Below are 57,671 nucleotides of genomic sequence, written 5' to 3'. Positions count from 1 at the left end.
GCGGACCTCGCGGTGCTGGACCGCAGCTGGGAGAAGTTCCTGGCGACGAAGGTCCTGCTGGGCGTGGCCGGCCTGTTCTTCGGCCCGTTCCTGTTCGCCATCGTCTACACGCTGGGCTTCGGCAGGAGCCCGATCATCCCGGTCTGGCTGGCCCTGCTCTTCGCGGTCGTCTTCTTCTTCCTGCCCGACCTGGAGGTACGGCGGGACGCGGCCGAGAAGCGGCGCGACCTGCGGCGGGTGATCGGCGCGTACCTCGACCTGGTGTCGATGAGCCTCGCCGGCGGACGCGGTCTGCCCGAGGCCCTGATGGCGGCGGCCGAGGTCTCCGACGGCTGGGCCAACCAGCGTATCCGCAACGCCCTGTCCGACGCCCGCATCACCGGCGTCAGCCAGTGGCAGGCGCTCGGCGCGCTCGGCGAGGAGATCGGCGTCGAGGAGCTCAAGGACCTTTCCGCCTCCCTGGCCCTGGTCGCGGACGACGGCGCCAAGGTCCGCGAGTCCCTCGCCTCCCGCGCCGAGACCATGCGGCACCGCGAACTGGCCGAGATCGAGGGCAGCGCGGGCGAGAAGTCCCAGTCGATGCTCGTCGCCCAGCTGCTGCTGTGCGCCGGGTTCCTGGTGTTCCTGATCTTTCCGGCGGCGATGCGGGTGTTCCAGGTGCAGTGAGCCGTGCATGAGCCTCGCGGTGAGCTCGCAGTGAGCGACCTTCACAACTCCAGAACTCCGTGACCTGATTCGAAAGGACAAGACGTCATGAACGGACGCACCTTCCACACCGGCATCCCCGCCGTGGACTTCCTCGTCACCTTCCTCCAGGCGCGTACCGAGCGGGCCCGCTCGGGCGAGCTGGACCGCGGGGCCTCCGCGGTCGAGTGGGTCATCATCTCCGCGGTCGTCGTGGCGATCGTCGGTGTCGTGGCCGCCATCATCAACGCCGCGCTGAGCGAGGGCGCCAACAAGGTCGGCGACTGCATCAAGGGCGCGGACGCGGGCAAGACCTGCTGATCGCCCTCGGGAGCGTCGGAAGCATCAGGAGCAACGGGGTTCACGGGATGCCGGCAGATGTGGGCAGACGGGCACGCCGCTGGGTGCGGGCCGCACGGGAACGTGCGGCCGCCCGCGGCGACTCAGGCATGACCGCGATCGAGTTCGTGCTGCTCACCCCGGTCCTGTTCTTCATGATCTTCGCGACGGTGCAGTTCGCCCTGTACTTCTTCGCGGACCACGTCGCCCAGGCGGCCGCCCAGGCCGGAGCCCGCAAGGCCCGCGCCACGGCCGACGAACAGCCGGGTGCGTGGCGGGGCGAGGCGCGGGACGTGGTGGACAGCTACATCCGCCAGCTCGGCCCCCAGCTCGTCCTGTCCCCGGACGTGACGATGGTGCAGCCGGAGCAGAACACGGTGGGCGTGGAGATCGCGGCGAGGGTCCCGACGGTGTTCCCCGGACTGGACCTGACGGTGCACGCGCAGTCGGTGGGGCCGGTGGAGCGGTTCGTGCAGGAAGAGGGCAACTGAATGTCCCTCCCTTCCCTCCTCAGGGGCCGCCGGTCCGCGGACGACCGTGGCCTGTCCACCGTCGAGGTCGTGATCCTCGCGCCGGTGATGATCCTGTTCATCCTGGTGCTGGTGGCCTTCGGCCAGCTGGTGGACGGCCGCGGGGCGCTCGACGGCGCGGCCCGGGACGCGGCCCGCGCGGGCTCGATCCAGAAGGACCACGCGACGGCCATGGCCGAGGCGAAGAAGGCCGCGGAGGCGAACCTCGCGGACGTCTGCTCGGGCCCGGTGTCCGTCACGCAGACCAGCCAGGGCTTCGAACCGGACACCATCTTCACCGTCGAGGTGAGCTGCCAGGTGCGGGGCCTCGCCATGCTCGGCCTCGACGTCCCGACGACCCTGTCGTCGAGCTTCAGCTCCCCCCTCGACCCGTTCCGGAGGTCGGCGTGAGACACCTTCGGTCCTCCTGGCCGTCCTGGTGGGCGGCCCGTGGCGCACGTCTCGACGACCGTGGCTCCGGCGCGGGAGCGGTCATCATCTTCACCCTCGTCTTCCTCTCCCTCTCCGCGTTCGTCATCGACGGCGGCCTGTCCATCTCCAAGCGGGAGCGTGCCGCCGACATCGCCGAGCAGGCCGCCCGTTACGCGGCCCAGGACATCGACCGCGACGCCCTCTACGAGAACGAGGGCGGCCCCGCGCCGATCAACTTCGAGAACTGCAACGCCCGTGTGAAGGCCTTCGCCCGCGAGATGGACATGACCGGCGCGGACATCGGCGCGACCCACTGCGTGGCGGCCGACGCCGAACAGGTCGAGGTCGAGGTACAGCTCACGTACTCACCGGTCTTCACGGGGATGTTCTACGGCGGCGACGTGGTGGTCCACGGCCAGGCGGTGGCGCAGAACGAGGTCGGCTGAGCCGATCCGGAACATTCGGCGAATCTGCACAGCGTTCACCGCGAGGTCGTGGCGGGGCCGGGCGGAAACCGGGCCCGGCCCGATTCCCGCACTGTGGACCACAATCCTGTTTCGCGAAGTGGCAGAAGGTGTGAAGACCGCGAGTTTCCCGGTGACCAAAAGGTCACACCCGTGAATTCGTCCCTGGCATTTCAACTCCCCCTCGTGATCGCTGACTGGCCGCCCCTTCTTCCGACGTGCTTTGATCAGTCGCGCTCGAGCACTTCGAATTATTGAACGAAGGGAACCGCCCCTCATGGCCTTCACCCCGCAGATCCAGACCGCCCAGATGTCCGACGCCGAGCTGGACACCATCGCCGGCGGTCAGGCGGGCGGTGCTGCCGCGGGTGCCGGCGCCGCAGCCGGTCTCTACGTCGAGACCACGGCCGCCGGCCTCACCGCCGGCGTCGGCGGCGGCGTGGGCCTCGCCGTCTCGCCGCAGGGCATCGCGGCGGACCTGCACCTCAACGCGGCCGTCGCTTCCTGAAGCAGCGCACGGGAAAGGCCCTGGATCTCCGGATCCAGGGCCTTTCCGCGTCTCACGGACCGGGAGGCTACTTCTTCCCCTCGCCGCCCCCCTTACCGCCCTTTCCGCCCCGCTTGTCCTCGGTCTTCATGGCGTCGTTCACCTTCTTGGCGAGTTCGTCGTCCAGCTTCTTGAACTCACGCACGACGGCATCGGACATACTCGCCAGCGCATCCAGCTGCTGCGTGATGTCCTCGCGCCCGTCTTCCCAGTTGGACTCGAAATCATCGAGCGCGTCATTGACGCTGCCGTCGCCGATGTCGTCCTTGTACGACGCGAAGAGCTTCTTGGTGTGATTCAGACGCGTCTTGATGGACCGCAGCCGGCGCCCGTAGCTCTCCAGCTCGGTCAGCGGGAGCGCGAGGTCGCTCTTGCCTTTGCTCATGCGGATTCCCCCAGCAGATCGGACGGTCAGACGAAGCGGAAGGTACTCGTCACAGCGTCGAAGATGTCATGGAAGGCGTCGGCCAGGTCCAGCACGGGGCTGGCTCCGGAGATGAGGGCGACCTGGTCGGTGGTTCCCGGGACGGGCACGTACGTCTGGGTCAGCACCATCCGCAGGGTTCTGGTGTCCCCCTCGGCGACGGGCACGTCCTCCACGCCGTACGTGCGGGCGGCGGCCCCCACTTCCGGAATCTCGACGGTGGTCACAGTGCGCCAGGCGTCGCCCTCGCGGCGGGGCGTGATGGTGCGCAGGCTCTCGGCGATGGCCCGGGGGTCCGTGGACAGCGCCGCGCCCTGCTTGTTCTTCGCCCCGAGAACGGAGACGGTCACGGTCGCGGAGAGCGGGATACCGTCGAAGTTCTCCGCCATGCAGCCCATGTACAACGCGCCGGAATCGTGCGCGTCCTTGGCCATCTTGCGGAGCATGCCGGTCACATCGGCGCGATAGGGCGCCAGTTCCGGCGTCTCGCGCACCCGCTCGTCGACGAGAGCCCGCACGGTCGCTTCTCGACCCTCCGGGCGGATGTCGAACTCCCACCATGATTCCGGAACTGCCAGCGAGAAACTGGGCATCGATGCAACCTATCTCTTCCGGTGTGATTCCATTACATGTCGAGACCGAGGTCGTGTCTGGCGATGTCCATCAACCTGCTTTCGGACACTGGGGGTGCCGTGTAACCCATGGCTCTGATGTGCTGTACGAATTCGTCGGGAAGTGAGACATGGTACGTGGCCACGTAATAGAGGAGGTCCTCGCGCCAGAGCCAGATTCCATCCGTGTACATGGAACCGATGCCGGACAAGTCGGGTCCGTCGGGGTCCAGAACGTCCGGCCCCGCGCTCATCTCACTCCAGATCCCCGCGCCGTTTCTGAGGTATTCAAGGATTCTGCTCTCGTCCGGCTCGCCCGAGGGCCTGACGGCATCTTTGATCGAACCGGTCTCCGTCAGCCCCCAGCCGGGAGAGAGTTCGGAGAAGAACCCAACGGGGCGAATCATCGAAACTCCTTCTGGTGTTGCCGTCTTCAGGCCATGGGAAGAAAGGTGAGCCACACGCCCTCGTCCCTGATGTGCGGTGTGAAGGGGCCTTCGCCGAAGCTGGGCACACCGACTGCGTTGGTAGGAGCCTTGACGGGGACCCCCAAGGAGTTCGCCATACCCTGGATCACTTGCGGCTGTGCGGCTCCGGAATGGCAGGTGAGCATCCTGATGGGCTCGCCATTGTAGCCAGGTATTCGGTTGATTGTATCAAGGACGTGATTCGGGTTGACTGTATGGCCACCTGCCCGGAGGCCTGCCCGATTCGCCTCACCTGCGAGCATGCGACCGTCCCTCGTTCCGTGAATAATCACGTCCTGATATCCGGGAAGTCGCTCCGCGACATCGAAGTTCCTGAGGGTGGCCGGGTCGTATCCGATGGCAGTCGCACCCTCCTTGTGATAGACGGGGATGTCTGAGGGGAGGGCGTCGTCCGCTGCCCTGGTGGGGGGACTGACGCGAGGTGAGTCGGCCTTCCACCAGCGACTCTTTCCCATCATGCTGAATGTCAGGAAGCGGACGTCCTTCAGGCTGCGGACGCTGTTGCCGAGGTTCTTCAGCCCACCGCCGATGCCCCCCATGAAGCCGGAGCCGAGTGATTTCAATCCTCCGGCTTTCCACAGACTGCCAAGTTTGGCGAGGCTGGTGAAGCCCCTCGTGGCAGGTATGCAGTCCAGGGCCGCCCATAGGAGATCACCCCAGCCCGCCTGGCCTTTGATGACTTTTCTCAACGTGTCGGCGAGTACGACCAGGGCCGCCGCGAAGACGAGCCAGCCGAGCGGACCGCCGATGATCATCACGATGATGCCGACGACCGTAACGACCCACTTGCAGATCGTGACGATCTCGTCCCAGTTATCGGTGACCCAGTCGCCGATCTCCTCCCACCAGTGCCGGTTGGGGATCCCGGCGTCGGAGGCCTCCTCCAGTTTCGTGACCGTCCGACGGGCGGCCTCCTCGCGCATGCGCCGTGCCTGGCCGGCGAGCTTCTTGGCCGCGTCGAGGGCACTCTGGGCGGCCTGCACATCCTGCTCGGCCGCGCTCTGGCGGGCCTTGGCGTGCTGGGCGTTACGGGTGGCGCGGCGGACCTCGGACTCATCTGGCTTGGGGACGTCCTTGCCGCCGTTCTTCGACGGGTCGTACGAGTCGGTCTTCTCGGTCGCCGTCCGCACCCAGTCGTTGGCACCGGACAGGGCGGTCTGCGCGGTGGTGAGTTCGGCGCGTGCCTTCCGGCCGTCCCGCAGTGCCTTGTCGGCCTTGTCCTGCGCGGTCTCCAGGTCCGGCCAGAAGGAGGCGAGGGCATCGCCGGCAAGGTCGTACGACTTCTTCAGCTTCCGCAGCTTCTTCGGTGCGTCCGCGAACTCCTCCGCGAACACATCCGCCGTCTTGCCCGCCCAGGCGAGGATCTCGTCCTCCTTGGCGATGCCCTTCAGGTCTCGCAGCGCGTCGGCGACGTCGTCGGCGAAGTCGTGCAGAGTACCCGCGAGTTTGCGGATTCGCTGCGGGTCACCCGGGGTCGGGTCCCCGTCCAGGTCGAGTATGTGCCAGTCCGTCGGACGGTGTGACACGTGTGTTCCCCCGTAACGCCTGCAACATCTTCATGAGAAAGCGTGTCGAAGCTATCGCACGTCAGGCTGGACCTCACCGTGGGCAGTTGCCCCTCCCTGGGCGGCGCACACGACGCTGAGGCTGACCGACTGCTCGACCCGCCACCCGTGCTCAGGCCGGGTGACGATCCGCAGGGGCCCCCTGGCCCAGCAGGGCGACGATCCCCCGGGCATCGTGCGGTGAGCTCGTCAGACGTGCCCACGAGCCGTCCCGGAACGAGACCTTGAAGTCGGACTCGTCCATGCTGAACCGCTTGATCTCCGCGCCGGTGATCTCGCTTCGCGGCACCGACCACAGGACGGCCTCGGATCCCGGGACCTTCTCGCCACCACCCCAGGAAAAGTGCCGGCTGCCCCGCGCCGTGTCCTCGTACGACCAGATACGCACCAGCCCGTCCTGCTCGGCCAGTTCGATTTCGGTCACGGTGCGCCAGGACCGCCGGGAGGGGTCGAGCTGCCACGGCAGCGTGCGGGCCGTCTCGCCCTCGCCCGCCCACATGACGGGGAAGTCGTCGACCTCGTTCTCGCGCTCCTCCAGCTCGCCGCGCTTCTCCGGCGAGACCGGGCTGCCGAGGGCGTCGGCGATGATGTAGAGCGGCAGCAGCAGGAGGCGGGTGACGACGGTGAGCGCGTACCGGCCGAGCCTGCCGAAGAACCCTCGCACCTTGAAGGGCGGTCCGGCCGGCCAGCCGGGCAGGTCCCGCTCGATGTCGTTGCGTTCGAGGTCGCGGAAGGAGCGCCGCTTCTCCACCGAGGCGGCGGTGCCACTCGCGAACTCGACCCGGTACCGCCGGGGTTCCTCGATCATGCCCTTCCCTCACCGTCCCGCGCCGCCGGAGTCACTCAGCGGTTGATCGACTGGATCTCCTGGACGTTCATGTCCTGGGTCGTCTCGAACGTGCCGTCGGGCAGGTCGCCGCGTGTGCCGTCGGAGCCTTCCCAGCTGATCTTCCAGGTGACGCTGGCCGAGAGCTGGTACGGGGTGCCGTCGGTCGCGCGGAGGTAGCGGATGCCGCACGGCGGCGTCTTGTCGGCGGCGCCCTTGGTGTACGGGGTGCCGATGGAGCCGTCGTCGTTGATCGCGCAGTCGCCGGAGGCGGGGAAGACCTCGGCGTCCTCGGTGCCCGGGTCGAGGTGGAGGGCGACCGGCTTGGCGGTGGTCTCCGCCCACAGGCCCGTGTTCGGCAGGGCGGCGCGGACCGTGACGTCCTTGAAGGTGCCCTTGTCCAGCCAGACCCAGGTCGGGAGGTTCACCGTCGACTTGGCGGCCGGTTTCAGCTCGACCTCGGTCTCGGGGACCTTGACCTTGTCGTAGGCGTACTCCGCGAGGGTTTCGGGGGTCGGGGCGTTCGGTACGTCGGGGATGTCGCCGGCGTCCTGCCAGAACATCAGCCGGCTGCACAGCGATGTGTCGTCGAGCTCGGTCACCTTCGGCGCGACCCCCCGCCAGAAGTAGCCCTTCTTGCCGAGGTTGTAGTTCTTGTACCCCTTCACGGTCGCCGGCTCCGTGAAGATGGTGGTGGCGTCCTTCTCGTCCCTGAAGTGGTCGGTCCAGAGTTCCGATCCGTACCAGCCGTCGCGCAGACCGGCGTCGCCGCTGCCGTCGTTCTCCGAGAAGTTCTTCAGCTGCTCGGGGGTGAAGACGGGCTCGTACCAGCACGGTGGCGGCTTCCAGTTGACGTCCGTCGACGCGACGGTGCCCTGCTTGCCGCCGGTGGGGCCGCTCGTCTGGGTGACCTTGATGCGGGAGTGCGAGGCGGAAGCGGAGAGTTCACCGCTGTCGCTGGCGCCACCTCGCACATCGCTGCCGGGGCCTCCGAAGGCGCCCGCCGGCGACGAACTCAGGAGTGTCACGACCAGGGACGCGGTGATCAGGGGTATCGCTCGGTGCGGCGCCTTCACCGGGAGCACTTCCCTCGCTCACCGCGCACCGACGAGTTCTGCCACACGCCCTGCTCGTTCTTCATCAGGGAGAGCGAGTAGAGAACGTAGGGGTTCGTGCCCGCCGGGTTGCCCTCGACCTTGCCGGTCTTGCGATGCCTGGTCTTCGCCTCGGTCTCGTCCGTGCAGTAAGTCAGCGCCGCCCCCTTGCCGTTCTTGGCCAGGATGACCTTGGGGTCGAAGGCGGGCAGCTTGCCGATGACGGTGTAACCCTTGTCCGTGTAGGACTTGATCCACTGCTTGGTCTGTCCGCGGACGCCTTCGGTGTCGTAGAAGGCGACGGCTTCACTGTCGGGGTCGTTCGCGATGACCGCCGCGTATCCGGCCCGAAGTTCCTCCTTGCCGTCGTTCAGCACCGCCTGCTCGACCGGATCGCTGCTCGTCCAGTTCTCGAACGTCAGCTGGAAGCTGCCGGGGAGCTTGATCACCGGGCGTTTGACGCCGGGCGCCGAGGACGATGGTGAGGCCGACGGGCTGCCCGAGCTGTCGCCCGCGCCCTTGATGTCGTCCGACGGCGAATCGTCGCCTCCGCCACAGGCGGTCAGAAGCAGCGCCGCCACCGTGGCGAACGCGGCGGCAGTCGTGGTCAGTGCGCGGCGGGCCACTGTTGGTTCCCCCGTAGTTTCGGTGTACGCGACAGGGAACGAAGCTATCAGGGGCAGGTAATGCGGCCTTGAAAGGCCAAGGTGGATTGCGTGGGGATTGTGAAAGCCATGCGTGGCGAATGCGAAGGCGGCGGCCACGGTTGCCCGGTCCAGGAGCGAACTCCCGTGACGTCGGGGGCAAAACGGGCGCTCATGCGCTTCCTTCGATCCGTCCTTCGACGCCCTCGATAAGAGTCCATAAGATCTCTGTAGGCTCAGCACACCCCTCACTTCACGACTCGGCCTCACCCCACTCCACACACGACCCCAGGACACCCGCCATGCCGCGACGCCGCACCTCAAGCTCGTCAAGCTCGACGGGAAGTACGACGGGAGCGACGGGAGCCACGGCCGCCCCGAGGAACCGGACCCCGCAGCCGGTGCGGATCCGGCGGCGGTCCTTCGGGGACTTCGTCAAGGCGTTCTTCGCCCTCGTCGCCCTGGCCGTGCTGCTCGTCGGCGTGCCGGGCGCGCTGGCCACGCAGATCGGGTGGCCGCTGCCCGACGGGGTGCCGAGTCTGGACTGGCTCCAGCAAGAGATCACCGTTCACACCTTCCTGAACATCCTCACCGTCGTCGTGTGGCTGGCGTGGGCGCAGTTCACGGCGTGCGTGCTCGTGGAGATGAAGGCCGCGCTGTCGGGTGTCGGCGTGCCGGGACGGGTGCCCGGCGCCGGACCGAGCCAGTTGCTCGCGCGGCAGCTCGTCGCCGCGCTGCTCCTCGTCGGCGCCACCGCCGCCAGCTTCACGCCCGGGCTGTCGCAGCTGGGGAACAGCTACGACGCCAACCAGAAGCCGACCGTCGCCGCCGCCCAGGCCACCCCGGGCCTGTTCGCCCAGCAGCAGGAGCAGGCCTCCGGCGCCGCGGCCGCGCTCGCCGAGCAGGCCTCGCACGCCGCCGCCCACGCCGAGGCCGGCGGCAGCACCGCCCGGCAGGGCGACACGAAGTACTACCGGATCCAGCCGCCCGAGGGGCGCCACCACGACTCGCTGTGGGAGATAGCCCAACGGCACCTCGGTGACGGGCGCCGCTACAAGGAGATCTTCGAGCTCAACAAGGACCGCGTGCAGCCGGACGGGTCCAAGCTCTCCGAGGCCAGCCTCATCCGGCCCGGCTGGATCATGGAGATGCCCGGCGACGCCCGCGGCGGCGACCTCGTCGAGATGCCCGACGAGGCGCCCAACGTGTCGCCCGACGTGCAGCAGCAGATCAGCGACTACGCCCGGACCGGCGACCACGCACAAGGCGCAGGCGGCGCCCAGGGCGGCAGCGGCCACGCCCAAGGTGGCCACGCCCAAGGTGGCCACGCCCAAGGCGGCCACGCCCAAGGCGGCGGCGCCACCCAGGTGTCCGTCCCCGACCAGCAGCGACCCGCCCACGACGGGACCGGGCACCAGCAGGCCACAGCCGTGGGTGCGGAGTCCGACGGCTCCTTCGGCCTCCCCGAAGCCCTCCTCACCGCGCCCCTCCTCGCCGCCGGTCTCCTCGGCGCCCTGGGACGGCGTCGCCGGCAGGCACTGTGGCAGTCGGCGTTCGGGTCCCTCGGCGGGCGGCGCGGCATGGAGCCGCCCACGCCGACCGGTGACGCACAGGACGTCCAGGACGCGCTGCTCGTCGGCGCCGACCCCGAGGGCGTACGGCTGCTCGACCGGAGCCTGCGCGGGCTCGCGGCCTCCCTCGCCGAGGAGTCGCGCGCGCTGCCGGTCGTCTACGCGGCCTGGCTCAGCAACGGCGACCTGCACCTCCAGCTCGCCCAGCCCGCCGGGAAGCCCCCGGCCCCCTGGCAGCAGGGACAGGACCAGACGTTCTGGATGCTGGCCCGGACCGACGCCGAGCGCTACGAGGACGTCGACACGGCCGCGCCCTACCCGGGCCTGGTCAGCCTCGGCACCATGGACGACTCGCGGCTGCTGCTCAACCTGGAGGCCGTGCCCGGCATCGTCTCGCTGAGCGGCCGGGAGGCCGACCGGGCCGCCGTGTTCGCCTCCGTCGCGGCCGAGTTGGCGACCAACGGCTGGTCCGACCGCATGACCATCACGCTCGTCGGCTTCGGCGAGGACCTCACCCCGCTCGCCCCGAACCGCATCCGGCACCTGGAGGACGTCGAGGCGCTCGTCGAGACCATGGAGGCCGAGACGCGGCAGCGGCGGGGAGCGCTCGGTGCCGCCGGGCACGACTCCGTCCTCACCGGGCGCACCGGGCCCGCGCAGCACACCCGTTGGGCCCCGCACCTGGTCCTGCTCGCCGCCCAGCCCTCCGCGCAGGACGCCGTCAAGCTCGCCGAACTCGCCGCCGACGCGAGCCGTCTCGGCATCGGCTACCTCGTCGGCACCGAGACCGGCGATCTGCCGGGCGCCGCCTGGGAGATGGAGATCACCGGCCAGGGCAAGCTGCTCGCGCCGCTCCTCGGGCTCGAACTCGACGCCCAGTTGCTGCCCGTCGCCCAGCAGCGGGCCGTGGTCGAGCTGTTCGTCGAGGCCGACCCGGAGCGCGAGACCGACGGGCCCGCCAACACCCCGCCGTTCCTCGTCGACATCAGCGAGCAGGGGCGTCCGGCCGTGTACGCCCGGCTCGTCGGGCCGTACGAGATCATCGGGCTGGACGACCCGGACGGGGAGCGCAGCGCGCTGCTGCACGAGGCCCTCGCCCTGCTGCTCCTGCACCGCGAGGGCGTGCACCCGCGCGTGCTGTCCTCCGCGCTCTGGCCGCGCGGCGTCACCGACGACGTGCGCGGCGCGCTGCTCGACCGGCTGCACGACTGGCTCGGCGCCGACCCCGACGGCACGCCCCGCCTGGCCACCGACAGCTCCGGCCGGCTCACGCTCGCCAAGACGGTCGTCTCCGACCTGGACGTGCTGCGGTCCCTGTACCACGAGGCCACGCAGGGCAGGGGCGTCGACAGCCGTGCCGTGCGCGGGCGGCTGCTCACCGACGCGCTGGTGCTGGTGCGCGGACCGCTGCTCGCCGACCGGCCCGAGGGGCGTTACCGGTGGCTCACGCACGAGATCGTGGACGCCCAGCTTCCGCTGCTCGTCGCGGACACGGGGCTCGCGCTGTGCGAGTTCCACATGGAGAAGAACCGCGCGGAGAAGGCCATCGAGGCGCTCAACGCGGCCCTGCGCACCGCTCCGGCCGACGAGCGGCTGTGGCACGAGCTGCTGCGCGCCACCCACGCCACCGGTGACACGGACCGGTTGACCGCCCTCGCCACCGACCTCATCGGCCGCAGCGGGGCCCGTGGGCTGCCGCCGCGCACCGAGGCACTGCTCGACGAGCTGCTGCCGACGTGGCGTGACGTGATCGCCGCGGCGGGATGAGCACCGGGCTGCTGATCCTCGCCGCCGCGCTGTGGGGTGCGGCGGCGGGAGCACTGCTGCCGCGCGCGGCCTACCGGTTCTCGGTGCCGTCGGGGGAGGCGTGGCACAAGGAGTGCCCCGGGGGGCACCCCGTCAAGGGCTGGCTGGGGCGGGCGGCCTGCCCGGAGTGTGCGGAGTCCGGATACGGACCGCGCACGACGCCGCTCGCGATCGCCACCGCCCTGGTCTGCGCGGTCCTCGCCGCCGCGACCGGCACCCGCCCCGAGCTCGGGGTCTGGCTGCTGCTCGCCCCGGCCGGCGTCCTGCTCACGGTCGTCGACTTCCGCGTACGGCGCCTTCCCGACCCGCTCACCCTGCCCTTCGCCGCTGTGGCCCTGGCCCTGCTGGGCCTCACCGCCCTCGTCCCCGAACACGCGGGCCACTGGACCACCGCCCTGCTCGGCTCCCTGGCCCTGGGCGGCGGCTACTTCGTCCTGTTCCTCATCAACCCCGCGGGCATGGGCTTCGGCGACGTCAAACTCGCCCTCGGCACGGGCGCCGCCCTCGGCTGGTACGGCTGGCCGACGGTCATGCTCGGCACCTTCGCCGGCTTCCTCCTCGGCGCGCTGTACGGCGCCGCCCTGGTGATCACCCGCCGGGCCACCCGCAAAACAGCCATCCCCTTCGGCCCGTTCCTGATCGCGGGCGCGTTCCTGGGCCTGCTGGTGGGCGCGTACACGGCCTGACAGCGGGGTCCGGCGCGTACCCGGTCAACCGGCACGCGGACACGCGCTCGAAAGCCCGCCGAAGGCCTGTGACCGGCGCAACCGGCGCTGCCATGATGCTGATCATGACAAACGCAGCTCCTTACCCCGTGTACCCGGCCGCGCACCCCGCCGGCCCGTTGCCGGATCCCGCCCCCCACCCGTACCACCGCATGGACCGCACCACAGGACGTCACCGCTGGTGGCGGCCGCTGGCCGGCACGGTGCTGCTGGCTCTCGCCCACTTCGTGATCCTGCTCGTGCTGCTGGTCCTCTCCTACGGGCTCGGCACAGCGCTCGGCGCCCCCGAACTGCCCGACGGCGGTACCGACTTAGGGCCGCTGGGGAACACCGCGACGGACCTCGTGTCCATTGCGATAGCCCTGCCCCTGGTGCTGCTGGCCACGCTGTGGCCGGCGAGGCGGGCCGTCGGCACCGTCACGTCGGTCACCGGACGGCTGCGGATCGGCTGGCTCGGGTGGTGTCTGCTGGCCGGGCTCCCGTGCATCCTCCTGCTCACGGTGATCTCCTTCTTCCTGCCGGGCGGCTCGGACGAGTCCGACACCTGGGTGGGCTGGCGCTCCTTCCTCATGGCCCTGGCCGTGCTGGCCGTCCTCGTCCCGCTCCAGGCCGCGGCCGAGGAGTACGTCTTCCGCGGCTGGCTGCTCCAGGCGGTCGGGGCGTTCGTGCGCTCCCCGTGGCTCGCCGTGATCCCGCAGGCCGTGCTGTTCGCCGCGGCCCACGGCTGGGGCACCAGGTGGGGCTTCCTCGGGCTGCTGGTGAGCGGTCTGGTGATGGGTCTGCTCACGATTCGCACCGGGGGACTCGAAGCGGCCATCGTCCTGCACGTCCTGAACAACCTGCTGGCCTTCGGGGTCTCCGCCGCGATCGTCGGCGGACTGTCGACGGACGAGACCGCGGCCGACGCGCCCTGGCCGCTGGCCCTCACCGCCATGGCCGTCGATCTGCTCTACGCCGCGCTCGTGCTGTGGCTGGCCCGGCGCCGTGAGCCGCAGCGCCTCTCGGTACCGCCCGCCCCGCCCGCCCCCTTCGCCCATCCCGCCCGCACGGCCTGACGTCCGGCCCGGCGAACCCCTGGCGTACGCTGGGCTGGTCCGTCCACAACCCTTACGAAAGGGACGCCCGGTGACCGAGAAGGCCGACCTTCAGCCCATCCTCGACCGTGCAGCCGCCGGTGGGCGGATCACCCCGGACGAGGCACTCGTGCTGTACCGGGACGCCCCGCTGCACGCGCTGGGCGCCGCCGCCGACGCCGTACGCCGCCGCCGGTACGCCGGGACCGAGCACATCGCGACGTACATCATCGAGCGCAACATCAACTACACGAACGTGTGCGTCACGGCGTGCAAGTTCTGCGCGTTCTACGCCCCGCCGAAGGCCAAGGACAAGGGCTGGACGCGCGACCTGGACGACATCCTGCGCCGGTGCGCGGAGACCGTCGAGCTGGGCGGCACACAGATCATGTTCCAGGGCGGGCACCACCCGGACTACGGCGTCGAGTACTACGAGAAGCACTTCGCGGCGATCAAGAAGGAATTCCCGCAGCTGGTCATCCACAGCCTGGGGGCGTCCGAGGTCGAGCACATGGCCCGGATCTCCAAGGTGAGCGTGGAGGAGGCCATCCAGCGCATCCACGCCGCCGGCCTCGACTCCTTCGCGGGCGCCGGCGCCGAGCTGCTGCCCGAGCGGCCCCGCAAGGCCATCGCCCCGCTGAAGGAGTCCGGCGAGCGCTGGCTGGAGATCATGGAGATCGCGCACAAGCTGGGCGTGGAATCCACCTCCACCATGCTCATGGGCACCGGCGAGACCAACGCCGAGCGCATCGAGCACCTGCGGATGATCCGCGAGGTCCAGGACCGTACGGGTGGCTTCCGCGCCTTCATCCCGTACACCTACCAGCCCGAGAACAACCACCTGAAGGGCCGCACCCAGGCGACGCTCTTCGAGTACCTGCGGATGATCGCCATCGCGCGGCTGTTCATGGACAACATCGCCCACATCCAGGGCTCCTGGCTGACCACGGGCAAGGAGGTCGGGCAGCTCTCCCTGCACTACGGCGCCGACGACCTCGGCTCGATCATGCTGGAGGAGAACGTGGTGTCGTCGGCCGGCGCCAAGCACCGGTCGAACCGGATGGAGATCATCGATCTGATCCGGAAGGCGGGCCGGGTCCCCGCCCAGCGCGCGACCACGTACGAGCACCTCGTCGTCCACGACGACCCGGCGAACGACCCGGTCGACGACCGCGTCGTCTCGCACATCTCCTCCACGGCCATCGAGGGCGGCACGGCTCACCCCGAGCTGAAGCTGCTCGCCCCCAACTGACCCGACCGTGCTGACGATCCACGCCGCTCCCCTGGTCCTCCCGGCGGGCGCGGACCCGGTCGTGGACGGCGCCGTCGTGGTGGACGGCGACCGGATCACCGCCGTCGGGCCGTACGAGGAGGCCGTCGACGGCGCGTCCGGCGCGCGGGTGCGGCGCTGGCCCGGCGTCCTCACCCCGGGCCTGCGCCAGTGGCACCCGCTGTGGCTGCTGCGCCACTGCTACCACCCCGACCCGCGCGAAGCCGACGAGCTGGGTGAACAGCCCCTGTGGGGCGAGCGGCTGACCGCCCTCGGCGACCTCGGCGAGACCCGCTGGTCGGGCAGTGTGCGGCGGGGAGTGCAGCGGATGCTGCGGTACGGCACGACGGCGGTCGCCTCGCCCGGCGCCCGTTTCCGCGATCCCCTGGTGGCCATGGCCGTCGCCCGCTCCGGGCTGACCGTCGTGGGAACCACGGGGGCTCCCGGCACGCTGCTGGGCGAACGGCCCGACCTCGACCCGTTCGCGGAGGGGTACGACCTCGCGGGCACGGTCCACGGCCCGCTGACCGTCGGCGGCCGGGCCGACCTGGCCGTGTTCGACGTGTCCGACGAGGCGGCCCTGCGCGAGCGCGGCGCGGCGACCTGCGTGGCGACCGTGCTGGCCGGCCGGCTGGTGTACCGGGCCCGCTGACCCCGGGTGCTCGGATCAGCCGCGCGCCCCTGGCCGCCGCCGGTGCCAGCCCGCGAAGGGGCTCCCCGTGCCAGCCCGCGAAGGCGCTCCCCGTCTCAGCCCGCGAAGGGGCTGCCCGCGTCAGCCCGCGAAGGGGCTGCCCGCGTCAGCCCGCGAAGGGACTCCCCGTGTCAGCCCGCGAAGGCCTTCCCGAACGCCCCCGCCTCCTGCTTCACCCCGCTGCAATCCGTCGCCGGTTCGGCCGACTTCGAGCCGTCCGCGCACGGCCGGTCCCGGGCCGCCGACCACATCGACACCCAGGCGATGCCCTTCTCCTCGGCGAACGCCCGGACCTCGGCGGCGTCCGCGAGCGTGAACGTCTCGTTCGCGACGTCGTTGACGCCGATCATCGAGGTGAGCGCCATGCCCTGCCAGGCGGCCGGGTCGGAGGTGCCGAAGACCTTCTTCAGCTGGGTGTGCGCGGCCTGCGCGGCCGTGCGGGCGTAGCCGCCCATGTCACCGTCGTACGACGAGCCGTAGTTCATCGTCATGAGGTTGACGGTGGAGACCTGGACGCCGTTGTCGTTGGCGGAGGCGAGGAGTGCCAGGCCGTCCTTGTCGAGGCCCGCGGGCATCACCGGCAGGGTGAACGAGACCTCCAGGCCGGTCCGTTCCTTCTGCAACCGCGCGATCGCCTTCGAACGCAGGGCGACGGAGGCGGAGTCGGAGAGTTCGTCGCCCTCGATGTCGAAGTCGGCGAGGGTGGTGCCGGCCGCGTCCAGGGCCTTGCCGTACGCCGCCGCCAGCTCCGCGGCGCTGCCGCAGTTCGCCGCGAGTTCCTTGCCGGAGGCGCCGCCGAAGGAGACCCGGACCCGGCCGCCGTCCGCCTTGAGCCTCGCGATCCGGGAGGTGACCGTCGCGTCGCCGATGGCGTGCGTGCCGTTCCAGCGTGGGGTGCAGTCGTCGCCGTCGGCTATGACGAACGCCAGGTTGTACGTCGTGGGGGAGCCGGCGGTGTCGGTGCCGGCGGCCTCGGTGGCGCTGAGGTACGGGGCGTACGAGGTGCCGGCCGCGGCCGGCACTGTGGGGGACGGGGCGGACGGGGGGTCCGCTGCGGCCGGAGGGGCCGCGTCACCCTGCCCGGAGCATGCGGCGGTGGCGAGGGCGAACAGGCAGGCCAGCCCGGACGCCGCCGGTTTCCGCGAACTCCTCATGACATGCGCTCCCGTTCTCCTGCGATCTGGGGGTCGGACAGGAAGTACGTTTCCCGGCTGCGAACGTCTCACGGAGGCGGCGGCGCGCGGGCGGCCGCGGCTCCTGCCCGGAGAGGGTGCTGCAAGAATGGGCCCGTGACCCGCGCATCCCTGGACAAGCAGCCGCACGAAGTCGCCTCGATGTTCGACGACGTGGCGGAACGGTACGACCTGACCAACGACGTGCTGTCCCTCGGCCAGGACCGGCGTTGGCGCAAGGAGGTCGCCAAGGCGGTCGACGCGCGCCCCGCGCAGAAGGTCCTCGACCTGGCCGCGGGCACGGGGACCTCCTCGCTGCCCTTCGCGCAGACCGGTGCCTACGTCGTCCCGTGCGACTTCTCCCAGGGCATGCTCCAGGTGGGCAAGCAGCGCCGGCCCTGGCTGCCGTACACCGCAGGCGACGCGACGCGGCTCCCGTTCCGGGACGACACGTTCGACGCCGTCACCATCTCCTTCGGGCTGCGCAACGTGCAGGACACGGACGCCGGCCTGCGCGAGATGCTCCGGGTGACCCGGCCCGGCGGGCGGATCGTGATCTGCGAGTTCTCACACCCGACGTGGGCGCCGTTCCGCACCGTCTACACCGAGTACCTGATGCGTGCCCTGCCGCCGGTCGCCCGGGCCGTGTCCTCCAACCCCGACGCCTACGTCTACCTCGCCGAGTCCATCCGCGCCTGGCCCGACCAGCCCGCGCTGGCCGAGCGGCTGGGCAAGGCCGGCTGGTCGCGGGTGGCCTGGCGCAACCTGAGCGGCGGCATCGTCGCCCTGCACCGGGGCTTCAAGCCCGAGTGAGGCAGGGGGCCCGTCGGTCCTAGGGCGAGCTGAGGACCATGTAGGGGTCGCCCGGCTCGTCCAGCTCGCGCTGGAGACCGCCCCGGGGCGGTCGCGGGATCCGCGGTTCGTGCACGCCCCCGCCGCCCTCACCGGGACCGAAGTCGAACCACACGTAGACCATCGAGTCCCGCGGCACCTCGGCCCCGGGCTGCGGGTACTGGCGTACGACGTAGTCGACGACGGGGGGAGCCGGCCCGGGCCGGTCCGGCGCGGTGAGCAGGAGCCCCTGCGCCCGGGCCGTCTCGCGCGCGTCCACGGCCATCAGGCCGACCAGACGTGGTACGCGCACTTCGGGTGTCTTGCGGGATATGTGCACAGATGTCACCCCCAGCGGTACAGGAAGGGTAACTCCCGCCCCGTACCGACCGGAAGCGACAGATGTCTTTCTGTGACAGTCGACTACGCTGCGTCAGCGTCTCGGAGGTCGAGCCGGTAGCAGTGCCCCGCCCGCTGCGAAGCCGGGGTCGTGAAGGTCTGGGCGAGGCGCACCCGAGGCGCTGGGTCACCGCGATGGACCGGCTGTTGCGGGCGTCGACCATCGCGACGACCCCCGGGACGCCACGCGCCCGCATCCGCTCCAGCGTCTGCCGCGCGGCCGCGGTGACGTAGCCCTTGCCCCAGTGCTGACGGCCCAGCCGCCAGCCGATCTCGATCTCCCCGGCCGGGCCCCAGGACCGCTCCCACGGCTGGGCGCCCGTGAAGCCGATGACCTGCTCCGACGCGTCGAGCACGGTCCACAGGCAGAAGCCCAGCTCCGCGTCGTGCCGGCGCTGGCGGGCGGTGAGCTCCTCGTAGACCGAGAGCTCCGCGGCCCTGCCGCCCTGGAACTCCATGACGGCCGGGTCGTCGAAGATCCGGTGCCAGACGATCGCGTCCTCGTGAGTGGGGACGCGCAGCCGCACAGCGGGGAGAACTCGATTCACGAAGGCAGCCCTTCAGCCGGGTGATGAATGCTGCTGCATAGACTGCCCATGTCCAGTGCCGGTCGGCACGCAAGATTGACGAACTTGGGGAGATCCCGCCGTGACCGTCGTGACCGAGCCCCTCTCCGAGAACACCGCCGATGTGATCGTCGTGGGCGCGGGGCCGGCCGGCTCCACCACCGCCTACCACCTCGCCAAGGCCGGACTCGACGTCCTCCTGCTGGAGAAGACCGAGTTCCCCCGCGAGAAGGTCTGCGGCGACGGCCTCACCCCGCGTGCCGTCAAGCAGCTCGTGGCGATGGGCATCGACATCTCGGAGGAGGCCGGCTGGCTCCGCAACAAGGGCCTGCGCATCATCGGCGGCGGTGTGCGGCTCCAGCTCGACTGGCCGGATCTCGCCTCCTTCCCCGACTACGGCCTCGTCCGCAAGCGCGACGACTTCGACGAGCAGCTCGCCCGGCAGGCGCAGAAGGCCGGCGCCCGGCTCTTCGAGCGGTGCAACGTGGGCGCGCCGATCCTCGACGAGCGCACGGGCCGTATCACCGGGGTGCACGCCAAGCTCGGCGAGGAGAAGCGCGAGGTCACCTTCCGCGCTCCACTGGTCGTCGCCGCCGACGGCAACTCCACACGGCTGTCCCTGGCGATGGGCCTGCACCGCCGTGAGGACCGCCCGATGGGCGTGGCGGTGCGCACGTACTTCACCAGCCCGCGCCACGAGGACGACTACCTGGAGTCCTGGCTGGAGCTGTGGGACCGCCGCGGCGCCGAGGACCGCCTGCTGCCGGGCTACGGCTGGATCTTCGGCATGGGCGACGGCACGTCCAACGTCGGCCTGGGCGTGCTCAACACCTCCGACTCCTTCAAGGAACTGGACTGGCGCGAGGTGCTGAAGGCCTGGTGCGCGTCCATGCCGGAGGACTGGGGCTACACCCCGGACAACATGACCGGCCCGATCCGCGGCGCCGCCCTGCCGATGGCCTTCAACCGCCAGCCGCACTACACCAAGGGCCTGCTGCTCGTCGGCGACGCCGGTGGCCTGGTGAACCCCTTCAACGGCGAGGGCATCGCCTACGCCATGGAGTCCGGCCAGATCGCCGCCGACGTCATCGTCCAGGCCCACGCCCGGCCGACCCCCGCGAGCCGCGAACTGGCCCTCCAGCGCTACCCGCGCGTCCTGAAGGACACCTACGGCGGCTACTACACGCTCGGCCGCGCCTTCGTGAAGCTCATCGGCAACCCGAAGGTCATGCAGATCGCCGCCCAGCGCGGTCTCACACACCCGATGCTGATGAAGTTCACCCTGAAGCTCCTCGCGAACCTCACCGACCCGACGGGCGGCGACGCGATGGACCGCATCATCAACGGGCTGAGCAGGGTGGCACCCAAGGCCTGAGCCGCCCGAGCGGCGCCGGGCGGCCCGAGCGGCGCCAGGCGGTCCGAGCGGCGCCGGGCGGCCCGAGCGGGGCCGGCGCCCGGGCGGGCGGAGACTGGGAAGGCCCCTCGCGAGAGCGGGGGGCCTTTCGCATGCTTCACGGGCCGTCGTGCACGAACACCCGCGGGCTGGCCCCGGCCTGGCTCGCCGCGCCGTCAACACCACACCAAGTCGGGAAAATTCGGGCGCATGGTGGGGGAGCGGCCGGTGCGCACGGGCCGGCCGCAGTGCCGGATGGGCTCAGGAAGGGCTCTGAAGGGCCCTGGAGGGCTTCGGTGGTGGGCCGAGGGGATATCGGGGCCGGGCCCCCGGACAGGCCGGGAGGGCCGTTGCCTCGTCGTGGCAGCGGCCCTCGAGCCCGTGTGAGCGGACGAGTCGGACGACGCGTGACGTCAGAGGACGCGCACCGCGCCCGACGCCGGGTAGCCCGACAGGTCCTGGATGACGACACCCTTGGACGGGTTGGCCGCGTCGAGGTACTGGCCGTTCCCGATGTAGACACCCACGTGGTACGCGGAGCCCTTGCCGCCCCAGTACAGGATGTCGCCGACCTGGACGCTGGACAGCGGCACGTCCGTGCCGGCCATCGACTGGTCCTGCGAGACACGCGGCAGGTCCACACCAACCTGCTTGTACGCGGCCTGCACGAGGGAGGAGCAGTCCCAGGCGTTGGGACCGGTGGCGCCCATGACGTAGGCGTCGCCCACCTGGGCCTTGAGGAACGCGATGACCGTCGCGACGCTGCCGCTGGCGGGCGCCGACACCGACGTGGAGGCGGACGCGGAGGCGGACAGGGTGGCGCGCTCGGTGCTGCGGTTGGCGCGCTCGGCGGCGGCCTTGCGGGCGGCCTCGGCGGCCTCCTTCTTGGCCTCCGCCTTCTTCTTCGCCTCGGCGAGGTCCTTCTTGGCCTCCGCCGCGGCCTTGGCGGCGGCGGCGTCACGCTCGGCGCGCAGTTCGTAGTTCGCGGCGGCCTGCTGGGTGGCGGCCGCGGACTGGGCGACCTGAGCGGACAGGTCGGCCGTCAGGGTGGGCAGTTCGATGGTCTGCGTCACCGGCTCGGCGGCGCTCGCCGAGGCCGACGCACCAGCCGCTGCCATGCTGAGAACGCCACCGGCAACGCCGGCGCGCAGGGCGATCGAAGAGGTCGCGCTGCGGCGGGGTTTCCGGTGGCTGCGTATGTGAGCGGTGTGGGACATGGGAATAACCGGTACCAGGGGCTCCTTCATATCTTCAAGAAACGTGTGCTGCGCCACAGTTACTCAATCGGGCCCTCAAAACCCCCGAACGAGGCCCTTTATTGACGCCGTAACGGACATTGCGGGCGCGCCGTGACCGGCCTGTGATCACGGTGTTTGATCAATACGCCCGAATTGCCCCGCGCCTACCATCGGTTGGCTTGATTGGCCAAGCCCCGTTCTCATGGATCTCTCACCCATGTGACGGGGATCACGGAACGGTTGGGCCGGAGGTCGCGTCCCGGCGCGTAGATCACGGGCGGGTCACGGGCTCGCGAAGATCGTGAACGCGTGCACGCGTCCACACCTCGCCCCACACGCCCTCTGATGTGTGAACGGGCCTCTATCAAGAGATCAAGCCCATCGCCAATTTGCATGCAAGAGAACCCTCTTGATATTGAGACGACCCCTCCGGCCTGCGCTGACGAGCCAAAATGTCACCTCTCGTGATCACACGGACGCTTCGCGTGTGAAGATCACCGCTCATCCGACTTCATGATCGATCGTCAGGTGGTGGAGATCACAAAGCTTGTGCAATACCCCGTGTCGCAGATCACAGAGCGTCGGGCATAAGATGCACGCGGTTGGGCTTGTGACCTGCTTCACATGTTCCCGATCTTCGCCGGGGCGGGCGGGGTTCGAGGGACGGGTGGGGCGGATGTGAGCCCGATGCAATCCGCCAGCAGTCAGTGCCGACTGAGAGGAGCGAGGAGCGGTGAACGCTTATGCGCCCATCCTCGTACTGGGAGCCCTCGGGGCAGGCTTTGCGATCTTCTCCGTGGTCATGGCCACGTTGATCGGGCCCAAGCGGTACAACCGGGCCAAGCTCGAGGCCTACGAGTGCGGCATCGAGCCGACCCCCACGCCGGCCGGCGGCGGGCGCTTCCCGATCAAGTACTACCTGACGGCGATGCTCTTCATCATTTTCGATATCGAGATCGTCTTCCTCTACCCCTGGGCCGTCACCTTCGACGCCCTGGGGATCTTCGGGCTCGTGGAGATGCTGCTCTTCGTGCTCACCGTCTTCGTCGCGTACGCGTACGTATGGCGGCGCGGCGGCCTGGAATGGGACTGAGGGGCCACACGTCATGGGACTCGAAGAAAAGCTGCCGAGCGGCTTCCTGCTGACCACCGTCGAGCAGGCCGCGGGCTGGGTGCGCAAGGCGTCGGTCTTCCCCGCCACGTTCGGCCTCGCCTGTTGTGCCATCGAGATGATGACCACCGGAGCCGGCCGCTACGACCTGGCGCGCTTCGGCATGGAGGTCTTCCGCGGCTCACCCCGCCAGGCGGACCTGATGATCGTCGCCGGCCGGGTGAGCCAGAAGATGGCGCCGGTGCTCCGGCAGGTCTACGACCAGATGCCGAACCCCAAGTGGGTGATCTCCATGGGGGTCTGCGCCTCCTCGGGCGGCATGTTCAACAACTACGCCATCGTCCAGGGCGTCGACCACATCGTGCCGGTCGACATCTACCTCCCCGGCTGCCCGCCCCGGCCGGAGATGCTGATGGACGCGATCCTCAAGCTCCACCAGAAGATCCAGTCCTCCAAGCTCGGCGTGAACGCCGAGGAAGCGGCCCGCGAGGCGGAGGAGGCGGCGCTCAAGGCCCTGCCCACGATCGAGATGAAGGGGCTGCTGCGGTGAGCGACGCGAACGGCACCAACGGTGCGAACGGGGTCAACCCCGAGAAGGACCTCTCTGCGGAGAACCTCCCCGGCCAGCGCGGCCAGGGCGGCGAGGAGATCCGCGTCCAGCGCGGCATGTTCGGCGCCGACAACGGCGGAGACACCACCGGTTACGGCGGCCTGGTCCGCTCGGTCCGGCTCCCGGGACCGGCGGCCCGCCCGTACGGCGGCTGGTTCGACGAGGTGGCCGACGAACTCGAAGGCGCGCTGGAGGAGCAGGGCCTGCTCCCGGACAACGCCATCGAGAAGACGGTCGTCGACCGCGACGAACTGACCTTCCACATCGAGCGCGAGCACCTGGTGCTGGTCGCCCGCACCCTGCGCGACGACCCGGCCCTGCGCTTCGAGCTGTGCACCGGCGTCAGCGGCGTGCACTACCCGAACGACAAGGGCCGCGAGCTGCACGCCGTCTACCACCTGCGCTCGATCACCCACAACCGGGTGATCCGCCTGGAGGTCAGCGCCCCCGACAGCGACCCGCACATCCCGTCGCTGGTCGAGGTCTATCCGACGAACGACTGGCACGAGCGCGAGACGTACGACTTCTTCGGAATCGTCTTCGACGGCCACCCCGCCCTGACGCGGATCATGATGCCGGACGACTGGCAGGGCTTCCCGCAGCGCAAGGACTACCCCCTCGGCGGCATCCCCGTCGAGTACAAGGGCGCCCAGATCCCGGCTCCGGACCAGCGGAGGTCGTACTCATGAGCACCTCGCACGCCTCTCCTCGCGAGACCACCGAGGGCACCGTCTACACCGTCACCGGCGGCGACTGGGACGAGGTCGTCCAGTCCGCGGCCCGTGCCGACGACGAGCGCATCGTCGTCAACATGGGCCCCCAGCACCCGTCCACCCACGGCGTGCTCCGCCTGATCCTGGAGATCGAGGGCGAGACCGTCACCGAAGCCCGCTGCGGAATCGGTTACCTGCACACCGGCATCGAGAAGAACCTCGAATACCGGACGTGGACGCAGGGCACCACGTTCGTGACGCGCATGGACTACCTCACGCCGTTCTTCAACGAGACGGCGTACTGCCTCGGTGTCGAGAAGCTCCTCGGCATCGAGGACCAGATCCCGGACCGCGCCTCGATCATCCGCGTGCTCCTCATGGAGCTGAACCGGCTCTCCTCCCACCTGGTGTGCATCGCCACCGGCGGCATGGAGCTGGGCGCGACCACGATCATGATCTACGGCTTTCGTGATCGTGAACTCATTCTCGATATCTACGAGCTGATCACCGGCCTGCGGATGAACCACGCGTACATCCGCCCCGGCGGACTCGCCCAGGACCTGCCGCCCGGCGCGGTGGACCAGATCCGCGAGTTCGTGAAGAAGATGAAGAAGAACCTCCCGGAGTACGACAAGCTCGCCACCGGGAACCCCATCTTCAAGGCGCGCATGCAGGACGTCGGCTACCTCGACCTGGCCGGCTGCATGGCCCTCGGCGCGACGGGCCCGATCCTGCGCTCCACGGGCCTGCCGCACGACCTGCGCAAGGCCCAGCCGTACTGCGGTTACGAGACCTACGACTTCGAGATCCCGACCGCGGACACCTGCGACTCCTACGGCCGCTTCCTGATCCGGCTGGAGGAGATGCGCCAGTCCCTCCGGATCGTCGAGCAGTGCCTGGACCGGCTCCAGCCCGGCCCGGTCATGGTCGCCGACAAGAAGATCGCCTGGCCCGCGCAGCTCGCCCTGGGCCCCGACGGGCTCGGTAACTCCCTCGACCACATCAAGAAGATCATGGGCACCTCCATGGAGGCCCTGATCCACCACTTCAAGCTGGTCACCGAGGGCTTCCGCGTGCCGCCGGGACAGGCGTACGCGGCGGTCGAGTCGCCCAAGGGCGAACTCGGGGTGCACGTCGTCTCCGACGGCGGCACCCGCCCCTACCGGGTCCACTTCCGGGACCCGTCCTTCACCAACCTTCAGGCCATGGCGGCGATGTGCGAGGGCGGCCAGGTCGCCGACGTCATCGTCGCCGTCGCGTCCATCGACCCCGTGATGGGAGGCGTCGACCGGTGACCACATCGTCTTCCGAGCGGGGCGTCAGCCTGGGCATGCCCGAACTGCCCGCACCCGCCTACCCGGACGACGTCCGGGCCCGTCTGGAGACGGACGCGCGCGAGGTCATCGCCCGCTACCCGGACTCCCGGTCCGCCCTCCTGCCGCTGCTGCACCTCGTGCAGTCCGAGGAGGGCCATGTCACGCGTACCGGCATGCAGTTCTGCGCGGACGTGCTCGGCCTGACCACGGCCGAGGTCACCGCCGTCGCCACCTTCTACACCATGTACCGCCGCCGCCCGAGCGGTGACTACCAGGTGGGGGTGTGCACCAACACCCTGTGCGCCGTCATGGGCGGCGACGCGATCTTCGAGGAGCTCCAGGAGCACCTCGGCGTCGGCAACGGCGAGACCACCGGGGACGGCAAGGTCACCCTGGAGCACATCGAGTGCAACGCGGCCTGCGACTTCGCGCCGGTCGTGATGGTCAACTGGGAGTTCTTCGACAACCAGACCCCGGACAGCGCCAAGAGCCTCGTCGACGACCTGCGCGCGGGACGGCCGGTGACGCCCACCCGCGGGGCGCGCATGTGCACCTTCAAGGAGACCGCCCGGGTCCTGGCCGGCTTCCCCGACGAGCGGGAGGGGGCCGTGGAGTCCGGAGGGAGCGCGGGGCCCGCCTCCCTGGTCGGCCTGAAGCTCGCCAAGGGCGAGACGTCCTCCGCGCGCGTGGTGCACCCGCGCGGCGAGGCGGCCCGCACGGCGGCGCCGCACGAGCCCTCACCGTCGGAGCACCTGAGCTCTCACGACGCGCCGCAGGACACATCGGCCTCCGACCCGGCCCACCCGGCCGGGCCCACCGCCGAGGAGGGGGAGTGATGACCTTGGCACCCGAGCTGAAAGACACGAGCCCCGAAAAGCTGCTCGCACCCGTGCTGTCGGCCTTCTGGGACGAGGACAAGTCCTGGACGCTGGACGTCTACCGGCGGCACGACGGGTACGAAGGGCTGCGCAAGGCGCTCGCCATGACGCCGGACGACCTGATCGCCTACGTCAAGGACTCCGGTCTGCGCGGACGCGGCGGCGCGGGATTCCCCACCGGGATGAAGTGGCAGTTCATTCCCCAGGGGGACGGCAAGCCGCACTATCTTGTTGTCAACGCCGACGAGTCGGAGCCGGGGACGTGCAAGGACATCCCGCTCCTCTTCGCGAACCCGCACAGCCTCATCGAGGGCATGATCATCGCGTGTTACGCCATCAGGTCGTCGCACGCCTTCATCTACCTGCGTGGTGAAGTCGTCCCCGTGCTGCGGCGGTTGCACTCCGCCGTGCGCGAGGCGTACGAGGCCGGCTTCCTCGGCGAGAACATCCTGGACAGCGGACTCGACCTCGACATCACCGTGCACGCGGGCGCGGGCGCGTACATCTGCGGTGAGGAGACCGCACTGCTCGACTCGCTCGAAGGCCGCCGGGGCCAGCCGCGGCTTCGTCCCCCCTTCCCTGCCGTCGCGGGCCTCTACGCGTGCCCGACTGTGGTGAACAACGTCGAATCGATCGCCTCGGTTCCCGCGATCCTCCAGCGGGGCAAGGAATGGTTCCGGTCGATGGGGAGTGAGAAGTCGCCCGGCTTCACGCTCTACTCCCTCTCCGGCCACGTCGCCAGCCCCGGCCAGTACGAGGCGCCGCTCGGGATCACACTCCGCCAGCTCCTCGACATGAGCGGCGGGATGCGCCCCGGGCACCGCCTCAAGTTCTGGACGCCGGGCGGCTCCTCCACCCCGATGTTCACCGACGAGCACCTCGACGTCCCCCTCGACTACGAAGGAGTGGGCGCCGCGGGTTCCATGCTCGGCACCAAAGCCCTCCAGTGCTTCGACGAGACGACCTGCGTGGTCCGTGCCGTCACCCGCTGGACGGAGTTCTACGCCCACGAGTCCTGCGGCAAGTGCACGCCCTGCCGCGAAGGGACCTACTGGCTCGTGCAGCTGCTGCGCGACATCGAGGCCGGCAAGGGACAGATGTCCGACCTCGACAAGCTGAACGACATCGCCGACAACATCAACGGCAAGTCCTTCTGCGCCCTCGGCGACGGCGCCGCCTCGCCGATCTTCTCCTCGCTGAAGTACTTCCGCGAGGAGTACGAGCAGCACATCACGGGCCGGGGCTGCCCCTTCGACCCGGCCAAGTCGACGGCCTGGGCCGACCGCACGGAGGTGACCGCATGACCGTGACCACCAACGCTCCCTCAGGCGGGGGAGAGGCGGCGGTCCCGCCGGAGGACCTCGTGTCGCTGACGATCGACGGCGCCGAGATCAGCGTGCCCAAGGGCACCCTGGTCATCCGGGCCGCCGAGCAGCTCGGCATCGAGATCCCCCGGTTCTGCGACCACCCCCTGCTCGACCCGGCCGGTGCCTGCCGCCAGTGCATCGTCGAGGTCGAGGGCCAGCGCAAGCCCATGGCGTCCTGCACCATCACCTGCACCGACGGGATGGTGGTCAAGACCCACCTCACCTCGCCGGTCGCCGAGAAGGCCCAGAAGGGTGTGATGGAGCTCCTGCTCATCAACCACCCGCTGGACTGCCCGGTCTGCGACAAGGGCGGCGAGTGCCCGCTGCAGAACCAGGCCATGTCGCACGGCGACGCCGACTCCCGCTTCGAGGGCCGCAAGCGGACCTACGAGAAGCCCGTCCCGATCTCCACGCAGGTGCTGCTCGACCGCGAGCGGTGCGTGCTGTGCGCCCGCTGCACCCGGTTCTCCAACCAGGTCGCGGGCGACCCGATGATCGAGCTGGTCGAGCGGGGCGCGCTCCAGCAGGTCGGCACCGGTGAGGGCGACCCGTTCGAGTCGTACTTCTCCGGCAACACCATCCAGATCTGCCCGGTCGGCGCGCTGACCTCGGCGGCGTACCGATTCCGCTCCCGCCCGTTCGACCTGGTCTCCTCGCCGTCGGTGTGCGAGCACTGCTCCGGCGGCTGCGCCACCCGTACCGACCACCGGCGCGGCAAGGTCATGCGGCGGCTCGCGGCGGACGACCCCGAGGTCAACGAGGAGTGGATCTGCGACAAGGGGCGGTTCGGGTTCCGGTACGCGCAGCAGCGCGACCGGCTGGACACGCCGCTGGTGCGCAACGCCGAGGGAGAGCTGGAGCCCGCCTCCTGGCCCGAGGCGCTGCAGATCGCGGCCCAGGGGCTGCTGGCCTCCCGGGGCCGCACCGGCGTCCTGACCGGCGGCCGCCTCACCGTCGAGGACGCCTACGCGTACAGCAAGTTCGCGCGCGTGGCCCTCGACACCAACGACATCGACTTCCGCGCGCGGGTGCACAGCAGCGAGGAGGCCGACTTCCTCGCCGCCCGGATCGCCGGGCGCGGCCGGGACCTCGACGGCACGGGCGTCACGTACACCGCGCTGGAGAAGGCACCGGCCGTCCTGCTGGTCGGCTTCGAGGCGGAGGAGGAGGCGCCCGGCGTCTTCCTGCGACTGCGCAAGGCCTGGCGCAAGCACGGGCAGCAGGTCTACTCCCTGGCCACGCACGCCACGCGCGGTCTGGAGAAGGCCGGTGGCACGCTGCTGCCGGCCGCTCCCGGCACCGAGACGGAGTGGTTGGACGCGCTCGCGAGCGGCGCCGGCCTGGAGGACGACGGCGCGCTCGCCGCCGAGGCGCTGCGCGCGGAGGGCGCGGTGATCGTCGTCGGTGAGCGGCTGGCCGCCGTGGCCGGCGGGCTCACCGCCGCCGCCCGTACGGCCTCCGCGACCGGCGCCCGGCTGGTGTGGATCCCGCGCCGGGCCGGGGAACGCGGTGCGATCGAGGCGGGCGCGCTGCCGTCGCTGCTGCCGGGCGGGCGCCCGGCCACCGACCCGCGCGCGCGGGACGAGGTCGCCTCCGTCTGGGGCGTCGCCGGTCTCCCGCACCGCTACGGCCGTGACACCGGCCAGATCGTGGAGGCAGCGGCGACCGGAGAGCTCCAGGCCCTGCTCGTGGCGGGCGTGGAGATCGCCGACCTGCCCGACCCGGCACGCGCGCGTGCGGCGCTGGACGAGGTGGGCTTCCTGGTCTCGCTGGAACTGCGGCCGAGCGAGATCAGCCGCAAGGCCGATGTCGTCCTGCCCGTGGCCGCGGTCGCCGAGAAGGCCGGCACCTTCCTCAACTGGGAAGGCCGCATCCGCTTCTTCGAGGCCGCGCTCAAGCCGGACCAGATGACCCGCCGCCCCTCGCCCACCGACGCGCGCGTGCTGCAGATGCTGGCCGACGCCATGGACGTCCACCTCGGACTGCCCGATCTGCGCACCGTGCGCGGCGAGATCGACCGGCTCGGCGCCTGGGACGGACCGCGGGCCGGCGAACCCCTGGAGACCGCGGCCGCACTGCCGCGGCCGGCCGCCGGGGAAGCCGTACTCGCGGGGCACCGGCTGCTGCTCGACCAGGGCGTCCTCCAGCAGGGCGACGAGGCGCTCGCCGGGACCCGGCACGCCGCACGCGCGCGGGTGTCGGCCCCCACGGCCGCCGAGGCGGGCGTCAAGGACGGCGACCTGCTCGCGGTGACCGGCCCGCGGGGAGTCGTGGAACTCCCGCTCCAGATCGGTGACATGCCCGACCGGGTGGTGTGGCTGCCGCTCAACTCCACCGGCGGCGGTGTCGCCTCCGACACCGGGGCGCGGCCCGGCTCCCTCGTCCGCATCGGCCCGGCGACGCTCGCCGGCGAGGCCCCCAAGGAGGTGGAGGCATGAGCCTTCAAGGAGGCGGCGGCATCAGCCCGTACCTCGCCGCGGAAGACCTCTCGATGTTCGGCACCGACCCCTGGTGGCTGGTCGTCATCAAGGCGGTGTTCTGCTTCGCCTTCCTGATGGTGACCGTGCTGGTCTCCATCGTCATGGAGCGCAAGGTCGTGGCCTGGATGCAGCTGCGCATCGGCCCCAACCGGCACGGCCCGTGGGGCATGCTCCAGTCGCTCGCCGACGGCATCAAGCTGATGCTGAAGGAAGACGTCATCGTCAAACGCGCGGACAAGGTCGTCTACGTACTCGCGCCGGTCATCGCGGCGATCCCGGCCTTCATGGCGATCGCGGTGATCCCCTTCGGTCCGGCCGGCAACGAGATCTCGATCTTCGGCCAGCGCACCACGATGCAGCTCACCGACCTGCCGATCGCGATGCTCTACATCCTCGCGGTCGCCTCGGTCGGCATCTACGGCATCGTGCTGGCGGGCTGGAGCTCCGGCTCGACCTACCCGCTGCTGGGCGGCCTGCGCTCCTGCGCGCAGATGATCTCCTACGAGATCGCGATGGGCGCCGCCTTCGCCTCCGTCTTCCTCTACTCGGGGTCGATGTCGACGTCGACCATCGTCGAGCAGCAGGCCGACCGCTGGTACATCGTGCTGCTGCCGGTCTCCTTCATCATCTACATCGTCACGATGGTCGGCGAGACCAACCGCGCCCCCTTCGACATGCCGGAGTCGGAGGGCGACCTGGTCGGCGGCTTCAACACCGAGTACTCGTCGATCAAGTTCGCGATGTTCATGCTCGCCGAGTACGTCAACATGGTGACCGTCTCGGCCGTCGCCACGACGCTGTTCCTCGGCGGCTGGCGGGCCCCCTGGCCCATCAGCACCTTCTGGGAAGGCGCCAATCACGGCTGGTGGCCGCTGCTGTGGTTCACGGTCAAGGTCCAGCTGCTGCTGTTCATGTTCATCTGGATCCGCGGCACTCTCCCGCGCGTCCGCTACGACCAGCTGATGAAGCTCGGCTGGAAGGTCCTCATCCCGGTCTCGCTGGTCTGGCTGATGCTCGTGGCGAGCGTGCGGGCCTTCCGCAACGAGGGCTACGACTTCGCCGACATCGCCCTCTACGTGGGCGGCGGCGTCCTCGCCCTGCTCCTGCTCTCCTTCGTCGCCGACATGTTCCGCGAGAAGGCCAAGAAGGCCGAACAGCCGGCCGAGACCCCGGCCGCCTTCGACTCGATGGCGGGCGGATTCCCCGTACCGCCGCTACCCGGACAGGAACTACCGCCGGTGCCGCGCCGCCGCTCGCGCCGTGAGCGGGAGCTGATTGTCAGTGGCGGGCCCGATACTCAGAGTGACGGATCTGTGGGCGGACCTACGGATGGAAAGGAGGCGTCCGATGGCTGAGGAACTCGAGCGTTCGAAGGCTGAGGAACCGAAGGACACCAAGCCCGGTTTCCAGAACCCCGTGGCCGGCTTCGGCGTGACCTTCAAGGCCATGTTCAAGAAGCGGCTGACCGAGCAGTACCCGGAGCAGCAGAAGACCACGGCTCCGCGCTTCCACGGACGGCACCAGCTCAACCGCCATCCGGACGGCCTGGAGAAGTGCGTCGGCTGTGAGCTGTGCGCCTGGGCCTGCCCCGCCGACGCGATCTACGTGGAGGGCGCGGACAACACCGACGAGGAGCGCTACTCGCCGGGCGAGCGGTACGGCCGCGTCTACCAGATCAACTACGCCCGCTGCATCCTGTGCGGCCTGTGCATCGAGGCCTGCCCCACCCGGGCGCTCACGATGACCAACGAGTTCGAGCTGGCCGACTCCAGCCGGGCCAACCTCATCTACACCAAGGAGCAGCTGCTCGCCGGTCTGGAGGAGGGGATGGTCGACTCGCCCCACGCCATCTACCCCGGCACGGACGAACAGGACTACTACCGGGGCCTGGTGACGGAGGCCGCGCCGGGCACCGAGCAGCAGGTCGCCCACTCCAAGGGCGAGGTCGTGCAGGAGGCCGACTCGACCTTCGGCGGGACGGAACCGGCCTCGGGGAAGGTGGCCGGCCGATGACCACCCAGCTCGCCGCCTACTCCACCTCCACCGGAGAGGCCGTCCAGTTCTGGATCCTCGGCACCGTCGCGGTGATCGGCGCCCTGTGCACCATCCTGATGAAGCGGGCCGTGCACAGCGCGCTCTGCCTCGCCGGGACCATGATCATCCTGGCGGTGTTCTATCTCGCCAACGGCGCCTACTTCCTGGGCGTCGTCCAGATCGTCGTCTACACCGGCGCGATCATGATGCTGTTCCTGTTCGTGGTGATGCTCGTCGGTGTCACGGCGGCGGACTCCCTGAAGGAGACCATCAAGGGCCAGCGCTGGCTGGCCGCGCTGTGCGGCCTCGGCTTCGGCGTCCTGCTGGTCGCCGGGATCGGCAACGCGTCCCTGACGGAGTTCAACGGCATCGGCCAGGCGAACGCCGGGGGCAACGTGGAGGGCCTCGCCGCCCTCCTCTTCACCAAGTACGTCTTCGCGTTCGAGATCACCGGCGCCCTGCTCATCACGGCCGCCGTCGGCGCCATGGTGCTCACGCACCGCGAACGCACCGAGCGCGCCAAGACGCAACGGGAACTCGCCGAGGAGCGCGTGCGCGAGGGCAAGCAACTGCCGCCCCTGCCGGCCCCCGGTGTCTACGCCCGGCACAACGCGGTCGACATCGCGGGCCTGCTGCCCGACGGCACCCCATCCGACCTCACCGTCAGCAAGACCCTGCGTGACCGCGGCCAGATCCGCGACGTGTCGCGGGAGGCGCTCAACGACCTCAAGGCCCTGGAGCAGCGGTCCGAGGAGCGTCTTGAGCGCAGGGCGGTCGGGCCGGCGAAGTTCCAGCGGTCCGAGGAGGCGTCGAAGTGAACCCCGTCAACTACCTGTACCTCGCGGCCCTGTTGTTCACGATCGGCGCCACCGGCGTGCTGATCAGGCGCAACGCGATCGTCGTGTTCATGTGCATCGAGCTGATGCTCAACGCCTGCAACCTCGCGTTCGTCGCCTTCTCCCGGATGCACGGCAACCTCGACGGCCAGATCATCGCCTTCTTCACGATGGTCGTCGCCGCCGCCGAGGTCGTGGTCGGGCTCGCGATCATCGTGTCCCTGTTCCGTGCCCGCCACTCGGCCTCGGTCGACGACGCCAGCCTGATGAAGCTGTAAGGGGTCGGAAGAATCGTGGAGAACCTCATTGCGCTGCTGGTGGCGGCGCCCCTGCTCGGAGCGGCGGTCCTGCTGTGCGGCGGTCGGCGGCTGGACGCCGTCGGCCACTGGCTCGGCACCCTGCTCGCGGCCGTCTCCTTCGTGCTCGGCCTGGTGCTGTTCACCGACATGCTCGGCCGGGACGCCGAGAGCCGTGTCCTGAGCCAGCACCTGTTCAGCTGGATCCCGGTCGAGGGCTTCCAGGCGGACGTCGCCTTCCAGCTCGACCAGCTGTCCATGACGTTCGTGCTGCTGATCACGGGCGTCGGATCGCTGATCCACCTGTACTCGATCGGGTACATGGAGCACGACGAGCGGCGCCGCCGCTTCTTCGGCTATCTGAACCTGTTCCTCGCGGCGATGCTGATCCTCGTCCTCGCCGACAACTACCTGCTGCTGTACGTCGGCTGGGAGGGCGTCGGTCTCGCCTCCTACCTGCTGATCGGCTTCTGGCAGCACAAGCCCAGCGCCGCCACGGCCGCGAAGAAGGCCTTCCTGGTCAACCGCGTCGGCGACATGGGCCTGTCCATCGCGATCATGCTGATGTTCCTGTGGTTCGGCACCTTCGCCTTCGGGCCGGTGCTCGGCGACCACGGTGAGGCCGGGCTCGCCGGTGCCGCCGGTGAGGACAAGCTGACCGCGATCGCGCTGATGCTGCTTCTCGCCGCCTGCGGCAAGTCCGCACAGGTGCCGCTTCAGTCCTGGCTCGGGGACGCGATGGAGGGCCCGACCCCGGTCTCGGCCCTCATCCACGCCGCGACCATGGTGACGGCGGGCGTCTACCTGATCGTCCGCTCCGCGGCCGTCTTCAACGGCGCCCCGGACGCGCAGCTGGTCGTCACCATCGTCGGCGCGGTCACGCTCCTGTTCGGTGCGATCGTCGGTTGCGCGAAGGACGACATCAAGAAGGCGCTGGCCGGTTCGACCATGTCGCAGATCGGCTACATGATCCTCGCCGCCGGCCTCGGCCCCATCGGCTACGTCTTCGCGATCATGCACCTGGTGACGCACGGCTTCTTCAAGGCCGGGCTGTTCCTCGGCGCCGGTTCGGTCATGCACGGCATGAACGACGAGGTCGACATGCGCCGCTACGGCGGCCTGCGCAAGTACATGCCGGTCACCTTCGTCACCTTCGGCCTCGGCTACCTGGCCATCATCGGTTTCCCGGGCCTGTCCGGCTTCTTCTCCAAGGACAAGATCATCGAGGCGGCGTTCGCCAAGGGCGGCACCGAGGGCTGGATCCTCGGCGCCTGCGCCCTGCTCGGCGCGGCCATCACGGCGTTCTACATGACGCGCGTGATGCTGATGACGTTCTTCGGCGAGGAGCGCTGGCGCAACGCCCCGACGCCGTCCCCGGCCGAGCCGAGCGCGGAGCCCGCCGCCGAGACGCGTGGCGAGTACACCCCGCCGCATCCGCACGAGTCGCCCAAGGTCATGACGGTCCCGATGATCGTGCTGGCCGTCGGATCGGTGGCGGGCGGCGCGTTCTTCAGCATCGGCGACCGGTTCATGCACTGGCTGGAGCCGGTGACCGGGCACAGCCACGGCAACCCGCCGATCAGCGCGGGCGTGGTCACCGGCGCGACCGTCGCCTGCATGATCATCGGCGTCGCCATCGCCTGGGCCCAGTACGGCCGCCGCCCGGTCCCGGCCGTCGCCCCGCGCGGCTCGCTGCTCACCCGGGCCGCCCGCCGCGACCTGCTCCAGGACGACTTCAACCACGTCGTCCTGGTGCGCGGCGGCGAGCACCTCACGCGGTCCCTGGTCTATGTCGACCACACCCTGGTCGACGGCGTCGTCAACGGCACGGCGGCCTCGGTCGGCGGCCTCTCCGGGCGGATGCGCAAGCTGCAGAACGGCTTCGCCCGCTCCTACGCGGTCTCGATGTTCGGGGGTGCGGCGGTCATCGTCGCCGCGACCCTGCTGATGAGGGCGGTCTGATACCGATGTCCTTTCCTCTGCTGACAGTGACGGCGGCGCTCCCGGCCGTCGGGGCGATCGCCACCGCCGCCGTACCGGCCGCGAAGCGCACCGCGGCCAAGTGGCTGGCGCTGCTCTTCTCGCTCGCCACGCTCGCCCTGGCGATCGTCGTCCTGGTGCGTTTCGACCCGGGCGGCGACCGCTACCAGCTCACCGAGTCCCACGCCTGGATCGCCGACTTCGGCGTCCGCTACGAACTGGGCGTGGACGGCATCGGGGTGGCGCTGATCGCGCTGACCGCCCTGCTGATCCCCTTCATCATCCTCGCGGGCTGGCACGACGCCGACCCCCTGGAGACCGGCAGCAGCCGGTGGCGGCCGACGCAGGGCTTCTTCGCCCTGATCCTCGCCGTCGAGGCGATGGTGATCCTCTCCTTCGAGGCCACCGACGTCTTCCTCTTCTACATCTTCTTCGAAGCCATGCTGATCCCGATGTACTTCCTCATCGGCGGCTTCGGGGACCGTGCCCACGAGCACGGCGAGAAGGCGGCGGCGACGCAACGCTCGTACGCCGCGGTGAAGTTCCTCCTCTACAACCTGGTCGGCGGTCTGATCATGCTGGCCGCGGTGATCGGCCTCTACGTGGTCGCCGGGAACTTCTCGCTCCAGGAGATCGCCGAGGCCCGCGCCAACGGCACGCTCGACATGGCGACCAACACCGAACGCTGGCTGTTCCTCGGCTTCTTCTTCGCGTTCGCGGTGAAGGCGCCGCTGTGGCCGCTGCACACCTGGCTGCCCAACGCCATGCAGGAGTCCACCGCCCCGGTCGCCGTGCTCATCACGGCGGTCGTCGACAAGGTGGGCACCTTCGCGATGCTCCGCTTCTGCCTCCAGCTCTTCCCGGAGGCCAGCAAGTGGGCCACGCCCGCGATCCTCGTCCTGGCCCTGATCAGCATCATCTACGGGGCGCTGCTCGCGGTCGGCCAGCGGGACATCAAGCGGCTGGTGGCGTACGCGTCGATCTCCCACTTCGGCTTCATCATCATGGGCATCTTCGCGATGACCAGCCAGGGGCAGTCCGGCGCGACGCTCTACATGATCAACCACGGCATCTCGACGGCCGCGCTGATGCTGGTGGCGGGCTTCCTGATCTCGCGGCGCGGCTCGCGGCTCATCGCCGACTACGGCGGAGTCCAGAAGGTCGCCCCGGTGCTCGCCGGCACGTTCCTGATCGGCAGCCTCGCGACGCTGTCGCTGCCCGGGCTCGCGCCGTTCGTCAGTGAGTTCCTGGTCCTGGTCGGCACGTTCACGCGCTATCCGGTGATCGGCATCATCGCCACCTTCGGCATCGTCCTCGCCGCGCTCTACACCCTCGTCCTCTACCAGCGGACGATGACGGGCCCGGTGAAACCGGAGGTCTCCGCGATGCCGGACCTCCGGGTCCGTGAGCTCGTGGTCGTCGCCCCGCTGGTCGTCCTGCTGATCTTCCTGGGCGTCTACCCGAAGCCCCTCACGCAGATCATCGACCCGGCGGTCAAACAGACCATGTCCGACGTACAGAAGAAGGACCCCCAGCCCGAGGTGGAGGCGGCCAAGTGAGCGCAACAGCCGTCCACAGCCTGTGGACAACCGCGGCCGATCCGATCACCAAGATCGACGCACCGAAGTTCGAGTACGGCCAGTTGTCGCCGACCCTGATCGTCGTCGGCGCGGCGATCATCGGGATCCTGATCGAGGCGTTCGTCCCGCGAAAGTCTCGCTACTACGCCCAGATGTTCGTGTCCGTCGTCGCGCTCGCCGCCGCGTTCGCCGCGGTCGTGGCCCTCGCGGCCGACGGCTACGGCACGACCAAGGCGCGCATCGCGGCCATGGGCGCGATCGCCGTCGACGGGCCCGCCCTGTTCCTCCAGGGCACGATCCTGCTGGCGGCGCTGGTGGGCCTGTTCACCTTCGCCGAGCGGCGCCTCGACCCGGTGGTGCACGGCAACCGCGTCGACTCCTTCGCCGCGCAGGCCGCGTCCGTGCCGGGCAGTGAGAGCGAGAAGGCCGCGGTCAAGGCCGGGTTCACCACCACCGAGGTGTTCCCGCTGCTGATGTTCGCCGTCGCCGGCATGCTGATCTTCCCGGCGGCCAACGACCTGCTGACGCTGTTCGTGGCGCTGGAGGTCCTCTCCCTGCCGCTGTACCTGCTGTGCGCGCTGGCCCGCCGCAAGCGGCTCATGTCACAGGAAGCGGCGGTCAAGTACTTCCTGCTCGGCGCCTTCGCCTCCGCGTTCACCCTGTTCGGCATCGCGCTGCTCTACGGCTACGCGGGCTCGATGTCGTACGCGACGATCGCGCAGGTCGTCGACGGCACCGTGCAGGACGTCAACCCGGCGCTCGCCGACACCATGGGCAACGACGCGCTGCTGCTGATCGGCGCCGCGCTGCTGGTGATGGGCCTGCTGTTCAAGGTGGGCGCGGTGCCGTTCCACATGTGGACCCCGGACGTCTACCAGGGCGCCCCGACCCCGGTGACCGGGTTCATGGCGGCGGCGACGAAGGTCGCGGCGTTCGGCGCGCTGCTGCGACTGCTGTACGTGGTGCTGCCGGGCCTGCGCTGGGACTGGCGGCCGGTCATGTGGGCCGTGGCCATCGTCACGATGCTGGGCGGTGCGATCGTCGCGATCACACAGACCGACATCAAGCGGCTGCTGGCGTACTCGTCGATCGCGCACGCCGGGTTCATCCTCGCGGGCGTCATCGCGACCACGCCCGACGGCGTCTCGTCGGTGCTGTTCTACCTGGCGGCGTACTCGTTCGTGACGATCGGCGCCTTCGCGGTGGTGACCCTGGTCCGTGACGCGGGCGGCGAGGCGACGCACCTGTCCAAGTGGGCCGGCCTCGGGCGCAGGTCCCCGCTGGTGGCGGCGGTGTTCGCGGTGTTCCTGCTGGCCTTCGCGGGCATTCCGCTGACGTCCGGCTTCGCCGGGAAGTTCGCCGTGTTCAAGGCGGCGGCCGAGGGTGGGGCCGCCCCGCTCGTCGTCATCGGTGTGATCTCGTCGGCGATCGCGGCGTTCTTCTACATCCGCGTCATCGTGCTGATGTTCTTCAGCGAGCCGCGGCCGGAGGGCCCGACGGTGGCCGTGCCGTCGCCGCTGACGATGACGGCGATCGGCGTGGGCGTGGCGGTCACGCTGGTGCTCGGTGTGGCGCCGCAGTACTTCCTGGATCTGGCGGGGCAGGCGGGGGTGTTCGTGCGCTGACGCCCCTGGTTGGGGCCCGGTCTCCTTCGGGGGCCGGGCCCCACGGCATTCCGGCACGCAGCTGTACGGCCGAGCCGTGTCGAACGTATGTACGCGCAATGCCTTCACCAGGCGGGACCTGTGGATAACTCCGGGGCTGTCGGTGTGGGCGCCTATGGTGGACGCAGTGGTCGAGGCGCGACGCACGGGGGACGCAACGATGGGCGCGACGGGCGGGACGGGTGTGATGACGGAACTGGACGCGGTGACCGGGACGGAGGCGATCGGGACCGAGGCGATCGGGACCGGGGCGGCCGGGACCGGGGCGGCCGGGACCGGGGCGGCCGGGACCGGGGCGGGCCGCGCTCCCGCAGGGCCCCTCGGCGCCGACGCGAGCGAGGCGCTGACCGCGCTGCACCGGGTCTTCGGCTACGACGCCTTCCGCGGCGAGCAGGAAGCCGTCATCGAGCATGTCGTGGCGGGCGGCGACGCCGTCGTGCTCATGCCGACCGGCGGCGGCAAGTCGCTGTGCTACCAGATCCCGTCCCTGGTCAGGCCGGGCACGGGCGTGGTCGTCTCGCCGCTGATCGCCCTGATGCAGGACCAGGTGGACGCACTGCGGGCGCTGGGTGTGCGGGCCGGCTTCATGAACTCCACGCAGGACTTCGACGAGCGGCGGATGGTCGAGGCCGAGTTCCTCGCCGGCGAGCTGGACCTGCTGTATCTGGCGCCGGAGCGGCTGCGGCTGGAGAGCACGCTCGATCTGCTCTCCCGCGGCAAGATCTCCCTCTTCGCGATCGACGAGGCGCACTGCGTCTCCCAGTGGGGCCACGACTTCCGCCCCGACTATCTGGCGCTGTCCCTCCTCGGTGAGCGCTGGCCGGACGTGCCGCGCATCGCACTGACGGCGACGGCCACGCACGCGACGCACCAGGAGATCACCCAGCGGCTGAACATGCCGACGGCCCGCCACTTCGTGGCGAGCTTCGACCGGCCCAACATCCAGTACCGGATCGTGCCCAAGGCGGACCCGAAGAAGCAGCTGCTGAGCTTCCTGCGCGAGGAGCACGCGGGCGACGCGGGCATCGTCTACTGCCTGTCGCGCAACTCGGTGGAGAAGACCGCCGAGTTCCTCAGCCGCAACGGCATCGAAGCGGTGCCGTACCACGCCGGCCTGGACGCGGGCACGCGCGCGGCCCACCAGTCCCGCTTCCTGCGGGAGGACGGCTTGGTCGTGGTGGCGACCATCGCCTTCGGCATGGGCATCGACAAGCCGGACGTCCGCTTCGTCGCCCACCTCGACCTGCCCAAGTCGGTCGAGGGCTACTACCAGGAGACGGGCCGGGCCGGCCGCGACGGGCTGCCCTCGACGGCCTGGATGGCCTACGGGCTGAACGACGTCATCCAGCAGCGCAAGCTGATCCAGTCAGGCGAGGGTGACGAGGCCTTCCGGCGCCGGGCCCAGGCCCACCTGGACTCGATGCTGGCGCTGTGCGAGACGGCCCGGTGCCGCCGGGGCCAGCTGCTCGCCTACTTCGGCCAGGACCCGGACGCGTCGGGCTGCGGCAACTGCGACACGTGCCTGACCCCGCCGGAGACCTGGGACGGCACGATCGCGGCGCAGAAGGCGCTGTCGACGGTCGTCCGGTTGCAGCGGGAGCGCGGTCAGAAGTTCGGCGCGGTGCAGATCGTCGACATCCTGCTGGGGAAGCGGACCGCCAAGGTCATCCAGTTCGACCACGACCAGCTGTCCGTGTTCGGCATCGGCGAGGAGCTGACCGAGGCCGAATGGCGGGGCGTCATAAGGCAGTTGCTCGCCCAGGGGCTGCTCGCGGTGGAGGGGGAGTACGGCACGCTGGTGCTGACCGAGGCCAGCGGGGCGGTGCTGCGGCGGGAGCGGGACGTGCCGCTGCGCAAGGAGCCGAAGAAGCCGGTGACCTCCCGGTCGGGATCCTCGTCCGCCGGGTCCGGGCGGGGCGAGCGCAAGGGCAAGGCTGTCGCCGCCGAGCTGCCCGAGGAACTGCTTCCGGCCTTCGAGGCACTGCGCGCCTGGCGCGCCGAGCAGGCCCGTGAGCAGGGCGTCCCGGCGTACGTGATCTTCCACGATGCCACCCTGCGGGAGATCGCCACGGTGTGGCCGGCATCGGTGGGGGAGCTCGGCGGGATCAGTGGGGTCGGTGAGAAGAAGCTGACGACGTACGGCGAGGGTGTGCTGGAGGTTCTCGCCTCGCTGGGTGGGCCGGCAGGCCCCGCTCCCGCGGGCGACTCGCCCTCGGCCCGGACAGCGTCCGGCCAGGAGGCGGCTCACCCCGCCGGTCAGGACGCGGGCGAGCCGGACCACTGGCCGGAGATGGACGAGGAGCCGGAGCCCGACGACTGGATATAGGGCCGGACTCCGGCCGGGTCAGACGGATCCGGAAGCCGGGCCGGTCACAGCGCCCGTCCCGCGTACGCCCTGACATCCGCGTCGGAGTCCGTCGTCGCCGTGGCGAGAGCCGCCCGGGCCTCCTCGGTGGCGCGGTGCCGGGTCAGTGCCAGGACGGCGGCTTTGCGGACGTCCGCGTTGGAGTCCGCCAGAGCCTTGGCGAGGGCCGGCACGGCCACGTCGGGGCCGGCGACGGACAGGGCCGTGGCGGCTCCGGCCCGGACCTGCCAGGCCGGTTCGTCCAGAGCCGCCACCGCGCGTGCGGTGAGGGGCGCCGGGCAGCCGGCGGTGCCGAGTGCTCCGTAGGCCGCGGCCCGCACCAGGGCATCGGGGTCGTCGAGGAGGCCGGTGATGGCCGCTTCGATGGCGCCCGCGGCGGGATCGGCGGCGGGGGCGTCACCCGCGAGCCGCTCGGCACCTACCGTGGCCAGGCCCTTGGCGATCGCGACCCGGACCTCGCGGGAGGGGTCGGCGAGCGCTGCACGGGCCAGTTCGCCGCCGGCGTCGACGGACACCAGGGCGCGTACGGCCTCGATGCGCACGGCGATGTCGGCGTCCGCGAGAGAGTCCGCGAACAGGGCGGCGTCTCCGAGGCGCAGGGCGCGCAGGACGTCCAGGGCCGCGGCGCGCACCACTGGGTCCGGCTCCGCCAAGGCGGCGGCGAGGCCGTCGCGCAGGTCCGGCTCGGCGGGGAGCGTCTCGACCAGCTCCCGCAGTGAGGCAGCGGCGGAGGCACGTACCTCGGCGGCGCTGTCGCGCAGGGCGGCGGCGAGGGCGGTGCCCGTTCCCCGCGGGAGCGTCTCGGTGAGCACGGCCACGGCCTCACGGCGGACGGTGGCGACGGGGTCGGACAAGTAGGGCCGGAGGGCGACGAGTTCGGGCTCTTCGTCGGCCAGGGCGACGAGTTCGAGAAGACGGGCGGCGGACTGCTCATCGGAGGGCGCGACGGCCGAAGGCTGCGGTGGCGAGGCCGGCTCCGTCGTCTCGGCCGCGTCCCCGACCGCGGCCGAGACCGGCGCCAGGTCACGCGAGCCCGCCGTGGCCACATCCTCGGCGTGGACCTCGCCGAGAGTGCGGGGCGGACCGCCGACGGGATCGAAGCCGTCGACCGGAACGAGATAGGGAGCCACGGGCCTTGCCGTGAACTCCATCGCACCAGAGGGGGACTTGTGCAGATCGAGGTGGTGGAACCAGGACGCGTCGTCGCGTTGCGGATGATCGAGACGATCGTGGTAGAGGCCCCAGCGGGACTCCGTGCGGGCCAGGGAGGACCGGGCGGCCATCTCCGCGCAGTCGCGGATGAAGGTGACCTCGGCGCAGCGCATCAGCTCGTGCGCGGTGCGGGCGCCCATGTCGGCGATGTCGGTGTGCATCCGCTCAAAGGCCTCCAGGGCCAGCGACAGCCGGGCGCCGGACTTGGGCGGGGCCACGTAGTCGTTCACGAAGCGGCGCAGCTTGTACTCGACCTGGGGCTGCGGCGGGCCGTCGGGGTTGCGCAGCGGGCGGTAGATCAGCTCGTGCGCCGCGCGCAGCTGGTCATCCGGCAACTCCCCTTCGTAAGCCGAGTACTGGGAGGCGTCCGCGCCCGCGAGGTCACCGAAGACGAACGCGCCGATCATGTAGTTGTGCGGCACGCAGGCCAGATCGCCGGCCGCGTACAGACGGGGCACGGTCGTGCGGGCGTGGTCGTCGACGCGGACGCCGGAGGCGGAGTGGCCGCCGCACAGGCCGATCTCGGAGATGTGCATCTCGATGTCGTGGGTGCGGTAGTCGTGGCCGCGGCCGGAGTGGAAGGTGCCGCGGGTGGGGCGCTCGGTGGAGTGCAGGATCGTCTCCAGGGCCGAGACCGACTCCTCGGGGAGATGGCTCAGCTTCAGGTAGACGGGGCCCCGGTCGGAGGCGACCTCCGACGCGAACTCGGCCATCATCTGGCCCGACCAGTAGTCGGAGTCGACGAAGCGTTCGCCGTGCCGGTTGACCTGGTAGCCGCCGAAGGGGTTGGCGACGTAGGCGCAGGCCGGGCCGTTGTAGTCCTTGATCAGCGGGTTGATCTGGAAGCACTCGATGCCGGTGAGCTCGGCGCCCGCGTGATAGGCCATGGCGTAGCCGTCGCCCGCGTTGGTGGGGTTCTCGTAGGTGCCGTAGAGGTAGCCGGAGGCGGGCAGGCCGAGGCGGCCGCAGGCGCCGGTCGCGAGGATGACCGCGCCCGCGCGGACCTGGACGAACTGCCCGGTGCGGGTGTTGAAACCGGCCGCCCCCACGGCCTGCCCCCCGGCGGTGAGGACCCGCACCGGCATCACGCGGTTCTCGATGCGGATCCGCTCCCGCATCTCGCGCCGCCGCAGCTGCCGGTAGAGGACCTTCTTGACGTCCTTGCCCTCCGGCATGGGAAGGACGTACGAGCCGGAGCGGTGCACCTGGCGGACCGCGTAGTCGCCGTGCTCGTCCTTCTCGAACTTCACGCCGTAGGACTCCAGCCGCTGCACCATGCCGAAGCCGCGGGTGGCGGTCTGGCGGACGGTGGACTGGTCGACGATGCCGTCGTTGGCGCGGGTGATCTCGGCGACGTAGTCGTCGGGTTCGGCCCGGCCGGGGATGACGGCGTTGTTGACGCCGTCCATGCCCATGGCGAGCGCGCCGGAGTGACGGACGTGTGCCTTCTCCAGCAGCAGCACGTTCGCGCCGTGCTCGGCGGCGGTCAGGGCGGCCATGGTGCCGGCGGTGCCGCCGCCGATGACGAGGACGTCGCAGGTCAGTTCCTCGGCGTCGGCGAGAGGCGGGACGGCGAGGGGCGGGACGGCCAGGGGGGTGTCCGCAGGGGGGTTCACGGAGGTGGTCACCGGGGTGCCTTTCACGTACCGAGCGAGGTGAGGACGTCGCGCCGCAGGGCCACGCGCGCCGGGTCGTCGTGTGCGCCGCGCTCGCGCGGGCGGGGGATGTCCCGGACGGCGAGGAGGCCTCCCGCGCCGAGCAGGGCCACGCGGTCGCCCAGGAACAGCGCCTCGTCCACGTCGTGGGTGACGAAGACGACGGTGGCGCCCGTGCCCTGGAGCACCTCCACCAGCAGGTCCTGCATCCCGGCGCGGGTCTGCGCGTCGAGGGCACCGAACGGTTCGTCCATCAGGACGGCGCGCGGACGTCCGGCCAGGGCGCGGGCCAGCTGGACACGCTGGCGCTGCCCGCCGGAGACCCGGTGCGGCAACTGCCGTGCCCGCGAGCCGAGCCCGACCCGCTCCAGCCAGCCCTGGGCCTGCTCGCGGCGCTCGGCGCGGGGCACGCCGCGGATGGCGAGGGGGAGTTCGACGTTGGCGCGCAGGGTGCGCCAGGGGAGCAGGGCGTCCTCCTGGAAGACCAGGGCCCGGTCGGCCGAGGGGCCGGTCAGGGGGTGCCCGTCCTGGGTGATCTCGCCGGCGAGCGGCGCGAGCAGGCCGGCCAGGGTGCGCAACAGGGTCGACTTGCCGCAGCCGGAGGGGCCGACGACGGTGAGGATCTCGCCGGGGGCGATGTCCAGGTCGACCTCGCCCAGGGCGGTCGCACCGGGGCGGCCCAGGGAGGCACCGGCGAGGGTGAGCCGGGTGCCGCGCACGGGGGTGGCGGCTGCGGCGGCCTCGGGCGGGGCTTTCGGGCCGGTGCGGGACGAGGCGTCCGCGGAAGGCCCGGACGGGATGTTCGAGACGGTCTCAGACGAGGTGCTCATCGCGTGCCTCCGCGGATCGGGCCCCTCCGGGGACCGCGGCGGTGCCGGCCGGCACCGTTGCCGTTGCCGGTGTCACGGGCCGGTCGGACAGGTCGGGCCGGTCGGGTCGGGGGGGCCGGGCGCCGGGCACGTACGCGGTGCGCGGCAGCCAGCGGGTGAGGCGGCGGCCCAGCAGCTCCACGGCCGTGGAGGTGAGCCAGCCGAGGACCCCGATGGTGGCCATGCCGACGAACACGCCGGGATAGTCGACGACGGTGTAGTCCTGCCACGTGCGGTAGCCGACGCCGTACTGGCCGGAGATCATCTCGGCGGAGATCACACAGATCCACGAGACGCCGATGCCGACGGACAGACCCCCGAACACGCCGGGCAGCGCCCCGGGCAGGACGACGGAGCCGAGGATCCGCCACCGGCCCCCGCCCATGGTGCGCACGGCCTCCTCCCACACGGGCGTCAGGGCGCGCACCGCGTGCCGGGTGGAGACCAGCACAGGGAAGAAGGCGGCGGTGCAGGTGATGAAGACGATGCCCTGCTCGTTGGAGGGGAACAGCAGGATCGCGACGGGAACGAGGGCGATGGCCGGGATCGGCCGGATCACCTCCAGCACCGGGCCGAGCAGGTCCTCGGCGAGACGCGAGCGCGCCACGAGCACGCCCGTGGCCACCCCGAGGACGGCGGCCAGCAGGAAACCGGCGAGGATCCGGGTGAGGCTGTCGGTGAGGTCCGTCCAGTAGTCCGGCCCGGACACCCGGGCGGCGAACGTTCGGGCCACGTCGGTGACGGTGGGGAACTGCGAGAAGCGCAGCCACAGGTCGATGTTCCAGCCGGTCAGCGCCTGCCACAGGCCGAGGGCGGCGGCCAGCGACACGAGGCGGAGCGCGTACCGCTTCACGAGGCCCGCTCCAGGGCATCGGCGTACGGGACGATCCGCGCTCCGCCGTGCGCGGCGATGTACGCCCGCGCGGTGTCGGGGGCGACGAAGGGCAGCAGCCGGTCGCCGTCGGCCACCCACACGGCCTTGTCGGCGAACCAGAGGGTGCCGGTGGTGGTGTCGGGGACGTAGGCGGCGCGCAGGTCGTCGCGGTGCCCGGCGACGTAACGCAGCAGCTTGGAGGGGGAGTTGAACGAGACCGTCTTCGAGGCGCCCTTGGGCCAGGCCTCGCTCGCGGCCGGTGCGGGCTTGGTGGCGAGATGCTTCGCGTACGCCGCCGGTCCCAGGGCGTTCTTCACGTACCGGTCGTCGACGAAGGAGTCGACGTCCACGTCGCCGGTGAGCTTGGCCGACTTGAGGACCGACACGTCCTGCTTCAGCGCGGAGACGAGCTGGGGCTTGAGGGCCGGGTCGAAGGTGGCGATGCCGTGATCACCGTTGTAGAGGTAGACGACTTCGGCGGGCAGGCCGGTCGCCTTCGCGACCTTCTCGGCGGCCTGCACCGGGTGGTCGTTCAGGTAGTCGGTCGCCTCCGCCTGGGCCTTCAGGAAGGCCTCCAGCACGCCCGGACGCTGCTTCGCGAAGTCCTCGCGGGCGGTGACGCCGTGGAAGGTGGGCAGGTTCAGCCGGGCGCCGTCGTAGACCGCCTTCGCCTTGCCCTGGAAGGCGAGCAGGCCCGGCCAGGCGACGAACTGGGACAGGGCGTCCGTGCTGCCCGCCGTGAGGGCGGAGGCGCCGACCGAGGGTTGCTGGTTGAGCTTCTCGATGCCGCTGTCCGGATCGATGCCTGCGCGCCGCAGGGCCCGTACGAGGGTGCCGTCGGCGGCCGAGCCGACACTCGTGGAGACCTTCTTGCCCCTGAGGTCCTTCAGGGAGGTCACCTTCGAGCCGGGCGCGGTGACGATGGTGTTGAGGCCGCCGCGGAGGTTGTAGCCGGTGACCGAGACCAGGCGGGTGGGGCTGTTCAGCTGCGTGCCGCGGGCCGCGTTGATGAGAAGGGGGAAGTCACCCATCGAGCCGATGTCGATCTTCCCCGCGGTCATCTGCGCGGTGATGGGGGCTCCGGTGGCGTAGTCCTGCCAGTTCACCTTGTAGTGGACGCCGTCGTGCAGGGAGTTGAGCTGTTTCTCGAAGGAGCCGAGGGAGCGGAGCAGGGTGCCTGCCGTGACGGTGTTGATCGTCCTCGACTGGTAGCCGACGGTGATGGTGACCGTGGAGCCGCTGCCGGCCTCGGCGTCACCGCCGCAGGCACTGAGCGGGAGCAGGAGGGCGCCGGCGGAGATCGCGACCACACTGCGTTTCAGGGTGGTTCGGGACACGACGGCTCGGGACACGACGGTTCGGGACTCGGCGGTTTTGGACATGACGGTTTCGGCCTCTCACCGGAGCAGATAGGGCATGTTGACCGTGACGGCTCCGGTGGGGCAGCGGGCCGCGCACGGGCCGCAGTACCAGCACTCGTCGACATGCATGTAGGCCTTGCCGTTGCGCTCGTCGATGGCGAGGGAGTCCAGCGGGCACATGTCCACGCAGAGCGTGCAGCCGTCGATGCACTTCGACTCGTCGATGGTCACGGGCACGTCGGCCCGCTGGGGCGCCAAGGGCATGGCTGTCTCCAGGGATGTGCGCGAGCGGGTTGGTTACCGGGTCCGGTGCAGCAGGCCGCTCATGGTGATGCGGTCGCCGCGGAAACGGATGAACTCCAGGTCGACCGGGCGGCCGTCCGCGAGGTGGGTGAGGCGTTCCAGCATGAGGACGGCGGCGCCGCGCGGGGCTTCCAGCACGGCGGCCGAGTGGGTGTCCGCGCTGACCGCCTCCAGGGTGATCTCGGCGTGGCCGAGGCGCTGGCCGGTGACGGTTTCCAGGAGGCGGAAGACGTCGGTGTTCTCCAGGTCGGCGCCGAGCAGTCCGGTGCCGATGTCGAGGGGGATGTAGGTGAGGTCGAGGGACAGGGGGAGGCCGCCGAGCCTGCGCAGGCGTTCGATGTAGAGGACGTCGGTGCCGGGCGCGAGTCCGAGGCGGTCGGCGACGGGCGCTGGTGCCGGGGCGGGGCCCATGGTGCGGACCTCGTTGGTGACCTGTCCGTGTTCGCGGAGGGTTTCCGCGAGGCCCATCAGGCGGTCGAGGCCGTGTGGGTACTTGTGGGCCACGACCACGGTGCCGACGCCGGGCTGGCGCTCCACGAGGCCCTCGGCCCGCAGCAGGTCGAGCGCCTCGCGGACCGTGTTGCGGCTGGCGCCGTACTCGGTCGCGAGGGTCGACTCGTGGGGGAGGACACCGTCGGGGAAGGCACCGGTGAGCAGCAACCGGCGGAGCGGGTCGGCCAGTTGCCGGGCCCGGTCGGCGCGCAGCCGTCGCCGCGCGCGGTGGGCGGCGACGGTGGTCGCGGCTCCCTGTCCGGCGTGGTCTCGGATGCGGTCACTGGGCATGACTCGGACCATACCTATCCGATAGGAAAAGTGGTGTTGCGGGAATGTTGCGCCACCGGGAGTGTGACCGATCCGACGGATGACCTGGCGCTACGGCCACCCGGCGAGGAGATCCGCCACCGAGGCGCCGGGCCGAGTACGCCCCCGAGAGCCACCGAGGCGCCCGGCCGGGCACGCCCCGCGAGAGCCATCGACGGCCGGGTCGGTACGGCTGCGGGGGCTTACGGCTGCCGGGCCGGTATGCCTGTGAGAGCCACCGGCCGGGCGGGATGCGCCCGCGAGCACCGAGGGCCGCCGACCCGGAGCGCGCCCCGCGCGAGGCGACGGCTGCCGGCCCGGCGCGTGCAGTGAGGGGCGACAGCTGCCGACCAGGAGCGCGCCCCGCGCGAGGCGACGGCCGCCGGCCCGGCACGCCCGCGAGCCCCGCGAACCGCCGGAGGGGTGTTCACCCGAGAGACCCGCCAGCCGCCGGGCCGGCTCGGTTACGACAGTGCCGTCAGGCCCGGGGCGAACGCGATCAGCAGGGGCAGCAGCGGTACGAGCGCCGCCGTCGTGGTGGTCAGGGCCCGGTGTCGGCGGCCCAGCCGGGGCGGCGGTTCCAGGAGCCGGTCGACCCGCTCGCCCAGCAGGCGGTGGCTGGAGGCGCAGGACAGGACGCCGCGGTGCTGGTTGAGCTCGATCAGGGCCAGGGCTGTGGTGAGGTGGCCGCAGCGCCGGGAGGCCGTGTCGTCGGCGGCCAGTTCGACCAGGCGGTGGGTCTGGTCGCAGAAGTGGGCGAACAGCGGGATCCGCGGGAAGCCGGTGGCCAGGGCCGTGGACAGGTGCAACAGCCAGTCGTGGCGGGCCCGGGCGTGGCCCCGCTCGTGGGTGAGGACGGCGTCGATCTGATGGCCGGTGAGGCGGTGCAGGGCGCCCGTGGTCACGATCAACTGGGGCGGGCTGCCGGGCATCCACCAGGCGTCCGGGTACTCGTCCTCCAGGACCAGCAGCGGCCCCCGCGCCGCGGGCAGGCCGGCCGGCAGGTCGGGGGCGCGCTCGCGCAGGTGGGCCCGGGCCTGGGCGCGGCGCCGGCGGGCCTCGACGAGCTCCCGCGCGAGCATCGCCGTCGTCCAGGCGGCACCGCAGGCCAGCAGCAGGGTGAGGGCGGCGGCCCAGGGCGGGGCGGCGGACAGGTCGTACGCCGCGGTCACCGCGGGGGGCGCCGGGGCGAAGAGCTGTGCGCGGACGGTTCCGAAGACGGCGGCGGCGCCCAGGGAGAGTGCCGTCACGCAGCACAGCAGAACCGTGGCCACCAGGCACTGCCAGACCCACAGCGCGACCACCGGTTCCCGCTCGGGCCACTCGGCCCGGGTCAGCGCACGGGGAACGGGGACGGCGGCCGTCACGGCGACGACGCTCAGCAGGAGCAGGCAGACGGTCATGGCCACGGGCTCCGGTTCCTCGTCGGAAGAGGGGCGGCTACGGGTCGTGCGGGGGAGGGCGGTCGCCGTGCGCACCGGTGACCACGCCGAGCGTGGCGTACGTGCGGGCACACCGCCCCGCGCCCAGTATGACGGGCCGGGCGGTGTGCGTCAGGGGCTGAACGACAACAGAAGAGACAGCAGAGGAGACGGCAGAGGAGACGGCAGAGGAGACGGCAGAGGAGACGGCAGAGGAGATGGGAGGGGCGGCCGTCGGACGCCCCGGAGAGCCGGCTCCCGGCCGGGCCGTGTCAGCCCTGGACCACCCGCCCCGTCACCTCGCCCAGTCCGATCCGCACGCCGTTCGGTCCCGGGGCCCAGGCCGATAGGGTCACCTCGTCGCCGTCCTCCAGGAACGTCCGTTTGCCGTCGGGGAGTTCGAGCGGTTCGCGGCCGTTCCAGGTCAGCTCCAGCAGGGAGCCGCGCTCCCCTTCCGCCGGACCGCTGACCGTGCCGGAGCCGTACAGGTCGCCGGTACGCAGGGAGGCACCGTTGACGGTCATGTGCGCCAGCTGCTGGGCGGCCGTCCAGTACATGGTGGAGAAGGGCGGCTCGGAGACGACGTGGCCGTTGACGGCGACGCTGATCCGCAGGTCGTAGCCGCCGGGCTCCTCGCCGCTGTCGTCCAGGTACGGCAGCAGCCCGTGCGTCCGGGCCGGAGGCGCCACGAGCGCCTCCTCCAGGGCGTCCAGCGGAGTGATCCAGGCCGACACCGACGTGGCGAAGGACTTGCCGAGGAACGGGCCGAGGGGCACGTACTCCCAGGCCTGGATGTCGCGCGCGGACCAGTCGTTGAGGAGGCACAGCCCGAACACGTGCTCGCGGAAGTCGCCGAGGGCCACCGGCGCGCCCATCCGGGAGGGCACGCCGACGACGAACCCGACCTCGGCCTCGATGTCCAGGCGGACGGACGGGCCGAAGACGGGAGCGGCGTCCGTGGGCGCCTTGCGCTGGCCGGACGGGCGTGCGATCTCCGTGCCGGAGACGACGACCGTGCCGGAGCGGCCGTGGTAGCCGATGGGCAGGTGCTTCCAGTTGGGGGTGAGGGAGTCCTCGGCGTCGGGGCGGAACATCTGGCCGACGTTCCGGGCGTGGTTCTCGGAGGCGTAGAAGTCGACGTAGTCCGCGACCTCGAACGGCAGGTGCAGGGTCACCGACGACAGGGGATGGAACAGCGGTGCGACGGTCTCGCGGTGGGACGGCACGGTCACCCAGGCGGTCAGCGCCCGGCGCACGTCGGACCAGGCGGTGCGCCCCGCGGCCAGCAGCGGGTTGAGGGTCGGCCGCGCGAGCAGGGAGGCGTACGGCGAGCCGAGCGCGTGGGCCGCCGCGCCCGCGTCCAGCACGTGGTCGCCGAGCCGGACGCCCACGGTCCGGTGGGACGAGCCGGGGAGGGAGAACACGCCGTACGGCAGGTTGTGCGGGCCGAAGGGGTCGCCCTCGGGGACATCGAAGGGGGGCATCGGGTGCTGCCTCGCTTTCGGGTGTGCCATGTCGTCGCCACGAGTTCGTGGTCGTGCCACACGTTACGGGTGACACGCCGGTCCTGGGCAGAGTCCGAGGAGGCGGAGACGGGCGAAGGGGGCAGGTGGGCCCTGGTGGGACCGGACGGGGCGACTCCGGCGCGCCGGACGGGACGCCGCATTCGTACGTGCCGGAAGTTATCCACAGGACGCGACGCAATCTTGACGGAGCGGTGCGAACGGGGCGACTCTGGGCGGGTGCCGGAAGGCCTCGGGGAGGGGGCTTTCCCACGGCACATCTGGGGGGCGGATGGCCATAGGGGAGGCCGGTCCGGGTCCGGTGCGGCATGGCGTGCAGCCGAAACGGCTGGAAGAGACCATGCGCGTCCGGCTCGGCCGGGAATGTGTGTACGTACCGTCGTGCCGTTTCGGGCTGTACGTGGCGCTGCGCCACTGGTGCCCGCCCGGCGGACGGGTGCTGATGTCGCCGGTCAACGACGACGTGATCTTCTTCGTCGTGCTCGCGGCCGGACTGCGGCCGGTGCAGGCGCCGTTGAACCCGCTCGACGCGTCCATCGACATCGATGCCGTGCCGGACGAGGTGTGGGGCTCGGTGTCGGCCGTCCTCACCACGAACCTGTACGGGAACCCCGACCCGGCGCCGCGCCTCAGGCAGAAGTGCGACGCGCTGGGGATCCCGCTCTTCGAGGACGGAGCGCACGCGATCGGCAGCCGGGTGGGGGACAGACCGGTCGGGGCGTGGGGCGAGGCCTCCGTGTTCAGCCTGTCCAAGCACGTGGGGGCCAAAGCCGGAGGCATGCTCTCGCTCGCCGATCCGGGGCTGCGGGAGGCGGTGGAGAAGACCTGCGCCGGACTGCTCGCGCCGCGCCGGGCCAGTGCCGAACTCGCCTACCTGGTCCGGCCGTACGCCGAGGCCGCGGTGCGCGGGCTGCGGCTGCGGCGCGCCGCCTGGTCCGCGATCCGGCTGCTGGGGCTGGCGGACCGCGAGGAGATCCGGATGCCGCTGCGCCCGGACGAACTGGCCCTCGCCGCCCGTGAGACGCCCGGGCTCGACGCCCATCACCCGTGGGTGCGCGTCGACATGCACGACTACCGCCTGGAGGCGGGCCGGCTGCGGCTGCGGCGCATCGGCCGGGCGCTCGACCGGCTGGACGACGTCCTGGACGCCTGCCGTGCGGGCACGGAGCTGCTGCTCGCCACGCCCTGGGCCAAGCCGCGTGACGCCTACGGCACACAGCCGTTGTTCCGTGTGCCGCTGTTCGTGGCCGACCGGGACGCGGCGGTGGCGGCTCTGGCCCGACAGGGCATCGTCGTCGGCTACCTGTACGACCCGCCCCTCGACGACTACGCCGGTGCGGAGTTCACCGACCCCTCGCCGGCCCCCGAGGCGGCCCGCTGGTTCGCCCGGCACGCGCTGCCCGTGGACCCGCTGCGGGCGCGGACGGTCGTCGAGGTGCTGGAGCGGTCCGGGGCGCGGCCGGTGCGGGCGCCGGGAGAGGGAGAGCTGCCCGGGAACAGGCCGACACCGGGAGGGCTGGGACAGTCCCGTGACTGAGATCCAGGTGCACGAGCCCGCCGCCGCGCGCACCGACGGCGGCGGGCCGAAGCCTGCCGACGGCGACCACACCCACGACTCGCTCTTCAAGAACGCCTACTTCCTCATGCTCAGCACCGGCGTCTCCGCCGTACTGGGCCTGGGATTCTGGCTGGTGGCCGCCCGCTACTACACGGAGGAGGCCGTCGGCCAGGGCTCGGCCGCGATCGCCGCGATGCGGCTGCTCGCCAGCATCACGGCGACGACGATGATCGGCGCCGTCGTCCGCTTCGTCCCGCGCGCGGGACGCCGGACCGGGCGCCTGGTGTGGGGCACGTACGTGGCCAGTTCGCTGGTCGTGGCGCTCGCGGCCGCCGTCTTCCTGCTCACGCTCGACGCGTGGGGAGCGTCCTACGCGCCCCTGGGCACGCCCGTGGCGGGAGCGGTGTTCGTCGCGGCCTGCGTGGCCTGGGCGCTGCTCACCCTCCAGGACGGGGTGCTCACCGGGCTGCGCAAGGCGGAGTGGGTGCCCGCCGGGAACGCGGTGTTCTCGGTCGGGAAGCTGGTCCTCCTCGCCGTCTTCGCCGGCCTGCTGCCCGTGCTCGGCATCTTCGTCTCCTGGGCGGTGGCGATCGCCTTCTCCACGCTGCCGCTGGGCTGGCTGATCTTCCGCCGGCTCATCCCGCGTCAGGCGGAGGCCGACCGCGACAAGGAACCGCCGAGGATCAAGGACATGGGCCGCTTCCTGGCCGGGGATTCGCTGGGCGCCCTGTTCAGCCTGGCGATGATCAACCTGCTGCCGGTGATGGTCGCGGTCCGCTTCAGCGCCGCCGAGAACGGCTACTTCTACGTGGCCTACACCGTCGGCGGCACGATGGAGTTCATGGCCATCAACATGGCCTCGTCGCTCACCGCGCACGCCTCGCACGACCCGCGCCAGCTCGCCGACGGCGTCCGGGGCGCCCTGCGGCGCATGACGCTGCTGCTGGTCCCGGTCGTGGCCGTGCTGGTCGTCTTCGCCCCGTACATCCTCACGCCCTTCAGCCCCGACTACGCCGAGCACGGCTCGACGGTGCTGCGGCTGCTGGCCCTGGGCGCCCTGCCGCGGGTGGTGGTGGAGCTCTACATCGGCGTACTGCGCGTCCAGGGGCGCACGGGTGTGCTCGCCGCGCTCCAAGGGGCCATGTGCGCCCTGGTGCTGGGCAGTGCGGCCGTGCTGTTCACCCCGTCCGGGATCGCGGGCGCGGGCTGGGCGGTGCTGCTGAGCATGACGCTGATCGCCGTCGTCTCCATGGCCGGGCTGCGCGCGGCCCTGCGTCACGACGACAGCACGTCCGCCGTCCACACGCCCGCCGTCCGCACGCCCACGGCTCCCTCCTACGGCACCCACTGGGCGAAACTCAACGCCACCGCCGGGTACGGCACGACCTGGGCCCGCCGGGCCGCCTACCAGCCCAAGGAGGGCGATCAGGACACGGTCACGCTCTTCATAGGGCGTCCCGGCTACGAGCGCGAGGCGCTCCAGGCGGACACGCTGGCGCTGATCGTGCGGCCGGAGGGGCCGACCGGGCAGCCGGCGCCCCACGACCCCGGGGAGCCGGACCAGGAGCCGCAGGAGCGGCGGCTGAGAGGTGCCCTGTGGAGCCTGCTCGGTGTCGCCGTCGTGTTCTTCTGGGCCCCGCTGCGGGACCTGCCGTGGCTCGACCGGGCATCCGAAGCGGCCCTGACCGGCCGTCAGCTGCTGGACGGCCTGCCCCTGCCGTCGCTCACCGCGGGCGGCCTGCTGCTCGTGGTGTTCGTCGCCGCCGTCACGCTGAGCACCCGGCGCGACCCGTGGCTGCCCGGCACGGCGCTGGGAGCCGCACTCGTCGCCCTGTACGCCGCACCGGCCGCCCTCGGACGGGAACCAGGGCCGGTGGACGGGGCGTTGTATGAGAAGACGGCCGGCTTCCTGGCGGACGCGGTGGGGCTCTCCGGGCCCGAACCGCTGCTGCGCTGGGCGCCGCCGATCTGCCAGTTGCTGTGTCTCGTACCACTGGGGCTGCTGCTCGCGAGCGCGGGCGGGCGGCTGCCGTGGCCGGGGCGCTGGGGGGTTCTGTATCTCGTCGCGGTCGGCGGCTGGGTGTGGCGTGACGCGCTCGCGCCCCTCGCGCCGCCTCTCCTCGTCGCCCTCACGCTGCTCCTGCTGCTCCACCGCGCCGTGACGGCCTGGGCGCGTTCCCGCACCGCAGCCTCCACAGGCCCCTTCACCGCAGCCTCCACAGGCCCCTTAGCCGACCGAACGGCCGACGAACCAGCGAGCGGCCCGCCCCACGACTGACCGGACCGAAGCCGGGACCGATCCGGGCTCCGGACCGACACAGGCCGAACAGCGGCCGACCAGAGCCGTACAGAGCCGAAGAGAGCAACCGCCAGGGGGGAACCACCGTGCGTCCGCCAGTCACACCGAGGGAGAGATCCACGCCAGAACCCACACCCGCACGGGACGGCGCGAACACCCCCGGCAGCGGCCCCGAGACGGCCAGCCAGTCCTCAAGCCCCTCCTCCTCGGAGTCGTCGAGCCCCGCCCATGGGCCCGTGACGGATCTGTCCGACCTGCCCCCGGCCTGGTCCGGACGTCGCGCACTGGCCTGGCCGGGTGTGCCGCTGCTCGTCGCGCTCGCGCTGTGGGCGTACGCCGTGCGGCACACCGACGTCTCGCGGCTCGACGACTACGGGCTGGTCAGCGCGCTGCACCCGGCCTTCTGGGCGGGGCTCGCGGTGCTCACCACCGGCTTCTGGTTCACGGTCCGCGATGCGCGCCGGCCGGGCGCCTGGTCGGCGGCGTACGTGCTGGGCCTGCTGGTGATGGAGCGGGCCACGCAGGCCGTGCTCTACCCGACGCCGCTCTACGCCTGGGCGTGGAAGCACGAGGCGGTCATCGACCATCTGCTGACGGCCGGCGGTCTGCAGACGGCCGATCAGGTCGGCGACATGGCGGTGTACGACCAGTGGCCGGGCTTCTTCGCCGCCCAGGCCGCCCTTCAGCGGCTGCTGGGCGTGGACTCGGCGGCGATGTTCATGGCCTGGTGGCCCCTGGTCTCCAGCCTGATGCTGCTGCTTCCGCTGCTGCTGATCTACCGCACCTTCACCGAGGACCGGCGGCTGATCTGGACCGCGGTCTGGCTCTTCTACGTCGCCAACTGGGTCGGGCAGGACTACTTCTCCCCGCAGTCCGTGGCGTACGCGCTGCACGTGGGCGTCCTGGCCGTCGTCCTGCGCCGCTTCGGCCGTTCCGCCGTGCGGCGCGGCCGGCCGCGGCAGGCGGTGTGGACGGTGGTGATCACCGTCATGATCGTGGCGATCGTCATCTCCCACCAGCTCACCCCGGGCATGCTGGCCGTCTGTCTGCTCGCCCTGTGCCTGAGCCGCCGCTACCGCGACTGGGTTCCGCTGGTCACGACCGTGGTGATCTTCCTGGCCTGGTGCCTCACGGCCGCGCTGCCCTTCCTGTCCGCGGCGATGCCGGACATGATCCGCTCCATCGGCGACGTCGGCGCCAACGTCGAGACGGGCTACGGCGCCACCCCGACCGGCACCGGAGCGATCGTGACCTCCTGGGCGGCCCGGCTGCTGTCCGGCTCCGTGCTGCTGCTCGCGGCTCTCGGCGTGCTGCGCCAGCGGGTGCTGCGCCACCGTGCCCGGCCCCTGCTGCTGGTCGCGGCGGCCCCGCTGCCGATGTTCGCGGCGAGCAGCTACGGCAGCGAGATGATCTTCCGGGTGCTGCTGTTCATGCTGCCCGGCGCCGCCTTCTTCGCCGCCGCGGCCCTGCTGCCCAAGGTCCGCACCCTGGCCGCCGACGCCGCCGCGCAGGAGACCGGCGACCGGCGGGCCACCGGCACCGCGCGGCCCCGCCGGTGGGGCATCGGCACCTGGGTGCCGCTGGCCGCGCTCCTCGGCGGCACCCTGGCGTTCGTCCCCGCCTACTCCGGCAAGGACCGGATCAACTACTTCCCGCCGCAGGAAGTGGCCCTCGTACGGCAGCTCTTCGACCAGGCGCCCGACGGCTCGCTGGTCGTCGCCGCCAACCGCAACTACCCGGACGCGTACGCCTCCTACTGGAGCGTCGACCACTACTGGTTCCTCGACGACGCCCGCAGCCACGTCGACAAGATCGTCCGGAACCCGGCGGGCACGCTCGCCGACGACATGGCCGGGGTGGAGCGTCCGGCCCGGGCCTACTTCCTGCTCACCCAGGGGCAACTGGCCAACTCCGAGATGAACGGGCAGCTCGACAAGGCGCAGCTGGACCGCATCCGGACGTCCGTCGCCGCCTCGCCGCGCTTCCGGCTGGTGGCGGAGAACAGCGCCGGATGGCTCTACGAACTGAAGCAGTCTGGGGGAGCGGAGCGATGACACCGCAGGAACTCGTGGTCCGGATGCTGCCCCCGTTCGGCGGCTGGCTGGCGCTGGCCTCGCTCGCCCTGCCCGGCGGATCACCGCTGCGCGGAGCCGCGGTCGTGCTCTTCCTGGCGGCGGGCCCGGGCGCGGCCGTGGTCAGAGTCTGCGCCCCCGCCCTGGGGGCGCGGCCCGCCGAGGGGCCCGTGGAGCGCCGGGACCCGGACTTCGCCCGCCACTCCGACCTGCTGGAGCGGCTGATGCTGACGCTGTTCCTGAGCATCGGCGCCGTGATGCTCGTCGCCACCGTGCTGATCGCCACGCACGTCTTCAGCGCGCAGCGGGTGCTGCTGACGCTGACGCTGCTGACCACACTCGCCGCGTTCTGTCCGCCGCTGCGCGCCTCCCCGCCGCCGAGGACGACGCCGAGGACACCGAAGGGTTCCGCTCAGTGAGGTTCAACCGTCCCCGCCGTCCCTTTCGCCGCGACCCCGACACCGTCGGACAGCACCGCAAACCACCCGGAGGGCAGTCGGCCGCCGGACCCCTCACCTCCGGCCGGCGCCGCCTGCTGATCACGTCGGCCACGGTCGTCAGCGCGGTCCTGGTCGCCGGACTCGCCCTGCGGGACGCGGCCGGACCGGAACCGGGAGCCGCCGGTTCCAAGGCGGACTGCCGCCCGACGGCCCTCCTGGAACCGCCCTGCGGCGCCTGGTTCGGGGCGTTCGTGCCGCACGAGCGGGACGACCTGCCGGAGAAGGTGCGCGCCTACGAGAAGCGCGTGGGCCGCGAGCTCGACATCGTGTACACGTACCACGACATGTCCCTGCCCGAGGGCACCCGGCGTGAGGGCCAGCTGCTCACTCCGGAGGAGCGGCGCGTGGGTGAGGACCACCTGCTGCTGCTGTCCTGGGAGAGCAAGTGGTGGGGCGGTACGAAGCGGCAGCAGCCGACCTGGAAGCAGATCGCCGCCGGCGAGCTGGACGACAAGGTCATCGACGTCCAGGCCCGGCGCATCAAGGACTACGGCAAGAAGGTGTTCCTCTCCTTCGACCTGGAGATGGACACCCGCACTCCGGACAACGGCACGCCCGCCGACTATGTGAAGGCCTACCGGCACATCCATGACCGCTTCCGCGAACTGGGCGTCGACAACGTGGTGTGGAC

51 protein-coding genes and 1 pseudogene (2 of these 52 only partly in view) are annotated in these 57,671 nt (G+C 71.0%); 33 read left to right on the top strand and 19 right to left on the bottom strand.

From position 1 onward, the window contains the following. From AB0E85_RS12050 to AB0E85_RS12025, 6 genes are all read left to right on the top strand, one after another. On the top strand, window positions 1–666 hold the 3' portion of the coding sequence (locus tag AB0E85_RS12050; RefSeq protein ID WP_361925210.1) for a type II secretion system F family protein. It extends 258 nt beyond the left edge of the window; 666 of the gene's 924 nt are visible here — the last part of the coding sequence; its start codon lies off the left edge, out of view; its stop codon occupies window positions 664–666. A gap of 87 nt (window positions 667–753) precedes the next feature. Then, entirely contained in the window at window positions 754–1,005 is a 252-nt protein-coding gene (locus AB0E85_RS12045) for a hypothetical protein (protein ID WP_031107180.1), read from the top strand. 47 nt (window positions 1,006–1,052) lie between these two features. After that, a complete protein-coding gene (locus AB0E85_RS12040; RefSeq protein WP_033309075.1) occupies window positions 1,053–1,514 on the top strand; it encodes a TadE family protein in 462 nt (153 codons plus the stop codon). Beyond that, window positions 1,515–1,943, top strand: a complete 429-nt coding sequence (locus tag AB0E85_RS12035) for a TadE/TadG family type IV pilus assembly protein (protein ID WP_361925207.1) — start codon at window positions 1,515–1,517, stop codon at window positions 1,941–1,943. After that, window positions 1,940–2,410: a pilus assembly protein TadG-related protein gene (locus AB0E85_RS12030; protein ID WP_361925205.1), complete on the top strand. Its 471-nt coding sequence runs from the start codon at window positions 1,940–1,942 to the stop codon at window positions 2,408–2,410. The genes AB0E85_RS12035 and AB0E85_RS12030 overlap by 4 nt, the downstream gene beginning before the upstream one ends. A 295-nt stretch (window positions 2,411–2,705) precedes the next feature. Next, a complete protein-coding gene (locus AB0E85_RS12025) occupies window positions 2,706–2,936 on the top strand; it encodes a hypothetical protein (RefSeq protein ID WP_355831632.1) in 231 nt (76 codons plus the stop codon). Window positions 2,937–3,003: 67 nt separating this feature from the next. On the opposite strand, the gene AB0E85_RS12020 is transcribed toward AB0E85_RS12025, so the two are convergent. The 7 genes from AB0E85_RS12020 to AB0E85_RS11990 form a co-directional block, all read right to left on the bottom strand. Continuing rightward, entirely contained in the window at window positions 3,004–3,360 is a 357-nt protein-coding gene (locus AB0E85_RS12020; RefSeq protein ID WP_361925203.1) for a hypothetical protein, read from the bottom strand. Window positions 3,361–3,386: 26 nt separating this feature from the next. Further along, window positions 3,387–3,992 carry a hypothetical protein gene (locus AB0E85_RS12015; RefSeq protein ID WP_361925201.1) on the bottom strand — a complete coding sequence of 202 codons (606 nt, stop codon included), beginning with the start codon at window positions 3,990–3,992 and terminating at the stop codon, window positions 3,387–3,389. Window positions 3,993–4,024: 32 nt separating this feature from the next. After that, entirely contained in the window at window positions 4,025–4,417 is a 393-nt protein-coding gene (locus tag AB0E85_RS12010) for a hypothetical protein (RefSeq protein WP_361925199.1), read from the bottom strand. Between the two features lie 26 nt (window positions 4,418–4,443). Further along, window positions 4,444–6,024: a putative T7SS-secreted protein gene (locus tag AB0E85_RS12005; protein WP_361925197.1), complete on the bottom strand. Its 1,581-nt coding sequence runs from the start codon at window positions 6,022–6,024 to the stop codon at window positions 4,444–4,446. Between the two features lie 151 nt (window positions 6,025–6,175). Beyond that, window positions 6,176–6,871 carry a hypothetical protein gene (locus AB0E85_RS12000; RefSeq protein WP_361925195.1) on the bottom strand — a complete coding sequence of 232 codons (696 nt, stop codon included), beginning with the start codon at window positions 6,869–6,871 and terminating at the stop codon, window positions 6,176–6,178. Window positions 6,872–6,906: 35 nt separating this feature from the next. Further along, entirely contained in the window at window positions 6,907–7,965 is a 1,059-nt protein-coding gene (locus tag AB0E85_RS11995; RefSeq protein ID WP_361925193.1) for a hypothetical protein, read from the bottom strand. Beyond that, on the bottom strand, window positions 7,962–8,609 hold the full coding sequence (locus AB0E85_RS11990) for a hypothetical protein (RefSeq protein WP_361925191.1): 648 nt from the start codon (window positions 8,607–8,609) through the stop codon (window positions 7,962–7,964). The genes AB0E85_RS11995 and AB0E85_RS11990 overlap by 4 nt, the downstream gene beginning before the upstream one ends. Window positions 8,610–8,929: 320 nt before the next feature. On the opposite strand from AB0E85_RS11990, the gene AB0E85_RS11985 reads away from it, so the two are divergent. The 5 genes from AB0E85_RS11985 to AB0E85_RS11965 all read left to right on the top strand — a co-directional run bounded on the left by AB0E85_RS11985 (window position 8,930) and on the right by AB0E85_RS11965 (window position 15,724). Continuing rightward, window positions 8,930–11,965 carry a BTAD domain-containing putative transcriptional regulator gene (locus AB0E85_RS11985; RefSeq protein ID WP_361925189.1) on the top strand — a complete coding sequence of 1,012 codons (3,036 nt, stop codon included), beginning with the start codon at window positions 8,930–8,932 and terminating at the stop codon, window positions 11,963–11,965. Continuing rightward, a complete protein-coding gene (locus AB0E85_RS11980; protein ID WP_361925187.1) occupies window positions 11,962–12,690 on the top strand; it encodes an A24 family peptidase in 729 nt (242 codons plus the stop codon). Before AB0E85_RS11985 ends, AB0E85_RS11980 begins: the two co-directional genes overlap by 4 nt. A gap of 104 nt (window positions 12,691–12,794) precedes the next feature. Next, window positions 12,795–13,784: a type II CAAX endopeptidase family protein gene (locus tag AB0E85_RS11975; RefSeq protein ID WP_361925185.1), complete on the top strand. Its 990-nt coding sequence runs from the start codon at window positions 12,795–12,797 to the stop codon at window positions 13,782–13,784. 70 nt (window positions 13,785–13,854) lie between these two features. Then, window positions 13,855–15,054 carry a cyclic dehypoxanthinyl futalosine synthase gene (gene mqnC / locus AB0E85_RS11970; protein WP_361925183.1) on the top strand — a complete coding sequence of 400 codons (1,200 nt, stop codon included), beginning with the start codon at window positions 13,855–13,857 and terminating at the stop codon, window positions 15,052–15,054. A 7-nt stretch (window positions 15,055–15,061) separates the two neighbouring features. After that, the gene (locus AB0E85_RS11965) at window positions 15,062–15,724 is read left to right on the top strand and encodes a hypothetical protein (protein WP_361925181.1); all 663 of its coding nucleotides are present in this window, start codon (window positions 15,062–15,064) and stop codon (window positions 15,722–15,724) included. Window positions 15,725–15,894: 170 nt separating this feature from the next. Here the strand turns inward: AB0E85_RS11965 and AB0E85_RS11960 are convergent, their stop codons facing one another. After that, the gene (locus tag AB0E85_RS11960) at window positions 15,895–16,917 is read right to left on the bottom strand and encodes a chitinase (RefSeq protein ID WP_361925179.1); all 1,023 of its coding nucleotides are present in this window, start codon (window positions 16,915–16,917) and stop codon (window positions 15,895–15,897) included. A 135-nt stretch (window positions 16,918–17,052) separates the two neighbouring features. On the opposite strand from AB0E85_RS11960, the gene AB0E85_RS11955 reads away from it, so the two are divergent. After that, on the top strand, window positions 17,053–17,748 hold the full coding sequence (locus AB0E85_RS11955; RefSeq protein ID WP_361925177.1) for a demethylmenaquinone methyltransferase: 696 nt from the start codon (window positions 17,053–17,055) through the stop codon (window positions 17,746–17,748). A 19-nt stretch (window positions 17,749–17,767) separates the two neighbouring features. Here AB0E85_RS11955 and AB0E85_RS11950 read toward each other — a convergent pair whose 3' ends face one another. Continuing rightward, a complete protein-coding gene (locus AB0E85_RS11950) occupies window positions 17,768–18,079 on the bottom strand; it encodes a PASTA domain-containing protein (protein ID WP_361925175.1) in 312 nt (103 codons plus the stop codon). Between the two features lie 110 nt (window positions 18,080–18,189). Then, window positions 18,190–18,713 (bottom strand): annotated as a pseudogene (locus AB0E85_RS11945) (GNAT family N-acetyltransferase). 100 nt (window positions 18,714–18,813) lie between these two features. Here AB0E85_RS11945 and AB0E85_RS11940 point away from each other — a divergent pair. Then, on the top strand, window positions 18,814–20,106 hold the full coding sequence (locus AB0E85_RS11940) for a geranylgeranyl reductase family protein (protein WP_142160740.1): 1,293 nt from the start codon (window positions 18,814–18,816) through the stop codon (window positions 20,104–20,106). A gap of 431 nt (window positions 20,107–20,537) precedes the next feature. On the opposite strand, the gene AB0E85_RS11935 is transcribed toward AB0E85_RS11940, so the two are convergent. Beyond that, the gene (locus AB0E85_RS11935; protein WP_361925173.1) at window positions 20,538–21,371 is read right to left on the bottom strand and encodes a C40 family peptidase; all 834 of its coding nucleotides are present in this window, start codon (window positions 21,369–21,371) and stop codon (window positions 20,538–20,540) included. A gap of 724 nt (window positions 21,372–22,095) precedes the next feature. Here AB0E85_RS11935 and AB0E85_RS11930 point away from each other — a divergent pair. The 15 genes from AB0E85_RS11930 (at window position 22,096) to recQ (ending at window position 40,553) form a co-directional block, all read left to right on the top strand. Beyond that, entirely contained in the window at window positions 22,096–22,455 is a 360-nt protein-coding gene (locus tag AB0E85_RS11930; RefSeq protein ID WP_003974383.1) for an NADH-quinone oxidoreductase subunit A, read from the top strand. 13 nt (window positions 22,456–22,468) lie between these two features. Next, window positions 22,469–23,023, top strand: coding sequence for an NADH-quinone oxidoreductase subunit B (locus AB0E85_RS11925; protein ID WP_007383964.1), 555 nt, complete (start codon window positions 22,469–22,471; stop codon window positions 23,021–23,023). After that, window positions 23,020–23,772, top strand: a complete 753-nt coding sequence (locus AB0E85_RS11920; RefSeq protein ID WP_361925171.1) for an NADH-quinone oxidoreductase subunit C — start codon at window positions 23,020–23,022, stop codon at window positions 23,770–23,772. The genes AB0E85_RS11925 and AB0E85_RS11920 overlap by 4 nt, the downstream gene beginning before the upstream one ends. Beyond that, on the top strand, window positions 23,769–25,091 hold the full coding sequence (locus AB0E85_RS11915) for an NADH-quinone oxidoreductase subunit D (protein ID WP_361925169.1): 1,323 nt from the start codon (window positions 23,769–23,771) through the stop codon (window positions 25,089–25,091). Before AB0E85_RS11920 ends, AB0E85_RS11915 begins: the two co-directional genes overlap by 4 nt. Next, window positions 25,088–25,948 (top strand): NADH-quinone oxidoreductase subunit NuoE, encoded by an 861-nt coding sequence (nuoE, locus tag AB0E85_RS11910; protein ID WP_361925167.1) that lies wholly within the window; start codon window positions 25,088–25,090, stop codon window positions 25,946–25,948. Before AB0E85_RS11915 ends, nuoE begins: the two co-directional genes overlap by 4 nt. Continuing rightward, a complete protein-coding gene (gene nuoF / locus AB0E85_RS11905) occupies window positions 25,945–27,294 on the top strand; it encodes an NADH-quinone oxidoreductase subunit NuoF (protein ID WP_361925165.1) in 1,350 nt (449 codons plus the stop codon). Before nuoE ends, nuoF begins: the two co-directional genes overlap by 4 nt. Continuing rightward, window positions 27,291–29,795: an NADH-quinone oxidoreductase subunit G gene (locus AB0E85_RS11900; protein ID WP_361925163.1), complete on the top strand. Its 2,505-nt coding sequence runs from the start codon at window positions 27,291–27,293 to the stop codon at window positions 29,793–29,795. Before nuoF ends, AB0E85_RS11900 begins: the two co-directional genes overlap by 4 nt. 20 nt (window positions 29,796–29,815) lie before the next feature. Beyond that, the gene (nuoH, locus tag AB0E85_RS11895) at window positions 29,816–31,192 is read left to right on the top strand and encodes an NADH-quinone oxidoreductase subunit NuoH (protein WP_361925354.1); all 1,377 of its coding nucleotides are present in this window, start codon (window positions 29,816–29,818) and stop codon (window positions 31,190–31,192) included. Further along, on the top strand, window positions 31,185–31,850 hold the full coding sequence (gene nuoI / locus AB0E85_RS11890; RefSeq protein WP_184559151.1) for an NADH-quinone oxidoreductase subunit NuoI: 666 nt from the start codon (window positions 31,185–31,187) through the stop codon (window positions 31,848–31,850). Before nuoH ends, nuoI begins: the two co-directional genes overlap by 8 nt. Beyond that, on the top strand, window positions 31,847–32,689 hold the full coding sequence (locus AB0E85_RS11885) for an NADH-quinone oxidoreductase subunit J (RefSeq protein WP_361925161.1): 843 nt from the start codon (window positions 31,847–31,849) through the stop codon (window positions 32,687–32,689). The genes nuoI and AB0E85_RS11885 overlap by 4 nt, the downstream gene beginning before the upstream one ends. Next, window positions 32,686–32,985, top strand: a complete 300-nt coding sequence (gene nuoK / locus AB0E85_RS11880; RefSeq protein WP_003992252.1) for an NADH-quinone oxidoreductase subunit NuoK — start codon at window positions 32,686–32,688, stop codon at window positions 32,983–32,985. The genes AB0E85_RS11885 and nuoK overlap by 4 nt, the downstream gene beginning before the upstream one ends. Window positions 32,986–33,000: 15 nt before the next feature. Next, window positions 33,001–34,965 carry an NADH-quinone oxidoreductase subunit L gene (gene nuoL / locus AB0E85_RS11875; protein ID WP_361925159.1) on the top strand — a complete coding sequence of 655 codons (1,965 nt, stop codon included), beginning with the start codon at window positions 33,001–33,003 and terminating at the stop codon, window positions 34,963–34,965. Window positions 34,966–34,970: 5 nt separating this feature from the next. After that, window positions 34,971–36,542, top strand: a complete 1,572-nt coding sequence (locus tag AB0E85_RS11870; protein ID WP_361925157.1) for an NADH-quinone oxidoreductase subunit M — start codon at window positions 34,971–34,973, stop codon at window positions 36,540–36,542. Beyond that, window positions 36,539–38,188, top strand: a complete 1,650-nt coding sequence (gene nuoN / locus AB0E85_RS11865) for an NADH-quinone oxidoreductase subunit NuoN (RefSeq protein ID WP_184559159.1) — start codon at window positions 36,539–36,541, stop codon at window positions 38,186–38,188. The genes AB0E85_RS11870 and nuoN overlap by 4 nt, the downstream gene beginning before the upstream one ends. Window positions 38,189–38,342: 154 nt before the next feature. Then, entirely contained in the window at window positions 38,343–40,553 is a 2,211-nt protein-coding gene (gene recQ / locus AB0E85_RS11860; protein ID WP_361925155.1) for a DNA helicase RecQ, read from the top strand. A gap of 44 nt (window positions 40,554–40,597) precedes the next feature. Here recQ and AB0E85_RS11855 read toward each other — a convergent pair whose 3' ends face one another. From AB0E85_RS11855 to fahA, 8 genes are all read right to left on the bottom strand, one after another. Further along, window positions 40,598–43,432: a fumarate reductase/succinate dehydrogenase flavoprotein subunit gene (locus AB0E85_RS11855; RefSeq protein WP_361925153.1), complete on the bottom strand. Its 2,835-nt coding sequence runs from the start codon at window positions 43,430–43,432 to the stop codon at window positions 40,598–40,600. Between the two features lie 11 nt (window positions 43,433–43,443). After that, a complete protein-coding gene (locus AB0E85_RS11850) occupies window positions 43,444–44,289 on the bottom strand; it encodes an ABC transporter ATP-binding protein (protein ID WP_361925151.1) in 846 nt (281 codons plus the stop codon). After that, entirely contained in the window at window positions 44,273–45,181 is a 909-nt protein-coding gene (locus AB0E85_RS11845; protein WP_361925149.1) for an ABC transporter permease, read from the bottom strand. The genes AB0E85_RS11850 and AB0E85_RS11845 overlap by 17 nt, the downstream gene beginning before the upstream one ends. Next, window positions 45,178–46,524: an ABC transporter substrate-binding protein gene (locus AB0E85_RS11840; RefSeq protein ID WP_361925352.1), complete on the bottom strand. Its 1,347-nt coding sequence runs from the start codon at window positions 46,522–46,524 to the stop codon at window positions 45,178–45,180. The genes AB0E85_RS11845 and AB0E85_RS11840 overlap by 4 nt, the downstream gene beginning before the upstream one ends. Before the next feature lie 75 nt (window positions 46,525–46,599). Then, entirely contained in the window at window positions 46,600–46,827 is a 228-nt protein-coding gene (locus AB0E85_RS11835) for a ferredoxin family protein (protein ID WP_003992261.1), read from the bottom strand. A 33-nt stretch (window positions 46,828–46,860) separates the two neighbouring features. Beyond that, window positions 46,861–47,649, bottom strand: coding sequence for a GntR family transcriptional regulator (locus tag AB0E85_RS11830; RefSeq protein WP_361925147.1), 789 nt, complete (start codon window positions 47,647–47,649; stop codon window positions 46,861–46,863). Between the two features lie 482 nt (window positions 47,650–48,131). Further along, a complete protein-coding gene (locus tag AB0E85_RS11825; protein ID WP_361925350.1) occupies window positions 48,132–49,070 on the bottom strand; it encodes a M56 family metallopeptidase in 939 nt (312 codons plus the stop codon). Window positions 49,071–49,360: 290 nt separating this feature from the next. Beyond that, a complete protein-coding gene (gene fahA, locus AB0E85_RS11820) occupies window positions 49,361–50,572 on the bottom strand; it encodes a fumarylacetoacetase (RefSeq protein ID WP_361925145.1) in 1,212 nt (403 codons plus the stop codon). 310 nt (window positions 50,573–50,882) lie between these two features. Between fahA and AB0E85_RS11815 the strand changes: the two genes are divergently transcribed. From AB0E85_RS11815 to AB0E85_RS11795, 5 genes are all read left to right on the top strand, one after another. Next, window positions 50,883–52,148, top strand: a complete 1,266-nt coding sequence (locus AB0E85_RS11815; protein ID WP_361925143.1) for a DegT/DnrJ/EryC1/StrS family aminotransferase — start codon at window positions 50,883–50,885, stop codon at window positions 52,146–52,148. After that, the gene (locus AB0E85_RS11810) at window positions 52,141–54,447 is read left to right on the top strand and encodes a lipopolysaccharide biosynthesis protein (protein WP_361925141.1); all 2,307 of its coding nucleotides are present in this window, start codon (window positions 52,141–52,143) and stop codon (window positions 54,445–54,447) included. Before AB0E85_RS11815 ends, AB0E85_RS11810 begins: the two co-directional genes overlap by 8 nt. 257 nt (window positions 54,448–54,704) lie before the next feature. Then, window positions 54,705–56,522, top strand: a complete 1,818-nt coding sequence (locus AB0E85_RS11805; protein ID WP_361925139.1) for a glycosyltransferase — start codon at window positions 54,705–54,707, stop codon at window positions 56,520–56,522. Beyond that, entirely contained in the window at window positions 56,519–56,959 is a 441-nt protein-coding gene (locus tag AB0E85_RS11800; RefSeq protein WP_361925137.1) for a hypothetical protein, read from the top strand. Before AB0E85_RS11805 ends, AB0E85_RS11800 begins: the two co-directional genes overlap by 4 nt. Further along, on the top strand, window positions 56,956–57,671 hold the 5' portion of the coding sequence (locus tag AB0E85_RS11795; protein ID WP_361925135.1) for a glycosyl hydrolase. Its footprint extends 427 nt past the window's final position; the window shows 716 of its 1,143 coding nt (coding positions 1–716); its start codon is at window positions 56,956–56,958; the stop codon falls past the right edge of the window. The genes AB0E85_RS11800 and AB0E85_RS11795 overlap by 4 nt, the downstream gene beginning before the upstream one ends.

The sequence above is a fragment of the Streptomyces sp. NPDC029044 genome (genome assembly GCF_040637495.1).
Lineage (GTDB): Bacteria > Actinomycetota > Actinomycetes > Streptomycetales > Streptomycetaceae > Streptomyces.
This window is presented reverse-complemented; position numbering and strand designations above follow the sequence as displayed.

What these genes read in the sequence shown, in the direction of transcription:
- AB0E85_RS12045 (WP_031107180.1), top strand. Translation starts at nt 754, where the DNA reads ATGAACGGACGCACCTTCCACACCGGCATCCCCGCCGTGGACTTCCTC.
- AB0E85_RS12040 (WP_033309075.1), top strand. Translation starts at nt 1,053, where the DNA reads ATGCCGGCAGATGTGGGCAGACGGGCACGCCGCTGGGTGCGGGCCGCA.
- AB0E85_RS12035 (WP_361925207.1), top strand. Translation starts at nt 1,515, where the DNA reads ATGTCCCTCCCTTCCCTCCTCAGGGGCCGCCGGTCCGCGGACGACCGT.
- AB0E85_RS12025 (WP_355831632.1), top strand. Translation starts at nt 2,706, where the DNA reads ATGGCCTTCACCCCGCAGATCCAGACCGCCCAGATGTCCGACGCCGAG.
- AB0E85_RS12020 (WP_361925203.1), bottom strand. Translation starts at nt 3,360, where the DNA reads ATGAGCAAAGGCAAGAGCGACCTCGCGCTCCCGCTGACCGAGCTGGAG.
- AB0E85_RS12015 (WP_361925201.1), bottom strand. Translation starts at nt 3,992, where the DNA reads ATGCCCAGTTTCTCGCTGGCAGTTCCGGAATCATGGTGGGAGTTCGAC.
- AB0E85_RS12010 (WP_361925199.1), bottom strand. Translation starts at nt 4,417, where the DNA reads ATGATTCGCCCCGTTGGGTTCTTCTCCGAACTCTCTCCCGGCTGGGGG.
- AB0E85_RS12000 (WP_361925195.1), bottom strand. Translation starts at nt 6,871, where the DNA reads ATGATCGAGGAACCCCGGCGGTACCGGGTCGAGTTCGCGAGTGGCACC.
- AB0E85_RS11985 (WP_361925189.1), top strand. Translation starts at nt 8,930, where the DNA reads ATGCCGCGACGCCGCACCTCAAGCTCGTCAAGCTCGACGGGAAGTACG.
- AB0E85_RS11980 (WP_361925187.1), top strand. Translation starts at nt 11,962, where the DNA reads ATGAGCACCGGGCTGCTGATCCTCGCCGCCGCGCTGTGGGGTGCGGCG.
- AB0E85_RS11975 (WP_361925185.1), top strand. Translation starts at nt 12,795, where the DNA reads ATGACAAACGCAGCTCCTTACCCCGTGTACCCGGCCGCGCACCCCGCC.
- AB0E85_RS11960 (WP_361925179.1), bottom strand. Translation starts at nt 16,917, where the DNA reads ATGAGGAGTTCGCGGAAACCGGCGGCGTCCGGGCTGGCCTGCCTGTTC.
- AB0E85_RS11935 (WP_361925173.1), bottom strand. Translation starts at nt 21,371, where the DNA reads ATGAAGGAGCCCCTGGTACCGGTTATTCCCATGTCCCACACCGCTCAC.
- AB0E85_RS11925 (WP_007383964.1), top strand. Translation starts at nt 22,469, where the DNA reads ATGGGACTCGAAGAAAAGCTGCCGAGCGGCTTCCTGCTGACCACCGTC.
- AB0E85_RS11915 (WP_361925169.1), top strand. Translation starts at nt 23,769, where the DNA reads ATGAGCACCTCGCACGCCTCTCCTCGCGAGACCACCGAGGGCACCGTC.
- AB0E85_RS11900 (WP_361925163.1), top strand. Translation starts at nt 27,291, where the DNA reads ATGACCGTGACCACCAACGCTCCCTCAGGCGGGGGAGAGGCGGCGGTC.
- nuoI (WP_184559151.1), top strand. Translation starts at nt 31,185, where the DNA reads ATGGCTGAGGAACTCGAGCGTTCGAAGGCTGAGGAACCGAAGGACACC.
- AB0E85_RS11885 (WP_361925161.1), top strand. Translation starts at nt 31,847, where the DNA reads ATGACCACCCAGCTCGCCGCCTACTCCACCTCCACCGGAGAGGCCGTC.
- AB0E85_RS11870 (WP_361925157.1), top strand. Translation starts at nt 34,971, where the DNA reads ATGTCCTTTCCTCTGCTGACAGTGACGGCGGCGCTCCCGGCCGTCGGG.
- recQ (WP_361925155.1), top strand. Translation starts at nt 38,343, where the DNA reads ATGGTGGACGCAGTGGTCGAGGCGCGACGCACGGGGGACGCAACGATG.
- AB0E85_RS11850 (WP_361925151.1), bottom strand. Translation starts at nt 44,289, where the DNA reads ATGAGCACCTCGTCTGAGACCGTCTCGAACATCCCGTCCGGGCCTTCC.
- AB0E85_RS11835 (WP_003992261.1), bottom strand. Translation starts at nt 46,827, where the DNA reads ATGCCCTTGGCGCCCCAGCGGGCCGACGTGCCCGTGACCATCGACGAG.
- AB0E85_RS11830 (WP_361925147.1), bottom strand. Translation starts at nt 47,649, where the DNA reads ATGCCCAGTGACCGCATCCGAGACCACGCCGGACAGGGAGCCGCGACC.
- AB0E85_RS11825 (WP_361925350.1), bottom strand. Translation starts at nt 49,070, where the DNA reads ATGACCGTCTGCCTGCTCCTGCTGAGCGTCGTCGCCGTGACGGCCGCC.
- fahA (WP_361925145.1), bottom strand. Translation starts at nt 50,572, where the DNA reads ATGCCCCCCTTCGATGTCCCCGAGGGCGACCCCTTCGGCCCGCACAAC.
- AB0E85_RS11815 (WP_361925143.1), top strand. Translation starts at nt 50,883, where the DNA reads ATGGCCATAGGGGAGGCCGGTCCGGGTCCGGTGCGGCATGGCGTGCAG.
- AB0E85_RS11800 (WP_361925137.1), top strand. Translation starts at nt 56,519, where the DNA reads ATGACACCGCAGGAACTCGTGGTCCGGATGCTGCCCCCGTTCGGCGGC.